The 57,120-nt window shown below is 68.2% G+C and carries 58 protein-coding genes (2 of these 58 only partly in view); 53 read left to right on the forward strand and 5 right to left on the reverse strand.

What is annotated here, in order from left to right; all coding sequences use genetic code 11:
- The 3 genes from J2X55_RS04940 to J2X55_RS04950 all read left to right on the forward strand — a co-directional run.
- On the forward strand, positions 1-2,871 hold the 3' portion of the coding sequence (locus J2X55_RS04940; protein WP_210110721.1) for a DNA-directed RNA polymerase subunit beta. The gene continues 627 nt to the left of window position 1, outside the view; the window shows 2,871 of its 3,498 coding nt (coding positions 628-3,498); its start codon lies beyond the left edge, outside the window; its stop codon occupies positions 2,869-2,871.
- Positions 2,872-2,927: 56 nt separating this feature from the next.
- Complete coding sequence (gene rpoC / locus J2X55_RS04945) at positions 2,928-6,803, forward strand: DNA-directed RNA polymerase subunit beta' (protein WP_115915932.1); 3,876 nt, start codon at positions 2,928-2,930, stop codon at positions 6,801-6,803.
- Between the two features lie 183 nt (positions 6,804-6,986).
- Positions 6,987-7,586 (forward strand): hypothetical protein, encoded by a 600-nt coding sequence (locus J2X55_RS04950; RefSeq protein WP_115915931.1) that lies wholly within the window; start codon positions 6,987-6,989, stop codon positions 7,584-7,586.
- A 21-nt stretch (positions 7,587-7,607) separates the two neighbouring features.
- Here the strand turns inward: J2X55_RS04950 and J2X55_RS04955 are convergent, their stop codons facing one another.
- Entirely contained in the window at positions 7,608-8,195 is a 588-nt protein-coding gene (locus J2X55_RS04955; protein ID WP_115915930.1) for a hypothetical protein, read from the reverse strand.
- 119 nt (positions 8,196-8,314) lie between these two features.
- Here J2X55_RS04955 and J2X55_RS04960 point away from each other — a divergent pair, with 119 nt between their 5' ends.
- The 48 genes from J2X55_RS04960 (at position 8,315) to J2X55_RS05195 (ending at position 49,718) form a co-directional block, all read left to right on the forward strand.
- On the forward strand, positions 8,315-9,412 hold the full coding sequence (locus J2X55_RS04960; protein ID WP_309822161.1) for an ABC transporter: 1,098 nt from the start codon (positions 8,315-8,317) through the stop codon (positions 9,410-9,412).
- An 11-nt stretch (positions 9,413-9,423) separates the two neighbouring features.
- Positions 9,424-9,903, forward strand: coding sequence for a hypothetical protein (locus J2X55_RS04965; protein WP_115915928.1), 480 nt, complete (start codon positions 9,424-9,426; stop codon positions 9,901-9,903).
- Between the two features lie 67 nt (positions 9,904-9,970).
- On the forward strand, positions 9,971-10,633 hold the full coding sequence (locus J2X55_RS04970; protein ID WP_115915927.1) for a spermidine/putrescine ABC transporter substrate-binding protein: 663 nt from the start codon (positions 9,971-9,973) through the stop codon (positions 10,631-10,633).
- Between the two features lie 102 nt (positions 10,634-10,735).
- On the forward strand, positions 10,736-11,872 hold the full coding sequence (locus J2X55_RS04975) for a serine/threonine-protein kinase (RefSeq protein WP_309822163.1): 1,137 nt from the start codon (positions 10,736-10,738) through the stop codon (positions 11,870-11,872).
- Positions 11,869-17,826, forward strand: coding sequence for an Ig-like domain-containing protein (locus J2X55_RS04980; RefSeq protein WP_309822165.1), 5,958 nt, complete (start codon positions 11,869-11,871; stop codon positions 17,824-17,826). Before J2X55_RS04975 ends, J2X55_RS04980 begins: the two co-directional genes overlap by 4 nt.
- A 49-nt stretch (positions 17,827-17,875) precedes the next feature.
- Positions 17,876-18,841 carry a MoxR family ATPase gene (locus J2X55_RS04985; RefSeq protein ID WP_103206788.1) on the forward strand — a complete coding sequence of 322 codons (966 nt, stop codon included), beginning with the start codon at positions 17,876-17,878 and terminating at the stop codon, positions 18,839-18,841.
- Positions 18,842-18,887: 46 nt separating this feature from the next.
- A complete protein-coding gene (locus tag J2X55_RS04990; protein WP_309822166.1) occupies positions 18,888-20,264 on the forward strand; it encodes a DUF58 domain-containing protein in 1,377 nt (458 codons plus the stop codon).
- Complete coding sequence (locus tag J2X55_RS04995) at positions 20,261-22,771, forward strand: transglutaminase-like domain-containing protein (protein ID WP_309822167.1); 2,511 nt, start codon at positions 20,261-20,263, stop codon at positions 22,769-22,771. The genes J2X55_RS04990 and J2X55_RS04995 overlap by 4 nt, the downstream gene beginning before the upstream one ends.
- Positions 22,768-24,297, forward strand: coding sequence for a DUF5684 domain-containing protein (locus J2X55_RS05000; RefSeq protein ID WP_309822168.1), 1,530 nt, complete (start codon positions 22,768-22,770; stop codon positions 24,295-24,297). Before J2X55_RS04995 ends, J2X55_RS05000 begins: the two co-directional genes overlap by 4 nt.
- Positions 24,294-25,316 (forward strand): hypothetical protein, encoded by a 1,023-nt coding sequence (locus J2X55_RS05005; RefSeq protein WP_309822169.1) that lies wholly within the window; start codon positions 24,294-24,296, stop codon positions 25,314-25,316. Before J2X55_RS05000 ends, J2X55_RS05005 begins: the two co-directional genes overlap by 4 nt.
- Positions 25,317-25,671: 355 nt before the next feature.
- A complete protein-coding gene (gene rpsL, locus J2X55_RS05010) occupies positions 25,672-26,040 on the forward strand; it encodes a 30S ribosomal protein S12 (RefSeq protein ID WP_013584051.1) in 369 nt (122 codons plus the stop codon).
- Positions 26,041-26,045: 5 nt separating this feature from the next.
- Positions 26,046-26,516: a 30S ribosomal protein S7 gene (gene rpsG, locus J2X55_RS05015; protein ID WP_013584050.1), complete on the forward strand. Its 471-nt coding sequence runs from the start codon at positions 26,046-26,048 to the stop codon at positions 26,514-26,516.
- A gap of 86 nt (positions 26,517-26,602) precedes the next feature.
- Positions 26,603-28,717 carry an elongation factor G gene (fusA, locus tag J2X55_RS05020; protein ID WP_056226235.1) on the forward strand — a complete coding sequence of 705 codons (2,115 nt, stop codon included), beginning with the start codon at positions 26,603-26,605 and terminating at the stop codon, positions 28,715-28,717.
- A 161-nt stretch (positions 28,718-28,878) separates the two neighbouring features.
- Positions 28,879-30,072 carry an elongation factor Tu gene (gene tuf / locus J2X55_RS05025; protein ID WP_056226238.1) on the forward strand — a complete coding sequence of 398 codons (1,194 nt, stop codon included), beginning with the start codon at positions 28,879-28,881 and terminating at the stop codon, positions 30,070-30,072.
- Between the two features lie 177 nt (positions 30,073-30,249).
- Positions 30,250-30,465, forward strand: coding sequence for a hypothetical protein (locus J2X55_RS05030; RefSeq protein WP_115915922.1), 216 nt, complete (start codon positions 30,250-30,252; stop codon positions 30,463-30,465).
- Positions 30,466-30,907: 442 nt separating this feature from the next.
- Entirely contained in the window at positions 30,908-31,216 is a 309-nt protein-coding gene (gene rpsJ, locus J2X55_RS05035) for a 30S ribosomal protein S10 (protein ID WP_013584016.1), read from the forward strand.
- Positions 31,217-31,224: 8 nt separating this feature from the next.
- Complete coding sequence (rplC, locus tag J2X55_RS05040) at positions 31,225-31,884, forward strand: 50S ribosomal protein L3 (RefSeq protein WP_115915921.1); 660 nt, start codon at positions 31,225-31,227, stop codon at positions 31,882-31,884.
- Between the two features lie 2 nt (positions 31,885-31,886).
- Positions 31,887-32,549, forward strand: coding sequence for a 50S ribosomal protein L4 (gene rplD / locus J2X55_RS05045; RefSeq protein ID WP_115915920.1), 663 nt, complete (start codon positions 31,887-31,889; stop codon positions 32,547-32,549).
- Positions 32,546-32,845: a 50S ribosomal protein L23 gene (gene rplW, locus J2X55_RS05050; protein ID WP_056226248.1), complete on the forward strand. Its 300-nt coding sequence runs from the start codon at positions 32,546-32,548 to the stop codon at positions 32,843-32,845. Before rplD ends, rplW begins: the two co-directional genes overlap by 4 nt.
- A gap of 24 nt (positions 32,846-32,869) precedes the next feature.
- Entirely contained in the window at positions 32,870-33,709 is an 840-nt protein-coding gene (rplB, locus tag J2X55_RS05055; protein WP_013584012.1) for a 50S ribosomal protein L2, read from the forward strand.
- 12 nt (positions 33,710-33,721) lie between these two features.
- A complete protein-coding gene (gene rpsS, locus J2X55_RS05060; protein WP_013584011.1) occupies positions 33,722-34,003 on the forward strand; it encodes a 30S ribosomal protein S19 in 282 nt (93 codons plus the stop codon).
- 22 nt (positions 34,004-34,025) lie between these two features.
- The gene (rplV, locus tag J2X55_RS05065; protein ID WP_013584010.1) at positions 34,026-34,424 is read left to right on the forward strand and encodes a 50S ribosomal protein L22; all 399 of its coding nucleotides are present in this window, start codon (positions 34,026-34,028) and stop codon (positions 34,422-34,424) included.
- Positions 34,424-35,182, forward strand: a complete 759-nt coding sequence (gene rpsC / locus J2X55_RS05070; RefSeq protein ID WP_013584009.1) for a 30S ribosomal protein S3 — start codon at positions 34,424-34,426, stop codon at positions 35,180-35,182. The genes rplV and rpsC overlap by 1 nt, the downstream gene beginning before the upstream one ends.
- Positions 35,182-35,601 (forward strand): 50S ribosomal protein L16, encoded by a 420-nt coding sequence (gene rplP / locus J2X55_RS05075; protein WP_056226254.1) that lies wholly within the window; start codon positions 35,182-35,184, stop codon positions 35,599-35,601. The genes rpsC and rplP overlap by 1 nt, the downstream gene beginning before the upstream one ends.
- Entirely contained in the window at positions 35,601-35,912 is a 312-nt protein-coding gene (gene rpmC / locus J2X55_RS05080) for a 50S ribosomal protein L29 (protein WP_056226256.1), read from the forward strand. The genes rplP and rpmC overlap by 1 nt, the downstream gene beginning before the upstream one ends.
- A complete protein-coding gene (rpsQ, locus tag J2X55_RS05085; protein WP_115915919.1) occupies positions 35,912-36,238 on the forward strand; it encodes a 30S ribosomal protein S17 in 327 nt (108 codons plus the stop codon). Before rpmC ends, rpsQ begins: the two co-directional genes overlap by 1 nt.
- A gap of 35 nt (positions 36,239-36,273) precedes the next feature.
- Positions 36,274-36,642 (forward strand): 50S ribosomal protein L14, encoded by a 369-nt coding sequence (gene rplN, locus J2X55_RS05090; RefSeq protein ID WP_013584005.1) that lies wholly within the window; start codon positions 36,274-36,276, stop codon positions 36,640-36,642.
- Positions 36,643-36,644: 2 nt separating this feature from the next.
- Positions 36,645-37,004 carry a 50S ribosomal protein L24 gene (gene rplX, locus J2X55_RS05095; protein ID WP_094736303.1) on the forward strand — a complete coding sequence of 120 codons (360 nt, stop codon included), beginning with the start codon at positions 36,645-36,647 and terminating at the stop codon, positions 37,002-37,004.
- Positions 37,005-37,006: 2 nt separating this feature from the next.
- A complete protein-coding gene (rplE, locus tag J2X55_RS05100) occupies positions 37,007-37,597 on the forward strand; it encodes a 50S ribosomal protein L5 (RefSeq protein WP_056226265.1) in 591 nt (196 codons plus the stop codon).
- 93 nt (positions 37,598-37,690) lie between these two features.
- Positions 37,691-38,089 carry a 30S ribosomal protein S8 gene (gene rpsH, locus J2X55_RS05105; protein ID WP_094736305.1) on the forward strand — a complete coding sequence of 133 codons (399 nt, stop codon included), beginning with the start codon at positions 37,691-37,693 and terminating at the stop codon, positions 38,087-38,089.
- 6 nt (positions 38,090-38,095) lie between these two features.
- The gene (gene rplF / locus J2X55_RS05110; RefSeq protein ID WP_103206779.1) at positions 38,096-38,632 is read left to right on the forward strand and encodes a 50S ribosomal protein L6; all 537 of its coding nucleotides are present in this window, start codon (positions 38,096-38,098) and stop codon (positions 38,630-38,632) included.
- Between the two features lie 2 nt (positions 38,633-38,634).
- On the forward strand, positions 38,635-38,994 hold the full coding sequence (rplR, locus tag J2X55_RS05115; RefSeq protein WP_056226271.1) for a 50S ribosomal protein L18: 360 nt from the start codon (positions 38,635-38,637) through the stop codon (positions 38,992-38,994).
- Positions 38,991-39,671, forward strand: a complete 681-nt coding sequence (rpsE, locus tag J2X55_RS05120; protein WP_056226274.1) for a 30S ribosomal protein S5 — start codon at positions 38,991-38,993, stop codon at positions 39,669-39,671. Before rplR ends, rpsE begins: the two co-directional genes overlap by 4 nt.
- Positions 39,671-39,856 carry a 50S ribosomal protein L30 gene (gene rpmD / locus J2X55_RS05125; RefSeq protein WP_013583998.1) on the forward strand — a complete coding sequence of 62 codons (186 nt, stop codon included), beginning with the start codon at positions 39,671-39,673 and terminating at the stop codon, positions 39,854-39,856. The genes rpsE and rpmD overlap by 1 nt, the downstream gene beginning before the upstream one ends.
- A complete protein-coding gene (rplO, locus tag J2X55_RS05130; protein ID WP_115915918.1) occupies positions 39,856-40,389 on the forward strand; it encodes a 50S ribosomal protein L15 in 534 nt (177 codons plus the stop codon). Before rpmD ends, rplO begins: the two co-directional genes overlap by 1 nt.
- A 109-nt stretch (positions 40,390-40,498) precedes the next feature.
- A complete protein-coding gene (gene secY, locus J2X55_RS05135; protein WP_056226277.1) occupies positions 40,499-41,821 on the forward strand; it encodes a preprotein translocase subunit SecY in 1,323 nt (440 codons plus the stop codon).
- The gene (locus J2X55_RS05140) at positions 41,818-42,414 is read left to right on the forward strand and encodes an adenylate kinase (protein ID WP_210110731.1); all 597 of its coding nucleotides are present in this window, start codon (positions 41,818-41,820) and stop codon (positions 42,412-42,414) included. The genes secY and J2X55_RS05140 overlap by 4 nt, the downstream gene beginning before the upstream one ends.
- A gap of 1 nt (position 42,415) precedes the next feature.
- A complete protein-coding gene (gene map / locus J2X55_RS05145) occupies positions 42,416-43,255 on the forward strand; it encodes a type I methionyl aminopeptidase (RefSeq protein ID WP_115915916.1) in 840 nt (279 codons plus the stop codon).
- A complete protein-coding gene (locus J2X55_RS05150; RefSeq protein ID WP_181906357.1) occupies positions 43,255-43,959 on the forward strand; it encodes a thioredoxin domain-containing protein in 705 nt (234 codons plus the stop codon). The genes map and J2X55_RS05150 overlap by 1 nt, the downstream gene beginning before the upstream one ends.
- 141 nt (positions 43,960-44,100) lie before the next feature.
- Entirely contained in the window at positions 44,101-44,322 is a 222-nt protein-coding gene (gene infA, locus J2X55_RS05155; protein ID WP_013583992.1) for a translation initiation factor IF-1, read from the forward strand.
- A 59-nt stretch (positions 44,323-44,381) separates the two neighbouring features.
- Positions 44,382-44,498 carry a 50S ribosomal protein L36 gene (gene rpmJ, locus J2X55_RS05160; protein ID WP_005050492.1) on the forward strand — a complete coding sequence of 39 codons (117 nt, stop codon included), beginning with the start codon at positions 44,382-44,384 and terminating at the stop codon, positions 44,496-44,498.
- A gap of 142 nt (positions 44,499-44,640) precedes the next feature.
- Positions 44,641-45,015 (forward strand): 30S ribosomal protein S13, encoded by a 375-nt coding sequence (gene rpsM / locus J2X55_RS05165; protein ID WP_115915915.1) that lies wholly within the window; start codon positions 44,641-44,643, stop codon positions 45,013-45,015.
- 34 nt (positions 45,016-45,049) lie between these two features.
- Entirely contained in the window at positions 45,050-45,448 is a 399-nt protein-coding gene (rpsK, locus tag J2X55_RS05170; RefSeq protein WP_013583990.1) for a 30S ribosomal protein S11, read from the forward strand.
- 180 nt (positions 45,449-45,628) lie between these two features.
- Complete coding sequence (locus J2X55_RS05175; protein WP_056226291.1) at positions 45,629-46,618, forward strand: DNA-directed RNA polymerase subunit alpha; 990 nt, start codon at positions 45,629-45,631, stop codon at positions 46,616-46,618.
- 42 nt (positions 46,619-46,660) lie between these two features.
- Complete coding sequence (gene rplQ, locus J2X55_RS05180; protein ID WP_309822175.1) at positions 46,661-47,221, forward strand: 50S ribosomal protein L17; 561 nt, start codon at positions 46,661-46,663, stop codon at positions 47,219-47,221.
- 88 nt (positions 47,222-47,309) lie between these two features.
- Positions 47,310-48,167, forward strand: coding sequence for a tRNA pseudouridine(38-40) synthase TruA (truA, locus tag J2X55_RS05185; RefSeq protein WP_309822177.1), 858 nt, complete (start codon positions 47,310-47,312; stop codon positions 48,165-48,167).
- A 67-nt stretch (positions 48,168-48,234) separates the two neighbouring features.
- Entirely contained in the window at positions 48,235-48,927 is a 693-nt protein-coding gene (locus tag J2X55_RS05190) for an endonuclease/exonuclease/phosphatase family protein (protein WP_309822179.1), read from the forward strand.
- Positions 48,928-49,088: 161 nt separating this feature from the next.
- A complete protein-coding gene (locus J2X55_RS05195) occupies positions 49,089-49,718 on the forward strand; it encodes a hypothetical protein (RefSeq protein ID WP_181906356.1) in 630 nt (209 codons plus the stop codon).
- On the opposite strand, the gene J2X55_RS05200 is transcribed toward J2X55_RS05195, so the two are convergent.
- Positions 49,719-50,834, reverse strand: a complete 1,116-nt coding sequence (locus tag J2X55_RS05200) for a hypothetical protein (protein WP_309822181.1) — start codon at positions 50,832-50,834, stop codon at positions 49,719-49,721.
- On the reverse strand, positions 50,834-52,501 hold the full coding sequence (locus J2X55_RS05205; RefSeq protein WP_309822184.1) for a PAS domain-containing sensor histidine kinase: 1,668 nt from the start codon (positions 52,499-52,501) through the stop codon (positions 50,834-50,836). The genes J2X55_RS05200 and J2X55_RS05205 overlap by 1 nt, the downstream gene beginning before the upstream one ends.
- Before the next feature lie 181 nt (positions 52,502-52,682).
- On the opposite strand from J2X55_RS05205, the gene J2X55_RS05210 reads away from it, so the two are divergent.
- Positions 52,683-53,480 (forward strand): fructose 1,6-bisphosphatase, encoded by a 798-nt coding sequence (locus J2X55_RS05210; protein ID WP_309823011.1) that lies wholly within the window; start codon positions 52,683-52,685, stop codon positions 53,478-53,480.
- A 6-nt stretch (positions 53,481-53,486) separates the two neighbouring features.
- Here J2X55_RS05210 and J2X55_RS05215 read toward each other — a convergent pair whose 3' ends face one another.
- Positions 53,487-54,566, reverse strand: a complete 1,080-nt coding sequence (locus tag J2X55_RS05215) for a hypothetical protein (protein ID WP_309822185.1) — start codon at positions 54,564-54,566, stop codon at positions 53,487-53,489.
- A 144-nt stretch (positions 54,567-54,710) separates the two neighbouring features.
- Here J2X55_RS05215 and J2X55_RS05220 point away from each other — a divergent pair, with 144 nt between their 5' ends.
- Positions 54,711-56,180, forward strand: a complete 1,470-nt coding sequence (locus J2X55_RS05220) for a glycosyltransferase (protein ID WP_396653242.1) — start codon at positions 54,711-54,713, stop codon at positions 56,178-56,180.
- A 91-nt stretch (positions 56,181-56,271) separates the two neighbouring features.
- On the opposite strand, the gene J2X55_RS05225 is transcribed toward J2X55_RS05220, so the two are convergent.
- Positions 56,272-57,120, reverse strand: partial view of a response regulator transcription factor gene (locus tag J2X55_RS05225; protein WP_181906355.1) — the 3' portion only. 99 nt of this gene lie beyond the right edge of the window; only the last 849 of its 948 coding nucleotides appear in the window; its start codon lies off the right edge, out of view; the stop codon is at positions 56,272-56,274.

Consider the following 57,120-nt stretch of genomic DNA (forward strand, 5'->3'; position numbering starts at 1 on the left):
GTCGGCGTGCGCATCGACCGCAAGCGCAAGCAGTCGGTCACCGTCTTCCTCAAGGCCCTCGGCCTGACCAGCGAGGACATCCTCGCCGAGTTCTCCGGCTTCGACTCCATCGAAGAGACGCTGTCCAAGGACACGATCCTCACGAAGGAAGACGCCCTCCGCGACATCTACCGCAAGCTCCGTCCGGGTGAGCAGGTCGCCGCCGAGGCCGCCCGCGCGCTGCTCGACAACTTCTACTTCAACGCCAAGCGCTACGACCTCGCCAAGGTGGGTCGCTACAAGATCAACCAGAAGCTCGGTCTCGACAAGCCGCTGAGCGACTCGGTGCTGACCGTCGACGACATCGTCGCCACGATCAAGTACCTCGTCCGCCTGCACCGCGGCGACGTCACCTTCGACGGCGTCCGCGGCGGCCAGGCCGCCGAGATCCGTCTCGACACCGACGACATCGACAACTTCGGCAACCGTCGCATCCGCGCCGTCGGCGAGCTCATCCAGAACCAGGTCCGCACGGGTCTCTCCCGCATGGAGCGCGTCGTCCGCGAGCGCATGACCACGCAGGACATCGAGGCCATCACGCCGCAGACCCTGATCAACGTGCGCCCCGTCGTCGCCGCGATCAAGGAGTTCTTCGGAACCTCGCAGCTGTCGCAGTTCATGGACCAGAACAACCCACTCGCGGGTCTGACCCACAAGCGCCGCCTGTCGGCTCTGGGCCCCGGCGGTCTGTCTCGTGAGCGTGCCGGCGTCGAGGTCCGTGACGTCCACCCCTCGCACTACGGCCGCATGTGCCCGATCGAGACGCCGGAAGGCCCGAACATCGGCCTGATCGGTTCGCTCGCCTCGTTCGCGCGCATCAACGCGTTCGGCTTCATCGAGACCCCGTACCGTCGCGTCGTCGACGGCCGCGTGACCGACCAGATCGACTACCTCACCGCCAGCGAAGAGAGCGACCACATCGTCGCTCAGGCCGGTGTCGCCCTCCAGGCCGACGGCCACTTCGTGGAGGACCGCATCCTGGCCCGCCGTGGTCAGGGTGGCGAGGTCGACCTGTTCCCGAACGACGAGATCGGCTACATGGACGTCTCGCCGCGCCAGATGGTGTCGGTGGCGACCTCGCTCATCCCGTTCCTCGAGCACGACGACGCCAACCGCGCCCTCATGGGTGCGAACATGCAGCGTCAGGCCGTCCCGCTCGTCCGCAGCGAGTCGCCCGTCGTCGGTACCGGTATGGAGGGCTTCGCGGCCATCGACGCCGGTGACGTCGTCACCGCCGAGAAGTCCGGTGTCGTCCTGGAGGTCTCGGCCGACGTCGTGACGATCCAGCTCGACGAGGGCGGCACGCAGGACTACTTCCTGCGCAAGTTCGACCGCTCGAACCAGGGCACCTCGTACAACCAGCGCGTGGTCGTCTCGGCCGGTGAGCGCATCGAGGCCGGCGAGGTCATCGCCGACGGTCCCGCGACCGAGAACGGCGAGCTCGCCCTCGGCAAGAACCTCCTCGTGGCGTTCATGACCTGGGAAGGCCACAACTTCGAGGACGCGATCATCCTCAGCCAGGACCTCGTGAAGGACGACACGCTGTCGTCGATCCACATCGAGGAGTACGAGGTCGACGCGCGCGACACGAAGCTCGGCAAGGAGGAGATCACCCGTGACCTCCCCAACGTCAGCCCCGACCTGCTGAAGGACCTCGACGACCGCGGCATCATCCGCATCGGTGCCGAGGTTCGTCCCGGCGACATCCTCGTCGGCAAGGTCACGCCCAAGGGCGAGACCGAGCTGAGTGCCGAGGAGCGCCTGCTGCGCGCGATCTTCAACGAGAAGAGCCGCGAAGTCCGTGACACCTCCCTGAAGGTTCCCCACGGCGAGCAGGGCACGATCATCGCCGTCAAGGAGTTCAACGCCGAGGACGGCGACGACGAGCTCGGCTCGGGCGTCAACCGTCGCGTCGTGGTCTACATCGCCCAGAAGCGCAAGATCACCGAGGGTGACAAGCTCGCCGGCCGCCACGGCAACAAGGGTGTCATCGCCAAGATCCTCCCGATCGAGGACATGCCCTTCCTCGCCGACGGCACGCCGGTCGACATCATCCTGAACCCGCTCGGCATCCCCGGTCGAATGAACTTCGGTCAGGTCCTGGAGCTCCACCTCGGCTGGATCGCTCAGCAGGGATGGAAGGTCGAGGGCACCCCCGAGTGGGCGGCCAACCTTCCCGAGGTCGCCCGCGAGGCCGCCCCCGGCACGAAGGTCGCCACCCCGGTGTTCGACGGTGCGTTCGAGGCCGAGATCGCGGGTCTGCTCGACTCGACGATCCCGAACCGCGACGGCGACCGTCTGGTCGACTCCACGGGTAAGACGCTGCTGTTCGACGGTCGCTCCGGCGAGCCGTTCCCGGCGCCCATCTCGGTCGGCTACATGTACATCCTGAAGCTGCACCACCTCGTCGACGACAAGATCCACGCGCGTTCGACGGGTCCCTACTCGATGATCACCCAGCAGCCGCTCGGTGGTAAGGCGCAGTTCGGTGGTCAGCGCTTCGGTGAGATGGAGGTGTGGGCGCTCGAGGCCTACGGTGCCGCGTACGCGCTGCAGGAGCTCCTCACGATCAAGTCCGACGACATCCTCGGTCGCGTCAAGGTGTACGAGGCCATCGTCAAGGGCGAGAACATCCAGGAGCCCGGCATCCCCGAGTCGTTCAAGGTGCTCATGAAGGAGATGCAGTCGCTCTGCCTGAACGTCGAGGTCCTCTCGGCCGACGGCACCGCGGTCAACCTCCGCGACACGGATGACGACGCCTTCCGCGCCGCGGAAGAACTCGGCATCAACATCTCCAGCCGCTTCGAGTCCTCGTCGATCGACGAGATCTGAGCTTCCAGCTCAGCGACCCAGCTCAGATTTCAGAGAATTCCGACACAGGAGAACCAGTGCTCGAATCAACCACTTTCGATCAGATCCGTATCGGTCTGGCCACCGCCGACGACATCCGTCGTTGGTCCTTCGGTGAGGTCAAGAAGCCCGAGACGATCAACTACCGCACGCTGAAGCCCGAGAAGGACGGCCTCTTCGGCGAGCAGATCTTCGGACCCTCCCGCGACTGGGAGTGCGCCTGCGGCAAGTACAAGCGCGTGCGCTTCAAGGGCATCGTCTGCGAGCGCTGCGGCGTCGAGGTCACCAAGTCCTCGGTCCGTCGCGAGCGCATGGGCCACATCGAGCTCGCCGCGCCCGTCACGCACATCTGGTACTTCAAGGGCGTGCCCTCGCGCCTCGGCTACCTGCTCGACATGGCGCCGAAGGACCTCGAGAAGGTCATCTACTTCGCCGCCTACATGGTCATCTCGGTCGACGAGGATGCTCGTCACCGCGACCTGGCCACGCAGGAGAACAACATCCGTCTCGAGCTGAAGACGCTCGGCGACCGTCGCGATGCCCGCATCGCCGCTCGCCTCGCCAAGCTCGAGGAGGAGCTCGCCGCCCTCGAGGCGGAGGGCGCCAAGGCCGACCAGAAGAAGAAGGTCAAGGACGCCGCCGAGAAGGAGATGACGTCGGCGCGCAAGAACGCCGACGAGCAGATCGCCAAGCTCGAGCGCGTGTGGGAAGACTTCCGCACGCTCGAGGTCGGCGCCCTGAAGCCCGAGGACGACGTGTTCCACGAGCTCCAGGACCGCTTCGGTCAGTACTTCGAGGCCCACATGGGTGCCGAGTCGATCAAGCGTCGTCTCGAGGCCTTCGACCTGCAGGCCGAGGCCGACAGCCTCCACCTGCAGATCTCCGAGGGCAAGGGTCAGCGCAAGATCCGCGCGATCAAGCGCCTGAAGGTCGTCAACTCGTTCCTGCAGACCGGCATGAGCCCCGCCTCGATGGTGCTCGACGTCGTCCCGGTGATCCCGCCGGAGCTTCGTCCCATGGTCCAGCTCGACGGTGGCCGCTTCGCGACCTCCGACCTGAACGACCTGTACCGTCGCGTGATCAACCGCAACAACCGCCTCCGTCGCCTGATCGACCTCGGTGCCCCCGAGATCATCGTCAACAACGAGAAGCGCATGCTGCAGGAGGCCGTCGACGCGCTGTTCGACAACGGCCGCCGTGGTCGCCCCGTCACCGGTACCGGCAACCGCGCCCTGAAGTCCCTGAGCGACATGCTCAAGGGAAAGCAGGGTCGCTTCCGCCAGAACCTGCTCGGAAAGCGCGTGGACTACTCGGGCCGTTCCGTCATCATCGTCGGACCCCAGCTCAAGCTCCACCAGTGCGGTCTGCCCAAGCAGATGGCTCTCGAGCTGTTCAAGCCGTTCGTGATCAAGCGCCTGATCGACCTCGGTCACTCGCAGAACATCAAGGCCGCCAAGCGCGCCGTCGAGCGCTACCGTCCCGAGGTCTGGGACGTGCTCGAGGAGATCATCCGCGAGCGCCCCGTGCTGCTGAACCGTGCACCCACCCTGCACCGTCTCGGCATCCAGGCGTTCGAGCCCCAGCTCGTCGAGGGCAAGGCCATCCAGCTGCACCCGCTCGTGTGCGCGGCGTTCAACGCCGACTTCGACGGTGACCAGATGGCTGTCCACCTGCCCCTGTCGGTCGAGGCTCAGGCCGAGGCGCGCGTGCTCATGCTCGCCTCGAACAACATCCTCAAGCCGTCGGACGGCCGCCCGGTCACCCTGCCCTCGCAGGACATGATCATCGGTCTCCACCACCTCACCACCCTCAAGGAGGGTGCCGTGGGCGAGGGCCGTGCGTTCGGTTCCGTGGGCGAGGCGATCCTGGCCAAGGACGAGGGCACCCTCGACCTGCAGGCCAAGGCGCGCATCCGCATCCCCGGCCTGACGTTCCTCGAGGGCCAGGCGCCCGAGGGCTACGACAAGCACGGTCTCGTCGACGCCTCGCTCGGTCAGGCGATCTTCAACGACACGCTCCCCAAGGGCTACCCGTTCGTCCGCGAGCAGGCCGACAAGGGCAAGCTGTCGCAGATCGTCAACAAGCTGGCCGAGGAGTACCCCAAGGTCGAGGTCGCGGCATCGCTCGACCGGATCAAGGACGCCGGTTTCTACTGGGCCACGCGTTCGGGTGTCACCGTCGCGCTGAGCGACATCCTCACCCCGCCCAACAAGGCGGAGATCGTCGCCGGCTACGAGAAGCAGGCCGCGAAGGTCCAGGGCCAGTACGAGAAGGGTCTCACCACCGACGCCGAGCGTCGTCAGGAGCTCATCAAGATCTGGACCGAGGCCACCGACGAGGTCCAGAAGGCGATGCGGGACAACTTCCCCGCCGACAACACCATCAACCGCATGGTCTCGTCGGGCGCCCGTGGTAACTGGCTGCAGATCCGCAACATCGCGGGTATGCGAGGCCTGGTGAACAACCCCAAGGGTGAGATCATCCCGCGTCCGATCATCTCCTCGTACCGCGAGGGTCTGTCGGTCGCCGAGTACTTCATCGCGACGCACGGTGCCCGTAAGGGTCTGGCCGACACGGCCCTCCGTACGGCCGACTCGGGGTACCTGACGCGTCGTCTCGTCGACGTCTCGCAGGATGTCATCATCCGCGAGGAGGACTGCGGCACGTCGAAGGGCCTCGAGCTCCCGATCGCCGCGGCCGACTCGACCGGTTCGCTGGTCAAGGACGCCAACGTCGAGAACTCGGTGTTCGCTCGTACGCTCGCCACGGCGGTCGTCGACGCGCAGGGCACCGTGCTGGCCGAGGCCGGCGACGACGTGGGCGACGTGCTGATCGACAAGCTGGTCGAGGGCGGCGTCGAGACCATCAAGGTCCGCTCCGTCCTGACCTGCGACTCGGCTGTGGGTGTGTGCGCGAAGTGCTACGGCCGTTCGCTCGCCACGGGCAAGATCGTCGACATCGGCGAGGCCGTCGGCATCATCGCGGCCCAGTCGATCGGTGAGCCCGGTACCCAGCTGACGATGCGTACCTTCCACACCGGTGGTTCCGCCTCGGCAGACGACATCACGCAGGGTCTTCCCCGCGTGCAGGAGCTCTTCGAGGCCCGTACCCCCAAGGGTGCGTCGCCGATCGCCGAGGCCGATGGTCGCATCACGATCGACGAGACCGACAAGGCCAAGAAGGTCATCCTCACGCCCGACAACGGCGACGAGCCGGTGGTCTACCCCGTCCTGAAGCGTGCGACGCTCCTGGTCGAGGACGGGCAGCACGTCGTGGTCGGTCAGCCGATCCTCGTCGGAACGCTGGACCCCAAGGAGGTCATGCGCGTGCAGGGTGCCCGCGAGGTGCAGAAATACCTCGTCAACGGCGTCCAGGGCGTGTACCGCTCGCAGGGTGTGCCGATCCACGACAAGCACATCGAGGTCATCGTCCGACAGATGCTCCGCAAGGTCACCGTCGTCGACCACGCCGACACCGATCTGCTCCCGGGTGAGCTGGTGGACTTCAAGCGCTACCAGGCCATCAACCGCGAGGCGGTCGGCGAGGGCAAGCGTCCCGCGTCGGGTCGTCCCGAGCTGATGGGTATCACGAAGGCGTCGCTCGCGACGGAGTCGTGGCTCTCGGCCGCGTCGTTCCAGGAGACCACCCGCGTCCTGACGCAGGCGGCCATGGAGGGCAAGAGCGACCCGCTCGTCGGCCTCAAGGAGAACGTCATCATCGGAAAGCTCATCCCCGCCGGAACCGGACTTGCGAAGTACCGCAACGTCACGGTCGAGGCGACGGAAGAGGCCAAGAGCGAGCGGTACCCCAACCGCATCTTCGCCTCGGACGGCGCGTACAGCGACGCCGACCTGAGCTACGTCGACTTCGACAGCTTCTCGACGGACGACTTCACGCCCGGTACCTACAACTGATCGAGGTGCGGGAGAGCGGGTCACCCGCCCTCCCGCATCGATCGACGACGGATGCCATGCCTCGGCGCGGCATCCTGATCCCCGAAGGCCCCCGGCTCGCGCCGGGGGCCTTCGTCGTGCTCGCGGCGTGTCGGGTGACGGGTCGGCGGCACCTCTGCGCCTACCGTTGTCGTGGAGGAACGCATGGCCCGCATCGGGGGACGCAGTCTGTGGCTGGCTTGGCCGGCGGGCCTGTTGTGCGCGGCCGCCGTCGCGGCGATGGCGGTCATCGCCGCCCCCGGGGTGCCGTTGGCGGTGGGCTTCGTCGGCGACACGCTGCGAGCGGCGACCGGCCGGCACGTCGTGACCGAGACGACGCCTCCCGCACCGGCCTCGGATTGCCGGCACCTGTACTCCCAGCCGCTCTGGTCGTCGCTGGTGTGGTCGCCGCAGGCGCTGCTCTCGCAGCGGCACACGGCCCCCGCTTCGACGCCCGAGGCTGTTGCGGCGGCGAGCCCCGCGGTCGTCGTCACCTGCCACTGGCGCGGGGAGGCGGGGCGATCCATCGAGACGACCGTCTCGACCGTCACGCCCGAGGGTGCCGCGGCGGTCGTCACCACGCTCACGGCGCAGGGCTTCGCGTGCTCCGCCGTCGACGACACGACGCACTGCGAACGAGCGGCCGGCGACCTCCTCGAGGTCCACGACCTCCGTGCGGACCGGTGGGTGTCCTCGACGCTCTCAGGATGGATGCCGGACGGTTACGCCGCGATCGTGGCATCCCACGCCTTCTTCGGCGAGTGAGGCAGCCGGAACGACGCGCGCTCAGCCGCCGAACACGGAGGCGATGATGCTCCCGGTGTAACCCGTGGGGGCGAGGTTTGAGTACTGCGTGTCGATGAGCACGCCGTCACGCCAGTAGAGCGTGCGTCCGTCGTTGACGGGGTAGGTCGGGTTGATCCAGGTCTTCTCGCACCGGGTGCCGGCGTCGGGGGTGTAGCAACTGAAGCCCTGGGTGTCGACCAGGCCGTTGAGCATGTCGAGGGCGGGGCCGCGGTCCATGCGCGAGATGTGGGTGACGAGTCCGGTCGTGTCGGCGGCGGGGTCGCGCCAGATGCAGATGAGCGACCCGTCGGACTGCACACCCGACGCCCCGAGTGCGGGGTCGTTCAGCGGTGTGGTGCCCAGCTGCGACAGGACGTCGGTGGAGAGCATGGCGCGACAGTCGGCGGGGATGCGGACCGCGGGGGCGGTCTGGGTGATCGTGGGGATCGGCGTGGGACTCTCGGACACCGCGGGCGCCGAGGGAGCGGGTGCGGCGTCGTCGGCCTCGGGGGCGCACGCCGTCAGGGTGAGGAGTGCGGCGCCGACGAACGCCGTTGCGACGGCCGGGCGGAGCAGACGACGGAGCATGGGAACACCCTAAGCCGCCCCGCCGACACGGTCGAGAAGGACATCCGACGGCACGCCTGCGCGCCGGCGCGCGATACCCGGGTTAGCCTTGCGCCGCTAGCACCGCGTGAGGAGACCCCATGAGCGACAACAAGTCGTACGGCGACCCCGTCGCTGAACCGAAGGACTCGTACGGCGACCCCGTCGTCGAGCCGAAGGACGAAGCGCAGGATGTCGTCGGCCGAGCCCACGAGGGCCTCGCCGACGCCGAGGCCGCTCGTCGCGACGCGGTCGACCCCGCCGCCGCCGAGGCGGCCTGGGACGAGCGCGAGGCGCACGAGCACGCGTCCGCGACGTCGCAGACGCCCCGGAGCGAGCACACCGCTCCGGTCGTGCACGACGCATCCCCCGTCGCGCCCCAGAACTCCTCGGCGTCCGCCGGATCGGTCGACCTCGACGACGAAGACGCCCGGTGGGCCGCGTACGCGGCGTCCGCCGAGCCGGCGCACGACGACGTCCGGCACGACGATGTCCGCCACGACGGCAGCGCCAGCACCGCGCGCTCCGACGACGCGCACACCACCGTCTACCCCGCGGCCGCCGGAGCCGGCGCCACCGCGGCGGCCGCAACTGCCGCCGGTGACGAACCCACCCGCGTCGTGGGCGGGGCGCAGCCGATCTTCGTGCAGGCCCCCGAAGCCCCCCGTCCGCGGAACAACCGCGGCGCGGCCGGCGCGATCGGCCTTCTCGCGGCCCTCGTCTTCGCCGCGCTCTACCTCGCCGCCACCCTGGGGCTGGGGCTGCTCACCGGCCGGATCGCGTCCGCCGACCTCGGCCAGGCGGCCCTCTCGGCCCTGACGACGTGGGGGCTCTGGGTTCCCACCGTGGCCTTCTACCTCGGCTTCTGGTTCCTGGGCGCGCTCATCAACCGCGGACGCTGGGGCCACTGGGTCGTCTGGGGGCTCGTCGTCGGTGTCGTGGCGTGGGCCGGACACCTGCTGGGCGTGCTCTTCGCCGCCCCGTTCTGGATGATCACCGCCCGTCAGTCGTTCGAACTGCTGCAGGACAACGTCCTCGCCCCCCTCGCGATCGTGGCGTTCGTCCTCGGCCGTGAGCTCACCATCTGGTTCGGCTCCTGGGTGTCGGCCCGTGGCCGACGCGTGAGCGAGATCAACGCCGAGGCCCAGCGCGAGTACGAGCACACCCTGGAGGCCGGCCCTCAGCTCTCGCAGCGCTGAACCGGGAGTCCATGAGCGACCAACAGCGACCGGCGGGGGTTTCCCCGCCGGTCGCTGCCGTTTTCGCCTCCGTCGTCTTCATCGCCCTCTCGATCGGTGGACTCGGGGTGGTGAGCCTCATCCTCGACGCCGACGTCATCCCCGTCCGTGGTCTCGGGGCGATTCCCGGTGTCGTCGGTCAGCTCCTTGCTCTGGCCGCCTTCGCCGGGACGCTGTGGTGGGGTCTTCGCGCCGATCCGCCCGGCTATGTCGTCGCCGTACCCTGCTCGATCGCCGCCTACCTGGGGGAAGTGCTCGGCATCGTCGTCGGCGCCCTCGTCAGCGGCGCGGACCCGGCGCGCGGTCTCGCCGCGGCGAGCCGTGTCGCCCTCGGGTTCCCCGGACCGGTCGTCGCCCTCGCCGCGCTGCTCGCGGCTCTGTTCGGGGTACTGCTGGTCCGGGCACGGACGAACGGCCCGCGCTGGCGGTGGGAGGACGACGACGACCTCTGAGGCGCGTGTGACGCGCGGGTCCGTGCGCATCCGCGTGTTCTCGGGCGTGTCGGGCTAGCGTAGGGGCGTGGAGCGGTCGCTCGAGAGCCAGGTCGGTCAGGCGGTGGACGCCTGGCTGCGTTGGCTGCCCCGGTGGGAGCCGGCGAACCACCGAGGACGCGTGGCGCCGTGCCGCCGCTGCTTCGGGTCGCCGGTGCTGTCGGCCGCGGGTCTCGGGTCGGACGTGCCGCACGGCGTGCAACACGGTCTGTCGACGCGGGTCAAGGCCATCGTCGACCACGCGGTCGCCGAGTACACCTCGCGCAACCTGCCCATGCTCCAGGCCGAGCTCGACCAGCAGGCAGAGCGGAACCGGCGGCGCTCGTACCGCCCCGCCGAGGGCCTCGAGCCCGAGTTCGACGGCATGCCCCTGGACCCCGATCCCGAGCCCGGGTCTCCCTTTCTCTTCACGCTGTCGGGCCTCGCCGCAGAAGAAGACGCCGCGCTTCCCGCGCTTCCTCCTCTGTCGGATGCCGCGAAGGCGGCCCTGCGGCAGGAGGTCGGGCTCGCCGATGACTACGCCAACATGATCGGCCGTGAGGTGTGCACGATCCTGCTTCACCACCGTCTGCGGATCCAGGCGGCGGTCGCCGAATTCGTGGAGCCGCAGATCGCCGCGCTCCTCGACGACCTCACCCGGTCCCTCGATGCGCCGTTCGATCCGCGCGACGTGGAGCCCCCGGCATCCTGAAGCTCTGTTCACAGGGGCACGGCGGAACGCTGCGCTTTTGTTAGCATCAACGGGTTGTCCGCTTATCGAGTCGCGGAACACATGCACGGGGGAGGGGGCTCGATGGCGCAGCGCCTGCCGTCTTCGCCGCCCATCCTGCCCGGGCTCGCGTACATCCGCCCCCTCGGCTCGGGCGGGTTCGCCGACGTGTTCCTGTACGGCCAGGACATGCCGCGTCGTGATGTGGCGGTCAAGGTCCTGCCCAGCGACGTTCGCGATGCCGACCTGCTGCGGATGTTCAACGCCGAGGCCGATGTTCTCGCGCACCTGTCGGCGCACCCGTCCATCGTCACCGTCTATCAGGCCGGGATCTCCGCCGACGGTCGGCCGTACATCGTCATGGAGTTCTGCCCGGGCTCCCTCGCGCAGAGGTACCGCGTCGAGCGCATCCCCGTCGCCGAGGTGCTGTCGATCGGCGTGCGCATGTCGGGAGCCCTTGAATCGGCGCACCACGCCGGGCTCATCCACCGCGACGTGAAGCCCAGCAACATCCTCGTGACGACCTTCGGGGCACCCGTCCTGGCCGATTTCGGCATCTCCTCCTCCCTCGTCCGTCAGGGAGCCGACGAGATGCTCGCCATGTCGGTGCCGTGGAGCGCGCCCGAGGTCGTCGCCGAGCAGACCGCGGGAACGGTGTCGAGCGAGGTGTGGAGCCTGGGCGCCACGATCTATTCGCTCCTCGCCGGGCAGACCCCGTTCGAGCGACGCGAGAAGGGGCAGAACTCGCGCGAGCAGCTGCGCCGCCGCATCGCCCGCGCCACCTACGCCGACATCTCCCGGAGCGATGTGCCGGCCTCGCTGCAGGCGGTGCTGGCCAAATCCATGTCGCGGAACCCCGACGACCGGTACGCCAGCGCGCGGGAGTTCGGCGAGGCCATTCAGGCGGTGCAGGTCGAGAGCGGTCTGCCCGCGACGCCGCTCGAGGTGCCCGCAGCCGAGTGGGCTCCCGCCGCTCGCTCGATCGATTTCGCGGACGGAACGCTGCGCGGCCCCGTACGCTCGCGCATCGAGAGAGAGGGCGCACGCAAGCTCCGCGGCTCGTCCGGCATGGCGGGCTACGTCCGCGACGAAGACACCGACATCGCCGCGCCGGCCTCGAGCGGGTCGAAGGCTCTGCCGTGGATCCTGGCATCGGCCACCCTGGTGACGGCCGGCGCCGTGGTCGTGGCGGCGCTCTTCGCGACGGGGGTGCTCCGGTGAAGCGCCGGACCATCGTCGGGTGGGCGTCCACGCTGGCCGCCGGTGCCCTGGTCATCACGGCGAGCATCGTGTGGCCCGGGCTCGACGCCCAGCAGACTCCCGAGGTCGACACGTCGGTCTGGGCGCTGCAGACCGGTGACGGACAACGCTATGCGCGCGTCAACACCACGGTCGGCGAGCTCGACACCGTGCGCACGGCCGGCAACCCCAGTCAGGTCGCGCAGAGCGGCGACGGCGCGTACCTGTTCACCGACAGCTTCAGCAAGCTCACCCGCATCAACGAGGCGCAACCCGTCGACCTCTCGGAGGATCAGCTCGAGGCCGCCCCCGACACCCCGCCGGGCACGACCTCCGTGGCCACGGCGGGCGACTACGCGGTCTATCGCACCGACACGGGCACGCTCTTCGCGAGCAGGCTGAGTCAAGCGGGGCAGAAGCCCTCCGAGCTCGATCCCTTCGGCACCTCCCAGGACGAGAACGCTCCCTCGTACACCGCGGATGCCATCGCCCTCGACGCCCGCGGCATGCTCTTCGCCTACTCCTCCGCCGACGGCTCCGTCATCCGCTACGACATCGAGGCCGACGAGCTGCGCGGGCGGGATGCCCTCGACGCGGACGTGGCCGCCCCCGTGCTCTCCGCCGCCGGGGACACCTGGGTCCTCGTCGACGCCGACGCCGGGCGCGTCTGGGTACGCGGAGAAGACCCCGTGACCATCGAGGCGGCGGATCAGCTCGTCGTCGCCGACGCCGACGCCGACGCGCGCGCCGTGTACGTGGCGGACGACCAGTCGCTGTGGAGCATCCCGGCGGACGGCTCCGAGCCCCGACGCGAAGTGGGCGGCGGCGGCAACGTGCTCGGTCAGCCCGCGCGTCCCCTCTCGCACCAGGGTGTCGCGTACGCCGCCTGGCTGCTCCCCGGCGACGCGCGCGGAACCCTGTGGCGCTCCGATCAGGGCGAGACGGATCTCGACTACGGCGGGGCGACCATGCCCGACCAGCGGCGGCCGGTCTTCGTCGCCACCGACCACGCGGTGATCCTCAACGAGACGCGTACGGGCTGGGTGTGGACGGTCCCCGACGGCGCGCTCGTCGCCTCGAGCCAGAACTGGTCGCTCGACGATCGCACCGAGCAGACGGCGGTCCAGAGCGAAGAGAAGCTCAGCGTGGTGCTCGACCCCAAGCCGCCGATCGCCGAGCCCGACGCGTTCGGTGTGCGGCCCGGCCGCCTCACGACCCTGCCCGTCCTCCTGAACGATCACGACCCCAACGAGGACGTCCTCAGCATCATCGCCGAGAGCGTCACCGGTCTCGATCCCGGCTTCGGCAGCCTCAGCGTGACCGATTCCGGCCAGCGCCTGGCGGTCCGGGTCGCTCCCGGCGCGACCGGCAGCGCGACGTTCTCGTACTCCGTCACCGATGGCACCGCAGCCGACGGGTTGAACTCCGCTCCGGCCACGGTGACGCTCACCGTCGCGCCCCCGCAGTCCAATGCGGCGCCCGTCTGGTGCGGCGTCGACAAGTGCCTGCAGCCGTGGCCGACCCCCGAGGTCGCTCGCGGCGGCACCATCACCGTCCCCGTGCTGCCCGGCTGGGTGGACCCGGACGGCGACCCCCTCCTGCTGCTCTCGGTCGACAACCCCGGCGGCGTCGGCACGGTCGCCGCGACCCCCGGCGGCGACGTGGTGTACCAGCACGCCGACGACGGCTCCGGAGGCGAGCAGAACATCCAGCTCGACGTCACGGTGGCCGATACCGAGGGTGCGGTGACGACGAAGCCCCTCGTGATCCGGGTGGCGCCCGACCCCACGCTCGCGGTGCAGTCGTTCGCGAAGGTCGACACCGTCGGATCCTCCGTCGCCGTCGACGTGGGGCCGCACGTGACCGGTACGGCCGGAAACGTCAGCCTCACCTCGGTGCGCGTCCTCGACGATGCGGCGGCCACGGCGACGGTGGTCGGTGGCAGCACGACTTTCGACTTCGCGGCGAACCAGCCGGGCGTGTACCGCGTGGACTTCACGGTCAACGGCGGAGGTCGGGACGCGACGGGCACGGCGAGGATCACCCTGCTGCCCGCCGACGCCCCCGCCCAGCTCGCGACCTCTCCCGTCGTGGCGTTCGTGCGGCCGCAGGAAGACGCGACGCTCGACGTCTTCAGCGCCGTCTCCAACCCCACCGGTCGCGTGCTGCTGCTCAGCGACGTGGCGGCGACCGCTCAAGAGGGCGCCTCGCTCACGGTGGACACCGTCGGACAGAACGACCTGCGCGTGTCGGGCAGTACCGCCGACGGCTCGGCCGGGCTCCTAGGAACCGTCGCCTACACGGTGAGCGACGGGACCGACGACGAGGGCTCGCGCGTGGCCGGTGAAGCGACGGTCTACCTCCTGCCGCCCGCTCCCGAGATCGCCCCGATCGCGGTGGACGACAACGTCACGGTCCGCGTCGGCGCGCAGATCGACATCCCCGTCCTCGACAACGACATCTCGCCCGCGGGGGGCCGCCCGACGCTCGACCCCTCGAGCGTGCAGACGCAGCCGGCGAGCGACGCCCTCGCCTTCACCTCCGGGGGAGTGCTCCGCTACCTCGCCCCGACGACGCCCGGCTCGTACGAGGTCACCTATCGCGTCTACACGACGGGTACGCCCGCCCTGTGGGACGAAGCGACGGTGCACGTCACCGTCCTGGGCGGAGAGGCCAACCGCGCGCCGCTGCCCGACACCCTCGAGGGGCGCGTGCTCAGCGGGGGCACCACCTCGATCGACTTCCACGGCTTCGGCGTCGACCCCGACGGCGACGCCGTCACGCTCGACCGGATCGTCGCGCAGCCGAACCGGGGCACGGCGTCCATCTCCGCCGACGGATCGAGCATCCTGTACTCCTCCGTGCCCGGCGACCGGGGCCAGGTGTCGTTCCGCTACCGCGTGTCCGACTCCTCGGGCGCGACGGGCGAAGGCACCGTCCGCATCGGTGTCCTCGACGCGGAGGCGAACCCCAGCCCCATCACCTTCACCGACTACGTGCAGGTCCAGGCCGGCGCCGATCGCACGATCCGCGTGAGTCCGCTGGCCAACGACATCGACCCCACGCAGGGTCGACTCAGCCTGACCGGGGTGCGCCCCGACCTTCCCGAGAAGCTCGTCGATGAGAGCGACAACCCCGAGTACGCACGGCTGAAGGGGTTCATCGATTCGGTATCCGACACCGGCGTCGTCATCAAGGCCGGCGAGCAGCCGGGAACGATGTCGTTCCTCTACGACGTGGCATCCGATTCGGGCAACACGGGTCGCGGGTTGATTGTCGTCAAGGTCGTGCGAGAGAACGTGCCCGACTACCCGGTCGTCACCGACACCGTGCTGACCGTCGAGAACCGCGACGACTTCACGACCGGTGTCGACGTTCTCGCGGGTAAGGCCACCTGGTCGGGCGGTGACGTCGGCGACCTCGACGTGTCGCTGTGGGGCCAGCCCGCCGATGTCACCCTCAGCGGCCGTCAGATCTCCGGCACCCTGCCGGCCACGCGTCGCGTCATCCCGTTCGCGATCACCGGACGCGTCGGCGACACCGACGTGACGACATACGCCTTCCTGCGCGTTCCCGGCGACGACGACCTCAGCCTCTCCCTGCGCCCGGGCGCCGCGCAGCGCGTCGACGAACTGGCGTCGGTCGACTTCGACATGGCGAATCTCGTCGCCCTCCCGCGACGCGCCACCCTCGAGGTGGGGACCGACGTGTCCGCGACGGGCGTCCGCGCCGAGGGACGCTGCTCCGTGACGGGAACCACCGTTCGATACGACGCCGGGGCCGGGTCCCCGTACACCGACGCCTGCCAGGTGCCGGTGCGGATCGCGGGCACCGAGGAATGGACGGTGGTGAGCGTGCCCATCGGTGTCGTCGCCCGCGACCCTCAGCCCGAGCTCAAGCCCGCCGCCCTGACGGTGGGCCCCGGTGAGACCGCCACGTTCGATCTGCGCAACATGACCAGCTGGCAGCTCGGGCGCGAGGACTGGAACGGCATCCGTTACGCGCTGGACTACGGCGGTTCCGCTTTCGCCGTGTCCCTCGACGGGTCCATCGTCACGGTCACCGGTAACGACCGCTCGGTACCGGGCACCGAGAACGCCGCGATCATCTCGGTCACCAGCCACAACGCCGTCGCGCCGGCACGCCTCGTGCTGCGCGTGGGGGCGGCGCCGTCCACCCTGCCCCAGGGCGGCACCACCTCGAGGCAGTGCTCCCAGGCCAACGGAACCAGCTGCTCGATCGACGTGATCGGAACCAGCGGCGAGGTCAACCCGCTGCCGCGCACGCCCCTCGAGGTCGTCGACGTGCGCCCGACCGCGGCGTGCGCCGGGGTCACCTTCGGCGTGGCCTCGACCTCGAGCGTGGTGGCGTCGTGGAGCGACGATGCTCCCGGAGCCACCTGCAGCGCCAGCGTCACGCTTCGCGACGCGCAGGGTCGCACGACGGCGTCGACGCGCGACGCCCGCGTCGTGCTCGACCTGCTCGGATTCCCCCGCCCGCCCGGAAGCGTTCGGCAGACGGCCTACGCCGACGGCTCCGTCACGCTGCGTGTCGACCCGGGCGAGGCGCGACGCGCCTACCCCGCCATCTCCGGGTTCACCGTGCGCTACAACGGTGCGGTCGTGGGCCAGTGCGGTGCCGACGGCAGCTGCCCGCCGATCGCGGCGCCCAACGGTGAGCAGCGCGAATACGTGGTCAACGCGGTGAACAGTGTGGGCGAATCGAAGGTGGCCGTGCGGACGACCGGATGGGCGTACCGGCCCCCGAACGCCCCGAGCGGAATGGACTTCACGCCCACGCAGACCGGGGGAGAGGGAAACCTCGCCGACCTCGTCATCAAGGGCGTCGACAGCGCCGAGACCGGCACGCTCGAGATCGCGAGCGCCTCGGGCGACAAGATCCAGGTGAGCGTCGGACGCAACCAGGACGTCGTGCAGGTCGCCCGGTTCCGCGTCGGCTCGAACGCGGCGACCCAGGTCACCGTGACCCCGATCTCCCGCTTCACCGTGCCTCCGGGGCTGGGTGGAGCGACGGCGGGGAACGTGTACTCCGGTACCGCGCACGGCGTCGGGGCTCCCCTCAATCCCGACCTCACGTTGACCTCGACGTCGAACGGCAACGGAACCTCGACCGTGGACGCGAACGCGACCGCACAGCAGAACGGCACCGACTCCGAGGTGCGGTTCAACATCGTGCAGAAGGGTCTCCCCTGCATCCCCCGCAGCGGCGGCAACACGCAGAAGTTCACGGCCCTCGGCGACGGTCAGACCTACACCTTCACCATGTGTGCCGAATCGTGGTTCAACGGTCGCTCCTACGGCTCGGTGAGCCAGGACAAGCAGGTCGACGCCCAGCAGAGCAAGGCGGCGCCGAAGGGGTACACCTTCCACGTCGGTTCCCGCGGTGAGGTGGACGACAACAAAAACACTGCCCGGTGGTACATCGACCGCATCAACGACGGCGACCCGCCTCCGAACTTCAACGACAGGAAGTTCGTCAACTGGGGCCCGGGAAACTCGATCTTCGACCGCGACCCCGAGATCCAGGTCTACTTCCAGCACCAGCTTTGGGGAACGCAGTCGGACTACGCCCCGGTGAAGCCCGCAAACGGAAGCGCCCCCTACCAGGTCCTGGCCTCGTGGAAGGTCGCGAGCTGCGAGGGCGGCAAGACGCTCAGCGCCAGTGGCTCGTCGAGCAACGACAAGGCCAAGATCACTTTCAACTACGACAACGCGCGCTACTTCGACAAGGACGGCAAGCAGCTGCCGCGAGCCGAGGGCGCAGCCGCAACGGCCGTCCCGGTGGGCACCACTCGCGTCGATCGCATCCGCGTCACCGTCGACTGGTCGAGCCAGGGCTGGAACCTCGACTCGGCATCCGACGACTTCGGCGACGAGTGCAAGCCCGGCACGCCGACGTCGAACCCCTCGTCCTGAGCCCTCCCGGCATCCCCTTTCCCGCCCTCGCCCACCGAAGGATTTCGACATGACGATCACCCAGGAGCAGGCCACCTGGTTCTCCCAGACCTTCTCGCAGATCGCCGACAACGTCGAGCGCGCCGTCCTCGGCAAGCGGCACGTGGTCGAGCTGGTGCTCACCGCCATGCTCAGCGACGGACACGTCCTGCTCGAAGACGTGCCGGGTACCGGCAAGACCTCGCTCGCTCGCGCGGTGGCGTCGTCCGTCCAGGGAACCAACACGCGTATCCAGTTCACCCCCGACCTGCTCCCCGGCGACATCACCGGTATCACCGTCTACGACCAGAAGACGGGGACGTTCGAGTTCCACACCGGCCCGATCTTCGCCAACATCGTCCTCGCCGACGAGATCAACCGCGCGAGCCCCAAGACGCAGTCGGCGTTGCTCGAGGTGATGGAAGAGGGCAAGGTCACCATCGACGGCGTCTCGCGAGAGGTCGGCGTGCCCTTCCTCGTGCTGGCGACGCAGAACCCCGTCGAGCAGGCGGGAACCTACCGCCTCCCCGAGGCGCAGCTCGACCGGTTCCTGCTCCGTACCTCGCTCGGCTACCCCGACCACGCGGCGACCGTCCGCATCCTCGACGGAGCGCCCGTGGCCACCGCCGAACTGCGCGCGATCATCACCCCCCAGGCCCTCGTCGGAATGGCCGACCTCGCGGCATCCGTCTACGTCGACGCGCTCGTCCTCGACTACATCGCCCGCCTCGTGGATGCCACCCGCACGGCCGACGAGGTCCGCCTCGGGGTGAGCATCCGTGGGGCGCTCGCCCTCACCCGCGCCACCCGCGCGCGGGCGGCGTCTCAGGGGCGGACCTACGCGACGCCCGACGACGTCAAGGCGCTGGCCGTCGCCGTTCTGGCCCACCGCCTCATCCTGCATCCCGAGGCCGAGTTCGACGGGGTCACGCAGGAGGCCGTCATCGGCCAGGTCCTCCTCGACACCCAGCCGCCCTCGCAGCGCGAGAGCGCCTGACGGTGGCCCGTCCCGTGGCAGCCGCACCCCGCTCGGGGGGTGAGTCGTGCCCGATCTGAATCTGACCGAGTCGCGCCTCACGCGGACCTCCGCGGGAACCATGGCGACCGGTTCGCGCACCTCGATCACCTCGACCTCGGTCCGTCGACAGCGTCGTATCGTCCAGGTGGTGGTCCAGGTCGCCGAGTGGTGGCGGATCACGACCGAGGCGGTTTCCGCCGCGGTGCGCTGGGCCGGTCGGACGGTGCGTCCCGCGGGTGCGGTGGTCGTTGTCGCCGCGACGATCGGTCTGCTCTTCGGCGTTCTGTTCGGGTGGGTCGAGTGGATGGTCGCCGGCTGCGCGGCCCTGCTGCTGCTGCTCATGAGCGTGCCGTTCCTCTTCGGCGCGCGGGCCTACGAGGTCGACCTGGCTCTCGAGCACGAGCGCGTGACCGCGGGCGACGGCGTGACGGGTCAGATCGTGGTGCGCAACGAGAGTTCGCGACCGGCCCTTCCCGGGCGCCTCGACATCCCGGTGGGTCGCGGCCTCGTGGAGTTCGGGGTGCCGTTCCTCCGCCCCGGCCAGAGTTCCACCGAGCCGCTCGAGATCCCACCGCTTCCGCGCGGCGTCGTCCGGGTCGGCCCCGTCACCACGGTGCGCAGTGATCCCGTCGGGCTGCTGCGTCGCGAGCACGCCTTCGACGACGTCCACGACCTCTTCGTCCACCCGCGCACCGTCGGGCTGCCGTCCACCAGCGCCGGTCTCGTGCGCGATCTCGAGGGCAATGCCACGCGTCGTCTCGTCGATGCGGACATGTCCTTCCACGCGATCCGCGAGTACGTCCCGGGTGACTCGCGTCGGCAGGTGCACTGGAAGTCGACCGCGAAGACGGGTCGGCTCATGGTGCGCCAGTACGAGGAGTCGCGGCGCTCGCGCATGGCCGTCGTGCTCGCCGCGGCCACGCAGGAGTACACGGATGCCGATGAGTACGAGCTCGCGGTGTCCGCCGCCGCCTCGCTCGGTCTCCGCGCCGTCCGCGACGCGCGTGACATCGACATCGTCACGGGGTCGGAGATCCCGCGCGTCGTGAAGGGGCGCCTCCGCGCGATCCGTCACATCCCGGTCGTCGCCCCCCGCACGATGCTCGACGGCTTCAGCGCCATCGACCGGCACGAGAACACGATGCCCGTCGAGGACGTCTGCCGTCTGGCATCCGAGGCGAACGAACGTCTCTCAATCGCGTTCGTGGTCGTCGGGGCGAGCGTCCCGCTCACCCGTCTTCGTCAGGCGGCCCTCGCCTTCCCCGCAGACACCGCGGTCGCCGCCGTCATCTGCGATGAGCGCGCCCATCCGCGTATGCAGAACGTCGCGGGCCTGACGGTGCTGACGATCGGGACCCTCGACGACCTCTCGGGTCTTCTCGTGCGGGGAGCGACTTCGTGAGCGATCGTCGTACCTCGCGCACCTCGACCCGTCGCCGCGAGACGAACCTGCCGCGGTACGCGGCCGCCGGCCTCTACACGGCGGTGTCCGTCGTCCTCGCCACCGTCGCCGCGTGGCCGGTCTACGCGTCGTGGTCCTTCCTGCTGCTCGTGATCGTCTCGGTCGTGGTCGCGGGTGCTGTCGTCAGCGTCGTGGCGTGGCGCCGGTGGAGCGGCTGGACCCTCGCCGCGGGTCTCCTGGGGGCGTTCACCGTGCTGGCGGTTCCGCTCGCCGTCCCGTCGCGTCTGACGTCGCCCCTGGACGTGCTGCGCGGCCTCGGCGAGTCGTTCGCGGGCGTCATCGTCGCGTGGAAAGACCTGGTCACCGTCGATCTGCCGGTCGGCGCGTACCGCAACCTGCTGATCCCCGCGCTGGTGGTCTTCCTCGTGGGTGCCGCTCTCACATCCGCTCTCGCCATCCGCGGCGATCGCTGGGCGGCGTTGGCGGTGGTCAGCGGTCTCGGAATGACCGGTTTCGGGCTGTTCTTCGGCCGCACCTCGACGAGCGCGTCCCTCTCGATCGGATCGGTCGATCTGCCTGCGCCCGTCGAGACCGCCACGGGGTTGTGTGCGCTGCTCGCCGCGGTGCTTTGGCTGGCGTGGCGCGCGCAGGACGAACGCGGACGCGCCCTTCGCCGTGCCAGCGACGTCTCGGCCGTTCCCGTGGGGCCGGGCCGTTCGCGCGCGGATCGGCGCCGATGGGCGCTGGGTGCGGGGATGCTTCTGGTCGCCGTGGCCGTCACCGTCGCCGTGGTACCCGCCGCGGCCCGGGACGCTGATCGTCAGGTGCTCAGATCGGCGGCGGGGCCCGAGCGGCTGATCGCCGAAGCCGTGAGCCCCCTCTCGCAGTACCGGTCGATGTTCTCCGACGCACGGTCCGACGCGGTGCTGTTCCGCGTGAGCGGCTCGGGGGCCGAGCCCGACCGCATCCGCATCGCCACCCTCGACACGTACGACGGCGAGATCTTCCGGGCATCGGGTGACGAGGGCGCGGGCTTCGTGCGCTTGCCCTCGACGCGAGATGCGGGGGAGGGGCGCCCCGTCGAAGCCGACGTCGAGATCGTCGACCTCGGAGGCATCTGGATGCCGACGGCCGGCAGCCTCGTGTCGGCGACGTTCGAGGGGGACCGTCGTGGCGTCCTCGCCGATCGCTTCTACTACAGCTCGGACGCCGAGGCGGGTGTGCAGACGGCCGACGGGGGACTCGTCGAGGGAGACCGCTACCGGCTGGACGCCGTCGAACCCGCCTCCGTCGATCTCGCCTCGATGACCCCGCCCGGTGCCGGCGACGGTGTCTCCGGCGGCGACAACCTCCGCCGCTGGGTACAGGAGCACGCGACCGGCAACGACGGTGCCGCACTGCAGAGCCTCGTCCAGATGCTCCGCCAGCGCGGGTACCTCAGTCACAGCCTGGCGCCGGAGGGTGGTCCGACGCCGAAGTGGGCCGCCGCGCTCCAGGGCTATCAGCTCCAGCCCAGTGCCTCCGGCCACTCCCTGGCCCGCATCGACCGCATGTTCGAGCGGCTGCTCGAGCGAGAGGACGACCCGCGCGCCGCCGCTTCGGGCAACTTCGTCGCCGCCGTCGGCGATGACGAGCAGTTCGCCGTCGCCACCGCCTTGATCGCGCACGAGCTCGGCTTCCCCGCCCGAGTGGTGGTGGGGACCCGGCTGGTCTCGACCGACCCGAAGCTCTCCACGTGCGAATCGGGGGAGTGCCGAGCGAGCGACGTCACGGCGTGGACCGAGGTGCAGGGTTCGGACGGGCGGTGGGCGCCCGTCGATGTGACCCCCCAGTGGGAGCAGTCGCCGAGCCTCGAGGTCACCCAGCAGCAGGACCCCGAGAACGTGACCGAGGTACGCCCCGACACGGTCGAGGAGGTCGTCCCTCCCGAGCCGGTGCAGGAGGACAACTCCACGGACGACGATCCACGTACGGACGACGGTGTCGACCTGGCGTGGCTGTGGGCGAGCCTGCGCATCGCGGGACTCTCTCTGCTGATCCTGCTCGTCCTCTTCGGTCCCTTCCTCGCCATCGTCATCGCCAAAGCCGTCCGTCGTCGCGGGCGCCGTCGCGATGCGGACCCCCGCTCGGCGATCGCCGGCGGATGGGATGAGTACGTCGACGCCGGGATCGACGCGGGACGCACCGTTCCACGCGCCCCGACCCGGCGGGAGGTGGCCGAGGCGTTCGCCACACCGTCCGGAACCCTCCTCGCCGAGGGGGCGGACCGAGCCGTGTTCTCGTCCGAGGCCGTCGATGCCGACGAGGTCGCGGCCTTCTGGCACATCGTCGACGAGGAACGTCGCACGCTCACGCGTCAGCGGGGCTTCTGGCGGCGCCTTCGTGCGGCCGTATCGTTGAGATCGTTCCTGCGGTTCCTCGCCCCACGCCCCTCGCGGCGGGGGTCGCCGCATCGCGACGAGAGGGGGAAGCGCTCCACCACCCTGGTGGACCGCGACACGACATGACCGATTCGACCATGGTGGTGCTCGGAGCGACGTCGTTCGCTCTCGTCGTCGTGCTGTACGTCTGGCTCGCACTCGCCCTCGCGGCACTGTTCCGCAAGATCGGCGAACCGGTCTGGAAGGCCTGGGTGCCGGTCCTCAACGTCGCGACGGTGCTCAAGGTCGGCGGGTTTTCGCCGTGGCTGATCCTGCTGAACCTCGTGCCGATCTTCGGTCTCATCGCCTTCGCGGTGGTGTTCATCGTCGCGGTGCATCGCATCAACACCGGCTTCGGCGTCGGAGCGGGACTCACCGTGGTCGGGGCGCTCTTCCCGGTCGTCTGGGCGAGCATCCTGGGCTTCGGCTCCGCCCGCTGGCACGGGGAGCGCCGCACCGCGCGCCCCGACGAGAACTCTGCCCCCGTCCGGCGCGGAAAGGACTTCGAGGGTCCGTACGTGCCGCTCATCGGGGGGTGGACGCCGGAGCAGCTCCCTGAGCATTCCTCCCCTGAGGCCTCCGCCGCGCCCGCCGCGCCCGCCCCGCCCGCGCCCGTGACCGCGCCGTCCGCGTCCCTCGCGGATGCCGCCCCCTCGCCGAGCGGCTGGGCCCCTCCGGCATATGTCCCCGCGGCGGCCCCGGAGCGTCCGCGGGTCGAGGATGAACGTCGCGCTGAGCCGCGGGAGGTCGCGCCCGCGACGTCGGTCTTCGACGTCCTCGATGCACTCCGCGACGGCTCTCCCGAGGAAGATCATCGCCCCGCTTCGCCCGCCCCGGCGGACGCCCCGCGGCCTCACGTCCTCGACGCGCCCCCGGCTGAACCCCCCGCGCCGACCTGGGCGCCTCCTGTCGTGCCCCCGGCGGCGTCCTCGCCGTCCGCCGACGAGGTCGAGGAAGAATCCGACGTCGTCGCGCTCTGGGCGAACCCGCCGCGTCGTACGTCGGCGGAAGCGGGCCCGGCGCCCATCGCGGACGTGCCCCTCACCCGCCCCGCCCCCGATGTCGTTCCGGCTCCCCGGCCCTCGGTGGCCGCGGCCATGGATGAGTTCCCCGAACTGTCCGAAGCGGTCTCCGCGGTGGCGGAGGCTCCGGATGCCGGCTCCCCGCGCTCCGCTCGCACCTCGGTGTCCGCGCTCTACACGCAGCCCGAGGTCCCCTCGGTCGGGGCCGAGGAGGACTTCGACGCCCTCGACCGAACCGTCGTCACCCGGCGCAAGCGCATCCCGTGGGCCCTCGTCCCGCCCAGCGGGACGCCGATCGACCTCACGTCGACGGTGGTCATCCTGGGGCGGCGCCCGGGCGCCGATTCCGCGTACCCCGACGCTCAGCTGGTCCCCATCTCGGACGAGACGCGCACGGTCTCGAAGACCCACGCGCGACTCGAACTCCGCGGCGACACCTGGTTCGTGACCGACCTGCACTCGACGAACGGCGTCCTGTTCGCCACGCTCATGGGTACCGAGGTCGAGGCCCCTCCGGGCGAGGAGATCGAAGCCGGTGAGCGCTTCTTCCTCGGCGACGCGGAGGTGCGCCTCTCGCGGAGCGACGCGTGAGCGGCCCGTACGACCGCGCCGAGGACCCCGACGAGGTCACTCTCTGGGCAGGCCGGCTCCGGGCGTGGCCCACGCCTCCTCCCGTCCAGGATGACGAGGTCGAGGACGAGACGATCCTGTCGCGATCCGAGGCGCCGGAGGACGACACCGTCCGTTCTCAGTCTTCTTCCGTCGCGGACGAGACGGTGGTGTCGCGCCGCGCGGTGCCCGATGACGTCACGATCCGCCCCCGCGGCGAGGTTCCCGACGACGAGACGGTGGTGTCGCCCCGATCGGTGCCGGAGGATGACACGATCCGTGCTCGGGTCGATGTTCCCGCGGACGAGACGGTGGTGTCGCGCCGTGCCGTGCCCGACGACGTCACGATCCGCCCCCGCGGCGATGTTCCCGACGACGAGACGGTGATCTCCCGGGGTGGGGCGCACGATGACGCGACCGCCGTCTCCCGACGGGCCCCACGGGCTACCCCGTCGGCGATCGAAGACCTCGACGCGGAGGTGGACGCGACCGCTCCTCGGAGCGTGATCTCTCCTCGCGCGGACGCGGCGCTCGCCCCACCTGCCCGGCTTCTCGACGACACGAGCCGTCGTGGGGCAGACGACACCCCAGGCGCCGTCGTGGACGATGACGAGATCACCCGCCGTCGCTCGGCTCCGGATCCCGCGGTCGACGAGGCCACCCGCGCCCGCCCCACGGCGGAGGCCGACGGCGACACCGCATCCGCCTCCCGCCGTCGTCGCCGCGAGGTCGCCGCGGCCGCATCCGGTCCCCTCGTCGAGGGGGCCGTCCGAGATGCGCGCGTTCCCGAGGCCCTGGCCCGAGAGTCCTACGGCGCCCGCCGAGAGGGGCCCGCGCGCGTCGAGCGCGTCCCCGTCGTCCGCACTCCGTCGTCCGAGGACGCGGCGGCGGTGCGCCCTCGGGCCCGCAGGGGTGCAGCGCGTGTCGTCGTTCTCGTCACGGTGATCGTGGTCGTCGTCGTCGCCTCGGCGATCGGGGCCGTCCTCCTGCTGACCGGCTGAGGCGCACGGCATCCGGCAGACTCCCAGTGACCGGACCCGCACACGTTTGCCCGTGTCCCGGGGAACGCGTATCATTGACCGGGTGTGCGTTCACGCGCGCCGTGCGTCGTGCCTTCGGGTAAGTCGTCCGGATCAACGCTCGCACCATCTCAGGGATCGGCCTGCGAACAGGTCGCCCCCACGGCATATCCACCACGAATCGCGCTAGATCATTCTGTCGCGCGGTGGATCACACGTGAGCCCGACACGTCACGAATCGCAAGATGAGCGACATGGCGGGGGAGACACGACGCTGTCACCGTGCAGCACCCTGGGCGCCACCGCGAGGGAACGCCCAGCCAATCAAGGAGAGAACGTGCCAACCATTCAGCAGTTGGTTCGCAAGGGCCGCTCGCCGAAGGTCTCGAAGACCAAGGCTCCCGCGCTGAAGTCGAACCCCCAGCAGGCCGGCGTGTGCACCCGCGTGTACACCACGACCCCCAAGAAGCCGAACTCGGCGATGCGCAAGGTCGCCCGCGTGAAGCTGCGCAACGGCACCGAGGTCACCGCCTACATCCCCGGCGAGGGCCACAACCTGCAGGAGCACTCGCTCGTGCTCGTCCGCGGTGGTCGCGTCAAGGACCTCCCCGGTGTCCGTTACAAGATCGTCCGCGGTGCACTCGACACCCAGGCTGTCAAGAACCGTAAGCAGGCTCGTAGCCGCTACGGCGCGAAGAAGGGCTGAGAAACATGCCTCGTAAGGGTCCTGCCCCGAAGCGTCCCGTCGTCAACGACCCGGTCTACGGCGCTCCCGTCGTCACCCAGCTGGTCAACAAGATCCTGGTCGACGGCAAGAAGTCCATCGCCGAGTCGATCGTCTACGACGCCCTCAAGGGTGTCGAGGCGAAGAACAGCCAGGACGCCGTCGCCACGCTGAAGAAGGCGCTCGACAACGTCCGTCCCACCCTCGAGGTCAAGAGCCGCCGCGTCGGTGGCTCGACCTACCAGGTTCCCGTCGAGGTCAAGCCGCACCGGGCGAACACGCTCGCGCTGCGCTGGCTCGTGAGCTACGCCAAGGGTCGTCGTGAGAAGACGATGACCGAGCGTCTGCAGAACGAGATCCTCGACGCCTCGAACGGCCTCGGTGCCGCGGTCAAGCGCCGCGAAGACACCCACAAGATGGCCGAGTCGAACCGCGCCTTCGCGCACTACCGCTGGTAAAACCCGCGGAGGGTCCGTGACCGTATCCGGTCCCGGACCCTCCGATGGGCCCGGCATCAACCTCCCAACAGGTAAGGAAGACACCCGTGGCACAAGACGTGCTCACCGACCTGCACAAGGTCCGCAACATCGGCATCATGGCCCACATCGATGCCGGCAAGACCACGACGACCGAGCGCATCCTGTTCTACACGGGCGTCAACCACAAGATCGGTGAGACGCACGATGGTGCGGCGACCACCGACTGGATGGAGCAGGAGCAGGAGCGTGGCATCACGATCACCTCTGCTGCTGTGACCTGCTTCTGGGACAAGAACCAGATCAACATCATCGACACCCCCGGTCACGTCGACTTCACGGTCGAGGTCGAGCGCTCGCTCCGCGTGCTCGATGGCGCCGTCGCCGTCTTCGACGGCAAGGAGGGCGTCGAGCCCCAGTCCGAGACCGTGTGGCGTCAGGCCGACAAGTACGACGTCCCCCGCATCTGCTTCGTCAACAAGATGGACAAGCTGGGCGCCGACTTCTACTTCACGGTCGACACCATCGTCAACCGCTTGAAGGCCAAGCCGCTGGTCATCCAGCTGCCGATCGGTGCCGAGAACGACTTCGTCGGCGTCATCGACCTCGTCGAGATGCGCGCACTGGTGTGGCCCGGCGATGCCAAGGGTGACGTGACCATGGGCGCGAAGTACGAGATCCAGGAGATCCCGGCCGACCTCGCCGACAAGGCCGCGGAGTACCGCCAGCAGCTCCTGGAGACCGTCGCCGAGTCCGACGACGCTCTTCTCGAGAAGTTCTTCGGCGGTGAGGAGCTCACGGTCGCCGAGATCAAGGGCGCCATCCGCAAGATGACGATCAACTCGGAGCTCTACCCCGTGCTCTGCGGTTCGGCGTTCAAGAACCGCGGTGTGCAGCCCATGCTCGACGCGGTCGTCGACTACCTCCCCTCGCCCCTGGACGTCCCCGCCATCGAGGCGCACGACCCCAAGGACGAAGAGATCGTCATCGAGCGCCACGCCGACCGCGAGGAGCCCTTCGCGGCTCTCGCGTTCAAGATCGTGACGCACCCGTTCTTCGGTCGCCTCACCTACATCCGCGTGTACTCGGGTCACCTCGACTCCGGCGCCCAGGTCGTCAACGCGACCAAGGGCAAGAAGGAGCGCATCGGGAAGATCTTCCAGATGCACGCCAACAAGGAGATGCCGGTCGACTCCGTCACCGCCGGCCACATCTACGCGGTCATCGGCCTGAAGGACACCACCACCGGTGACACCCTGTGCGACCCGGCCAACCAGGTCGTCCTCGAGTCGATGACCTTCCCCGAGCCGGTCATCGAGGTCGCCATCGAGCCCAAGACCAAGGCCGACCAGGAGAAGCTGGGTGTCGCCATCCAGAAGCTCGCCGAAGAGGACCCGACGTTCCGCGTCGAGCAGAACTCCGAGACCGGTCAGACCGTCATCAAGGGCATGGGCGAGCTCCACCTCGACATCCTGGTCGACCGCATGAAGCGCGAGTTCAAGGTCGAGGCCAACGTCGGAAAGCCCCAGGTGGCGTACCGCGAGACCATCCGCAAGTCGGTCGAGCGTCACGACTACACCCACAAGAAGCAGACCGGTGGTTCGGGCCAGTTCGCGAAGATCCAGTTCGCTATCGAGCCCCTCGAGGTCACGGCCGACAAGACCTACGAGTTCGAGAACAAGGTCACCGGTGGTCGCATCCCGCGCGAGTACATCTCGCCGACCGACCAGGGCTTCCAGGACGCGATGAACGTCGGCGTGCTCGCCGGCTACCCCATGGTGGGCGTCAAGGCGATCCTCCTCGACGGTGCCTCGCACGACGTCGACTCGTCCGAGATGGCGTTCAAGATCGCCGGATCCATGGGCTTCAAGGAGGCCGTCCGCAAGGCGAACCCCACGATCCTCGAGCCCATCATGGCCGTCGAGGTCCGTACTCCCGAGGAGTACATGGGCGACGTCATCGGCGACCTGAACTCGCGTCGTGGCCAGATCCAGTCGATGGAAGACGCCGCCGGCGTCAAGGTCGTCCGGGCGAACGTGCCGCTGTCCGAGATGTTCGGCTACATCGGTGACCTGCGCTCGAAGACCTCGGGCCGCGCCGTCTACTCGATGGAGTTCGACAGCTACGCCGATGTCCCGAAGGCTGTTGCCGACGAGATCATCCAGAAGAACAAGGGCGAGTAACACCGCTCTCACGGATGCCGGGAACACCGGGTTCTGCTCAGGTTCCCGGCATCCGCTCAAACTGAATACCGACTCTCTAGTAATCTGAGAACCATCCCCGCGAAGAACCGGTCGCAATCCAGTGCCCGAGACCTCGCAACCAACGTCCTGAGGAGGACCCAGTGGCTAAGGCCAAGTTCGAGCGGACCAAGCCGCACGTGAACATCGGAACGATCGGTCACGTCGACCACGGCAAGACCACGCTCACCGCTGCCATCTCGAAGGTGCTCGCCGACAAGTTCCCGTCGGCCACCAACGTTCAGCGCGACTTCGCGTCGATCGACTCGGCGCCGGAAGAGCGTCAGCGCGGTATCACGATCAACATCTCGCACGTCGAGTACGAGACCCCGAAGCGTCACTACGCTCACGTCGACGCGCCCGGTCACGCCGACTACATCAAGAACATGATCACCGGTGCCGCTCAGATGGACGGCGCGATCCTCGTGGTCGCCGCCACCGACGGCCCGATGGCTCAGACCCGTGAGCACGTTCTGCTCGCCAAGCAGGTCGGCGTTCCCTACCTGCTCGTCGCGCTGAACAAGAGCGACATGGTCGACGACGAGGAGATCCTGGAGCTCGTCGAGCTCGAGGTTCGCGAGCTCCTGTCGTCGCAGGACTTCGACGGCGACAACGCCCCCGTCGTCCGCGTCTCGGGCCTGAAGGCTCTCGAGGGCGACGAGCAGTGGGTCAACGCCATCGTCGAGCTCATGGAAGCCGTCGACGAGTCGATCCCCGACCCGGTGCGCGACAAGGACAAGCCGTTCCTCATGCCCATCGAGGACGTCTTCACGATCACCGGTCGTGGCACGGTCGTCACCGGCCGCGCCGAGCGCGGTACCCTCGCGATCAACTCCGAGGTCGAGATCGTCGGCATCCGCCCGACGCAGAAGACCACGGTCACGGGTATCGAGATGTTCCACAAGCAGCTCGATGAGGCCTGGGCCGGCGAGAACTGTGGTCTGCTCCTGCGCGGCACCAAGCGTGACGACGTCGAGCGCGGCCAGGTCGTCGTGAAGCCCGGTTCGGTTACCCCGCACACCAACTTCGAGGGCACGGCGTACATCCTGTCCAAGGAAGAGGGCGGCCGTCACAACCCGTTCTTCACGAACTACCGCCCGCAGTTCTACTTCCGCACCACCGACGTGACCGGCGTCATCACGCTGCCCGAGGGCACCGAGATGGTCATGCCCGGTGACACCACGGAGATGTCGGTCGAGCTCATCCAGCCGATCGCCATGGAAGAGGGCCTCGGCTACGCGATCCGTGAGGGTGGCCGCACCGTCGGTGCCGGTACCGTCACCAAGATCCTCAAGTAAGTCTTTCAAGACTTCACGCGGCACAGGCCGGGCCTTCGGGCCCGGCCTTTGTCGTTGCCGGCCGTGGCTTACACCACGCGGGCTCGTCGACGGTGGGGGTTCCACTTCCCTTCACCGCACCGACACAATGGGCGGGAGTCGGCGCTCGAGCCGACCGGGTCTGCGAAGGAGACGCACATGGGAGTCGACGACATCATCGCCAAGGGCAAGAAGCTCCTCGATGAGAACCGCGACAAGATCGAAGAGGCCCTCAAGAGCGAGAAGGCCGAAGAGGTCAGCGACAAGGTCCTCGACGGAGCGGTGGACGCGATCAAGAAGGTCGTCCCTGCGGAGCACCACGCGAAGGTCGACGAGACGCGAGCGAACGTCGACAAGCACATCGGCAACGCCTGACGGAACGCTCACTCATCGGCGCCGCTCCCGGTCTCCGGGGCGGCGCCGCTGCCGTGCGTGGCGCTTCTTGCTGAGTATCTTCCTCGCGCGACACGCCCGGGTTTGCGACATGCCCGGGGGGTACGTAGACTAGTCCAGTTCCACATTCCGGTGCGCGCTCGGCGCGCGCCAGGATCACTGTCAGGGCAGTGCACAGGCGGCGCGGAAGCGCAGGGTCCTGGGCCGCGGGCAGCAGAACATCACACCGAAACCCCTTCATTCCTTCACGGGATTCGCGCGCGTGCGTGCGAGGGGCGGGCCGGAGGTCGATTCCTCCGGTTTGACAGCTGAACAGGGTGCAGCATCTCTCGCGAGAGCGAGGGGAAGTGCCAGGGCGCGATAGCGCTACCGTGCGTCCAATGCCCCAGGTCGGGTAAGACGCGAGAAAGAGAGAGAGCAGACAATGGCGGGACAGAAGATCCGCATTCGCCTGAAGTCGTACGACCACGCTGGGCTCGACTCGTCGGCCCGCAAGATCGTCGACACCGTGACCCGTGCCGGCGCCACCGTGGTGGGCCCGGTTCCCCTGCCGACCGAGAAGAACGTCGTGTGCGTCATCCGGTCGCCCCACAAGTACAAGGACAGCCGCGAGCACTTCGAGATGCGCACCCACAAGCGCCTCATCGACATCATCGACCCGACGCCCAAGGCCGTCGACTCGCTGATGCGCCTCGACCTTCCTGCCGATGTCAACATCGAGATCAAGCTCTGAGGTTCGACATGGCTGACATCAACTCCAAGATCTCCAAGGGCCTCCTCGGCACCAAGCTCGGCATGACCCAGGTGTGGGACGAGAACGGCAAGCTCGTTCCCGTCACCGTCATCGAGGTCGCCCCGAACGTCGTGACCCAGCTGCGCTCGGTCGATAAGGACGGCTACAACGCCGTGCAGATCGGCTACGGCCAGATCGACCCCCGCAAGGTGAACAAGCCCCTCACGGCCCACTTCGACGCCGCCGGTGTCACCCCGCGCCGCCACCTCACCGAGGTGCGCACCGCGGACGCCGCCGAGTACGCGCTGGGCCAGGAGCTCACCGTCGACGGACTGTTCGAGGCCGGCCAGCTGGTCGACGTCGTCGGCACCAGCAAGGGCAAGGGCACCGCCGGTGTCATGAAGCGCCACAACTTCAAGGGTGTTTCCGCATCGCACGGTGCGCACCGCAACCACCGCAAGCCCGGCTCGATCGGCGCCTCGTCGACTCCGAGCCGCGTCTTCAAGGGCATGCGCATGGCCGGCCGTATGGGTGGCGAGCGCGTGACCGTCCTCAACCTCACGGTGCACGCCGTCGACGCCGAGAAGGGTCTGCTGCTCGTCAAGGGCGCCGTCCCCGGTGCTCGTGGCCGCATCGTCTACGTCCGCAACGCAGTGAAGGGTGCCTGATCATGGCTGACTCGACTCTCGCGCTCGACGTCGTGAAGGCCGACGGCAACAAGGCCGGCTCTGTCGAGCTGCCCGCCGCGCTCTTCGACGTCAAGACGAACATCCCTCTCATCCACCAGGTCGTCGTGGCGCAGCGCGCCGCGGCTCGCCAGGGCACGCACTCGACCAAGCGTCGTGGCGAGGTCTCCGGTGCCGGCCGCAAGCCCTTCAAGCAGAAGGGCACGGGTAACGCCCGTCAGGGCTCGATCCGCGCGCCGCACATGACCGGTGGTGGCATCGTCCACGGCCCCAAGCCCCGTGACTACAGCCAGCGCACCCCCAAGAAGATGATCGCGGCCGCCCTCCTGGGTGCGCTCAGCGACCGTGCTCGTGGTCAGCGTCTGCACATCGTCGACAGCTTCGCCATCGAGGGTGCGCCCTCGACCAAGGCCGCTGCTGCCGCGCTGAAGGCCTTCGGTGCCGTCAAGAACGTCCTCGTGGTCATCGACCGCGACGACGAGCTGACGATCAAGAGCGTGCGCAACCTCGCGTACGTCCACGTGCTGACCGTCGGCCAGCTGAACACCTACGACGTGATCGTCTCCGACGACATCGTCTTCACCAAGGCCGCCTACGACGCCTTCGTCGCGTCGAAGTCGGGCGCCACCGAGGAGGTCTCGGCATGACCACCGTCAACAAGGACCCGCGCGACATCATCCTGAAGCCGGTCGTCTCCGAGAAGAGCTACTCGCTCATCGACGAGGGCAAGTACACCTTCCTGGTGGACCCCCGCTCGTCGAAGACCGAGATCAAGCTCGCGATCGAGAAGATCTTCGGCGTCAAGGTTGCTTCGGTCAACACGATCAACCGCGTGGGCAAGGCCCGTCGCACCCGCTTCGGCATCGGTAAGCGCAAGGACACCAAGCGCGCCATCGTCTCGCTGAAGTCGGGCACCATCGACATCTTCACGTCTGTCGGCTGACGGTCGGGATAGAGGACAAGAACAATGGCTATTCGCAAGTACAAGCCCACGACCCCCGGTCGCCGCGGCTCGTCGGTGGCCGACTTCGCCGAGATCACCCGATCGACGCCCGAGAAGTCGCTGCTGCGCCCGCTGTCGAAGACCGGTGGCCGCAACAACCAGGGCCGCATCACGACGCGTCACATCGGTGGTGGACACAAGCGTCAGTACCGTCTGATCGACTTCCGTCGTAACGACAAGGACGGCATCGACGCCAAGGTCGCTCACATCGAGTACGACCCCAACCGCACCGCGCGCATCGCGCTGCTGCACTACGCCGACGGTGAGAAGCGTTACATCCTCGCCCCCGCGAAGCTGTCGCAGGGTGACGTCGTCGAGTCGGGTGCCGGCGCTGACATCAAGCCCGGCAACAACCTGCCGCTGCGCAACATCCCCACCGGTACCGTGATCCACGCGATCGAGCTGCGCCCCGGTGGCGGCGCCAAGATGGCTCGTTCGGCCGGCGCATCCGTGCGTCTGGTCGCGAAGGACGGTCCCTACGCGCAGCTGCGTCTGCCCTCGGGCGAGATCCGCAACGTCGACGTGCGCTGCCGCGCCACGATCGGCGAGGTCGGTAACGCCGAGCAGTCGAACATCAACTGGGGCAAGGCCGGCCGTATGCGCTGGAAGGGCGTCCGCCCGACCGTGCGTGGTGTCGCCATGAACCCGGTCGACCACCCGCACGGTGGTGGTGAGGGTAAGACCTCCGGTGGTCGTCACCCTGTTTCGCCGTGGGGTAAGGCCGAAGGCCGCACCCGCCACGCGAACAAGGAGAGCGACAAGCTCATCGTCCGCCGTCGCACCGCCGGCAAGAAGCGCAAGTAGGAGTAGAGGAAGATGCCTCGCAGCCTTAAGAAGGGCCCCTTCGTCGACGAGCACCTGCTTCGCAAGGTCGTCTCGCAGAACGAAGCCGGTTCGAAGAACGTCATCAAGACCTGGTCGCGCCGTTCGATGATCATCCCCGCCATGCTGGGACACACCATCGCCGTGCACGACGGACGCAAGCACATCCCCGTGTTCGTGACCGAGACCATGGTCGGCCACAAGCTGGGCGAGTTCTCGCCCACCCGCACCTTCCGCGGCCACGTGAAGGACGACAAGAAGGGCCGTCGCCGCTAAGGCGACCGAGGAGGAGAGAGAAATGGTGGAGTCCATCGCACGTGTGCGACACATCCGCGTGACCCCTCAGAAGGCTCGTCGCGTCGTCGCCCTCATCAAGGGCAAGCAGGCCGAAGAGGCCCTCGCGATCCTGAAGTTCGCGCCCCAGGGCGCGAGCGAGCCGATCTACAAGCTCGTCGCCTCGGCCATCGCGAACGCTCGCGTCACGGCCGACAAGACGAACGAGTACCTGGACGACGCAGACCTGTACGTGAAGAACGCGTACGTCGACGAGGGCACGACGCTTAAGCGTTTCCAGCCCCGCGCTCAGGGTCGCGCCTTCCAGATCAAGAAGCGCACGAGCCACATCACGGTCGTGCTCGCGACGCCCGAGACCGCTGAGGCGGCACCGGCGCGCGCCAACAAGAAGGCGAGCAAGTAATGGGACAGAAAGTCAACCCGTACGGCTTCCGCCTCGGCATCACGACCGACCACGTGTCGCGGTGGTTCTCGGACTCGACGAAGGCCGGTCAGCGTTACGCCGACTACCTCGCCGAGGACATCAAGATCCGTCGCCTGCTGACCACGTCGCTCGACCGTGCCGGCGTCAGCAACATCGAGATCGAGCGCACGCGTGACCGCGTCCGTGTCGACATCCACACCGCCCGTCCGGGCATCGTGATCGGTCGCCGCGGCGCCGAGGCCGAGCGCATCCGTGCCGACCTCGAGAAGCTCACCGGAAAGCAGATCCAGCTGAACATCCTCGAGGTCAAGAACCCCGAGGCCGACGCTCAGCTGGTCGCTCAGGGTGTCGCCGAGCAGCTCACCGCTCGCGTGGCCTTCCGCCGCGCGATGCGCAAGGGTCTGCAGGGCGCTCAGCGCGCCGGCGCCAAGGGTGTCCGCATCCAGGTGTCGGGTCGCCTCGGCGGCGCCGAGATGAGCCGCTCGGAGTTCTACCGCGAAGGCCGTGTGCCCCTGCACACCCTCCGTGCGAACATCGACTACGGCTTCTACGAGGCCAAGACCACCTTCGGCCGTATCGGTGTGAAGGTCTGGATCTACAAGGGCGACCTCACCAACAAGGAGCTCGCCCGCGAGCAGGCCAACGCGCCCAAGTCGCGCGGTCGTGACGACCGCGGTGGCGACCGTCGTCGTGGCCCTCGCAACGAGGCCCCCGTGGCAGAAGGAGCGTCGGCGTAATGCTCATCCCCCGCAAGGTCAAGTACCGTAAGCAGCACCACCCCGGCCGTTCGGGCCAGGCCACCGGTGGCACCCAGGTGTCGTTCGGTGAGTTCGGGATCCAGGCGCTGACCCCCGCTTACGTGACGAACCGTCAGATCGAGTCCGCTCGTATCGCCATGACGCGTCACATCAAGCGTGGCGGAAAGGTGTGGATCAACATCTACCCCGACCGTCCCCTGACGAAGAAGCCCGCCGAAACCCGCATGGGTTCCGGTAAGGGTTCGCCCGAGTGGTGGGTCGCCAACGTCAAGCCGGGCCGTGTCCTCTTCGAGGTCGCGGGTGTCGACGAGCAGCTCGCTCGTGAGGCCCTGACCCGAGCAATTCACAAGCTGCCCCTGAAGGCACGCATCATCAAGCGCGAGGAGGGCGACGCGTAATGGCGATCGGCACCAAGCAGCTCGCCCCGAGCGAGCTCGACACGTTCGAAGACCAGCGCCTCGTCGAGGAGCTGCGTAAGGCCAAGGAAGAGCTGTTCAACCTGCGCTTCCAGTCGGCCACCGGCCAGCTCGAGAGCCACGGTCGCATCCGTGCAGTCAAGCGCGACATCGCGCGTCTGTACACCGTGATCCGTGAGCGCGAGCTCGGCATCCGCGCCACCCCGGCCCCGGTCGAGGCGACGAAGGCGAAGAAGAGCAAGGCGAAGAAGGCGGACTCCGCTGACGACGCCGCGAAGGAAGAGGCGGAGTAATGGCTACCGCGAAGAAGGCCGAGGCGCAGGTCGCCGGTCACGAGCACTCCGAGAACGACGTTCGCGACGAGGACGCCCGCGGTTACCGCAAGGCGCGTCGTGGATACGTCGTCAGCGACAAGATGGACAAGACCATCGTCGTCGAGGTCGAGGACCGCGTGAAGCACCCGCTCTACGGCAAGGTCATCCGCCGCACCTCGAAGGTCAAGGCGCACGACGAGTCCAACTCGGCGGGCATCGGCGACCTCGTCGTCATCAACGAGACCCGTCCGCTCAGCGCCACCAAGCGCTGGCGCCTGGTCGAGATCCTCGAGAAGGCCAAGTAAGCCTCGCGGCTTACTTGGAATCCAAGGAGTAAACAGTGATTCAGAACGAATCCCGGCTGAAGGTCGCCGACAACACCGGCGCCAAGGAGCTGCTCACCATCCGCGTGCTCGGCGGCTCCAACCGCCGTTACGCCGGCCTGGGCGACGTCATCGTCGCCACGGTCAAAGACGCGATCCCGGGTGGAAACGTCAAGAAGGGCGACGTGGTCAAGGCCGTCGTCGTCCGTGTCGTGAAGCAGACCCGCCGTCCCGACGGCTCGTACATCAAGTTCGACGAGAACGCCGCCGTGATCCTGAAGAACGACGGGGAGCCCCGCGGCACCCGTATCTTCGGACCGGTCGGTCGTGAGCTTCGCGACAAGAAGTTCATGAAGATCGTCTCGCTCGCCCCGGAGGTCATCTGATCATGGCGAAAATCAAAAAGGGCGACCTGGTTCAGGTCATCTCGGGTGCCAAGCCCGAGCGTGGCGGCGACCGCGGCAAGCAGGGTAAGGTCCTCGAGGTCCTGACCGAGCAGAACCGCGTCATCGTCGAGGGCGTGAACTACGTCACCAAGCACAACCGCGTGGGCCAGTCCCAGCGCGGCACCAAGACCGGTGGCATCGAGACCTTCGAGGCCCCGATCCACATCTCCAACGTCGCGCTCGTCGACCCCTCGACCAAGAAGCCGACCCGTGTCGGACACCGTGTCGAGGAGCAGGTGAAGGACGGCGTCAAGCGCACCGTCCGCGTGCGCTTCGCGAAGAAGTCAGGCAAGGACCTCTGAACATGAGCACCTCGACTGCCGCGGCGGCTGGCAAGATCCAGCCCCGCCTCAAGCAGAAGTACAACGCCGAGATCAAGAAGGCGCTGCAGGACGAGTTCGGCTACGAGAACGTCATGCAGATCCCCGGTCTGGTCAAGGTGGTCGTGAACACCGGTGTCGGCGAGGCCGCTCGCGACAGCAAGGTGATCGATGGTGCGGTCGACGACCTCACCAAGATCACCGGTCAGAAGCCCATCGTCACGAAGGCCCGCAAGTCCATCGCGCAGTTCAAGCTGCGTGAGGGTCAGGCCATCGGCGCGCACGTCACCCTCCGTGGTGACCGCGCGTGGGAGTTCGTCGACCGCCTCGTCAACCTCGCTCTGCCCCGCATCCGCGACTTCCGCGGTCTGTCGGCCAAGCAGTTCGACGGCAACGGCAACTACACCTTCGGTCTTCAGGAGCAGTCCGTGTTCCACGAGATCGACCAGGACCGCATCGACCGCGTGCGTGGTTTCGACATCACGATCGTCACCACCGCCAAGACCGACGACGAGGGCCGTTCGCTGCTGCGCCAGCTCGGCTTCCCGTTCCAGTCGGCCGACGCGCAGGCCTGACCCCCAGGGCCCCCGGGGTTTCCGGGGGCCCTTCATCGAAGGTCGACTGTCGTGTAACGGCAGCCGAAACCTCATGATCGAAAGAAGCAACACATGACGATGACAGACCCGGTCGCAGACATGCTGACCCGTCTGCGCAACGCGAACTCGGCGCACCACGACTCCGTGTCGATGCCGAGCTCGAAGCTCAAGACGAACATCGCCGCCATCCTCAAGCAGGAGGGTTACATCGCCGACTGGAACGTCGAAGACGCTCGTGTCGGCCAGACCCTCAACATGACGCTGAAGTACGGCCCGAACCGCGAGCGGTCGATCGCCGGCATCAAGCGTGTGTCGAAGCCCGGCCTCCGTGTGTACGCGAAGTCGACCGAGGTCCCCACGGTCCTCGGTGGCCTCGGCGTCGCCATCCTGTCCACCTCCTCCGGTCTTCTCACCGACCGTCAGGCCGAGCAGAAGGGCGTCGGCGGGGAAGTCCTCGCCTACGTGTGGTGATCTGACATGTCGCGTATTGGACGTCTTCCCATCGACATCCCCGCCGGCGTCACCGTTTCGGTGAACGGCCGGGAGGTCTCCGTCAAGGGCCCCAAGGGTGAGCTCGCGCTCACCGTGGCACAGCCCCTCGAGGTCGCGGTCGAGGAGAACCAGGTTCTCGTCACCCGCCCCGACGACGAGCGCGAGTCGCGGTCGCTCCACGGCCTGACCCGCACGCTCATCAACAACAACATCATCGGTGTCACCCAGGGCTACACCAAGGGCCTCGAGGTCGTCGGCACGGGTTACCGCGTGGCGCAGAAGGGCAGCTCCGTGGAGTTCGCCCTCGGCTTCTCGCACCCCGTTCTCATCGACCCGCCCGCCGGGATCACCCTCACGGTCGAAGGCAACAACAAGCTCACCGTGAGCGGCATCGACAAGCAGGCCGTCGGCGAGGCCGCCGCCAACATCCGCAAGATCCGCAAGCCCGAGCCCTACAAGGGCAAGGGTGTGCGGTACGCGGGCGAGGTCGTGCGCCGCAAGGCCGGAAAGAGTGGTAAGTAGCCATGGCTGTCAAGACAAAGTCCGTCGCCCGCTCGCGTCGCCACCTGCGTCTTCGCAAGAAGATCGTCGGCACCGAGCTGCGCCCCCGCCTCGTGGTGACGCGTTCCGCCCGCCACGTGTTCGTCCAGGTCGTGGACGACAGCAAGGGTCACACCGTGGCCTCCGCCTCCACCCTCGAGACCGACCTGCGCGGCTTCGACGGTGACAAGACCGCCAAGGCCCGCAAGGTCGGCGAGCTCGTCGCCGAGCGTGCGAAGGCTGCCGGCGTGTCCGACGTCGTGTTCGACCGCGGCGGTAACCGTTACGCCGGTCGCGTCGCCGCGATCGCCGACGGAGCTCGCGAAGGAGGGCTGAACCTGTGAGTGACAACAAGGAGACCGAAGTGACCGAGCAGACTGCACCGGCTGAGGGTGCGGCTGCGGCTCAGGCCCCCGCCGAGCGTGAGCGCGAGCCGCGTCGCGGTGGTCGCGAGCGCAACACCAACCAGCGTGACCGTGGTTCGCGCGACCGCAACGAGAGCCAGTTCCTCGAGCGCGTCGTGACGATCAACCGCGTGTCGAAGGTGGTCAAGGGTGGCCGTCGCTTCAGCTTTACGGCGCTCGTCGTCGTGGGCGATGGCAACGGCGTCGTGGGTGTCGGTTACGGCAAGGCCCGCGAAGTCCCCCTCGCCATCTCGAAGGGTGTCGAAGAGGCCAAGCGCAACTTCTTCCGCGTCCCGCGCTCGGGCTCGACCATTCCCCACCCCGTCCAGGGTGAGGCCGCAGCCGGTGTGGTGCTCCTGCGCCCTGCCGCTGCCGGTACCGGTGTTATCGCCGGTGGTCCGGTCCGCGCCGTCCTCGAGTGCGCCGGCATCCACGATGTCCTCTCGAAGTCGCTCGGCTCGTCGAACACGATCAACATCGTGCACGCGACCGTCGAGGCGCTGAAGTCGCTCGAAGAGCCCCGCGCCGTGGCTGCTCGCCGTGGCCTGGAGTTCGACCAGGTCGCCCCGGCCCGTCTCGTGCGTGCCGAGGCCGCCGCTCAGAAGGTAGGTGCCTGATGGCCGAGCGTCTGAAGGTCACGCAGATCAAGTCCAAGGTGAGCGAGAAGCAGAACCAGCGTGACACGCTGCGTTCGCTCGGTCTCAAGCGGATCGGCGACTCGGTCGTCCGTCCCGACGACGCGCAGACGCGCGGTTACGTCAAGACCGTCGCCCACCTCGTCAAGGTTGAGGAGATCGACTAATGGCTGCCAAGAAGGACGAGACCGCTACGGTCGACGCCCCGAAGAAGGCATCGGCCCGTCAGACGGCCGAGAAGAACGAGGCCCCCGCGGCGCGCCCCGGCGTGCTCAAGGTCCACCACCTGCGTCCCGTCCCGGGTGCTCGTACCGCGAAGACCCGTGTGGGTCGCGGTGAGGGCTCGAAGGGTAAGACGGCCGGTCGCGGTACCAAGGGAACCAAGGCCCGTTACCAGGTCCGCGTCGGCTTCGAGGGTGGGCAGATGCCGCTGCACATGCGCACCCCGAAGCTCCGCGGCTTCAAGAACCCGTTCCGCGTCGAGTACCAGGTCGTGAACCTGGACAAGCTCGGCGAGCTCTACCCGCAGGGTGGCGACGTGACCGTCGCCGACCTGGTGGCCAAGGGCGCCGTCCGCAAGAACGAGAAGGTCAAGGTGCTCGGCACCGGCGACATCTCGGTCGCGCTGACCGTTTCGGTCGACAAGGTCTCCGGCTCCGCTGAGCAGAAGATCGTCGCCGCTGGCGGCTCCGTCAACTGACGCCCGACCCTGGAGGGGCCGGCGGCCTTACGGCCGTCGGCCCCTTCTGGGTTAGTCTGATTTGGTGTGCGCCCTGTCGCGTGCCGAGATCGTTCTGGAGGATTCTCCCTTGTTCAGCGCCATCGCGCGGGTTTTCCGCACGCCCGACCTGAGGCGGAAGATCGCCTTCACGCTGGGCATCATCGCCATTTACCGGCTGGGTGCCCACGTGCCGACGCCTTTCGTCGACTTCCCGAACGTTCAGCAGTGTCTGAACCAGTCGGGCGGTACCGAGGGTCTGCTGTCCCTGGTCAACCTGTTCTCCGGCGGCGCTCTGCTGCAGCTGTCGATCTTCGCTCTCGGCGTCATGCCCTACATCACGGCGACCATCATCGTGCAGCTCCTGCGCGTCGTGATCCCGCACTTCGAGACCCTCTACAAAGAGGGTCAGGCCGGCCAGGCGAAGCTCACGCAGTACACCCGTTACCTGACGATCGCTCTCGCGCTCCTGCAGTCGACGACACTCGTCACGGTCGCCCGCTCGGGTCAGCTCTTCGGCTCGGCCGGTGTGCCCGAGTGCCAGCAGCTGCTCACGAACGACATCTGGTGGGCGCAGCTGCTCATGATCATCACGATGACCGCCGGTACCGGCCTGGTCATGTGGTTCGCGGAGCTCGTCACCGAGCGCGGTGTCGGCAACGGCATGTCGATCCTCATCTTCACCTCGATCGCGGCCACTTTCCCCGGTGCCATGATCTCGATTCTCAACGCCCGTGGCGTCGAGGTCTTCCTCCTCGTGCTCGCCGTGAGCATCGTCATCGTCGCCCTCGTGGTGTTTGTCGAGCAATCGCAACGACGCATCCCCGTGCAGTACGCGAAGCGCATGGTGGGGCGACGGACGTACGGCGGCACGAACACCTACATCCCCATCAAGGTCAACATGGCCGGCGTCGTGCCCGTCATCTTCGCCTCGTCGCTGCTGTACATCCCCGCGCTGATCGCGCAGTTCAACCAGCCGCAGGCGGGCCAGGAACCGGCCCCGTGGGTGACATGGATCTCGCAGTACCTCACGCGCGGCGACCACCCGCTGTACATGCTGGTGTACTTCCTCCTGATCATCGGTTTCGCCTACTTCTACGTCGCGATCACCTTCAACCCGGTCGACGTCGCCGACAACATGAAGAAGTACGGCGGGTTCATCCCCGGCATCCGTGCCGGTCGTCCCACCGCCGAGTACCTCGACTACGTCCTCACGCGCATCACGCTCCCGGGCTCGATCTACCTCGGGCTGATCGCGTTGCTTCCCCTGGTGGCCCTGGCCACCGTGGGCGCCAACCAGAACTTCCCGTTCGGTGGCGCGTCGATCCTCATCATCGTGGGAGTCGGACTCGAGACCGTGAAGCAGATCGACGCGCAGCTCCAGCAGCGCCACTACGAAGGGCTGCTGCGATGACCGCTCGCCTTCTGATCGTCGGGCCGCAGGGTTCGGGCAAGGGAACGCAGGGCGTCCGCGTCGGCGAAGCCCTCGGCATCCCCGTCGTCTCCACCGGCGACGTGTTCCGAGCCAACGTGAAAGACGGCACGGAGCTCGGTCTCCAGGTGAAGTCGATCATCGACGCGGGAGACCTCGTCCCCGACGAGCTCACCAGCGCGGTCGTCCGCGACCGCCTTGCGCAGGCGGATGCCGCCGAGGGCTTCCTACTCGACGGGTACCCGCGCAACCTCGCGCAGGTCATGCACCTCGACGAGTTCCTCGAGGGCCGCGACGAATCGCTCGACGCGGTGATCGCGCTCGTCGTCCCGCGCGAGGAGTCGCTGTCGCGTCTGACGGCGCGCGCCGCGGAGCAGGGCCGCGCCGACGACACCGAAGAAGCGATCGCCACGCGTCTGGGAATCTACGAGCGCGAGACGGCGCCGATCCTCGACGTCTACGGCACGCGTGGCATCGTCGACGAGATCGACGGCGTCGGGACCCTCGACGAGGTCACCGCGCGCGTCTTCGCCGCTCTCGAAGCGCGCGGTATCGCCGCGACCCCGGCCGCCTGACGTGGGATTGCGTTCCTCGATCTACAAGAAGCCCGCTCAGCTGCGGTCGATGATCGAGCCCGGGCTCATCACGGCGGACGCCTTGGATGCCGTGCGCTCGTTGATCGAGCCGGGGGTGACGACCCTCGAGCTCGACGCGGCGGCCTCGTCGCTGATCACGGCGCGCGGGGCGGTGTCGAACTTCCAGATGGTCCGCGGTTACCGGCACACGGTCTGCGCCTCCGTCAACGAGCAGGTGGTCCATGGCATCCCGAACGACCGCCCGCTGCAGGCGGGGGACATCCTCTCGATCGACGCGGGAGCCGAGTTCCGCGGGTGGAACGGCGACTCCGCCTTCACCGTGATCGTGCCCGGTGACGCGCCCGAAGAGCTCGTGGCCCCGCGCCGCCGCCTCTCGGAGGTGACCGAGGGATCGCTGTGGGCGGGCATCGCCGCGCTCAGTCGCGCGAGCCACCTCTCCGAGGTCGGCGCCGCGATCGAGCAGTACATCGACGCCCACGCGCCCGAGGGTGGATACGGAATCCTGCGCGACTACGTGGGGCACGGCATCGGCCGCAAGATGCACGAGTCGCCGAGCATCTTCAATTACGCCGTCGCCGACCGCGGACCCGAGGTGCGCCCCGGCCTGGCGGTCGCGATCGAGCCCATGGTCGTGATCGGCGACCAGCAGACCTTCACCGAAGACGACGGGTGGACCGTGTCGACGGTGGACGGCACAGCCGGCTCCCACTGGGAACATAGTGTCGCCGTGCATGATGGGGGCATCTGGGTCCTCACCGCGCACGACGGCGGTGCCGAGAAACTGGCGCCGTTCGGTGTGGTGCCGAAGGAGATCGACTGATGATGATGGCCGCCGCGCGGAAGACCACCAACTGGTTCGCGATCGGGGTGACCGCCGCCGCATTGGTGGTCGTCCTCATCGTCGGGGGAGTGGTCTGGTTCGCCAACAGTCAGGCGACGTCGCCGGGTACGCTTCCGCAGGCGTCGGCCATCGACACCGAGACCGGTGCGATCTCGGTCGGTACGGGAGAGAAGACGGTCGATACCTACATCGACTTCATGTGCCCCGTCTGCAATTCGTTCGAGCAGGCCTACGGTCCCACCCTTCAGCAGCTGGTCGACGACAGCACCATCACGCTGAAGATCCACCCGATCGCGATCCTCGACAGGCTGTCCCAGGGGACGCAGTACTCGACGCGCGCAGCGAACGCGGCGTACTGCGTCGCGGTGGACAACGCCGCGAACATCCCGGCCTTCGTGAAGGCGCTGTACGCGCAGCAGCCCAAGGAGAACACCGCGGGGCTCGACGACGCCACCCTCGCCTCGATCGCCACCTCTGCGGGGGCGTCGGATGCCGTGTCCTCGTGCATCACGTCGGGCACCTACACGAAGTTCGTGACGGCGATGACGCAGAAGACTCCGCTGCAGCCCAATGCGACGAGCGTTGCGACGCCGACGATCGCCGTCAACGGCACCGTCTTGCAGAATCAGACCGATCTGTCGGGTGACCCGCAGAAGGACATCGTCGCGCGCCTCAACGGCTGACGACACTCCCGGCGAGTTGCCGGGTCGAGCATTACCACGTATGCTTGATCTTTGGTGCGTTGCGCCTTCATTGGCGTGTCGACGTATCGAATCCCCATCCACCGCAGACCGGCCGGTCTGCAACTGAGCGTGAGCGAGTTTATGGCGAAGAAAGACGGTGTCATCGAGATCGAGGGCACGGTGTCCGAAGCACTGCCCAACGCGATGTTCCGTGTCGAGCTGACGAACGGGCACAAAGTGCTCGCGACCATCTCGGGCAAGATGCGGCAGAACTACATCCGCATCATCCCGGAGGACCGCGTCGTCGTCGAGCTGAGCCCCTACGACCTCACACGCGGTCGTATCGTCTACCGCTACCGCTGAGTCCGGCCGAGAAGTAACGACCGCGCCCGCGCGTCGAAGACAGCGAAATCAGGAACATCATGAAGGTCAACCCCTCCGTCAAGCCCATCTGCGACCACTGCAAGGTGATTCGTCGCCACGGGCGCGTGATGGTGATCTGCAAGAGCAACCCGCGCCACAAGCAGCGCCAGGGCTGAGCTTCCAGCTCGACACCTTTCCAACTGAATACACAACGGCAGGATCAGATCCCGTCCGCTCGCGCGGGTGGGGGACACCTCGGGTCGGAGGCCCGAGCACCGATCCTGCTCCACACCTCCACCACACTCTGAGGAGAGCCGCATGGCACGTCTTGCCGGCGTCGACATCCCGCGCGATAAGCGCGTGGTGATCGCACTTACTTACATCTACGGCGTGGGTCGCACCCGCTCCGTCGAGATCCTGAACGCGACGGACATCAGCCACGACATCCGCGTCAAGGACCTCACCGACGACCAGCTGGTCGCCCTGCGCGACCACATCGAAGGCACCTACAAGGTGGAGGGTGACCTCCGTCGCGAGGTCGCCGCCGACATCCGCCGCAAGGTCGAGATCGGTTCCTACGAGGGCCTGCGCCACCGCCGCGGCCTCCCCGTGCGCGGTCAGCGCACGAAGACGAACGCGCGTACCCGCAAGGGTCCCAAGCGCACGGTCGCCGGCAAGAAGAAGGCGCGCTAGGCCTCCGCCGGCGCAGGATTCAGGAGAACCGCACATGGCACAGGCCAAGTCTGCCGCGCGCAAGCCGCGCCGCAAGGAGAAGAAGAACATCGCCGTGGGTCAGGCCCACATCAAGTCGACGTTCAACAACACCATCGTTTCGATCACCGACCCCTCGGGTGCCGTCATCAGCTGGGCTTCGTCCGGCGGTGTCGGGTTCAAGGGCTCGCGCAAGTCGACGCCGTACGCCGCCGGCATGGCCGCGGAGTCGGCCGCTCGCCAGGCGCAGGAGCACGGCGTCAAGAAGGTCGACGTCTTCGTGAAGGGTCCGGGTTCGGGTCGTGAGACCGCGATCCGTTCGCTGACCGCAGCCGGCCTCGAGGTCGGTTCGATCCAGGACGTGACGCCCCAGGCCCACAACGGCTGCCGTCCGCCCAAGCGTCGCCGCGTCTGACGCGTTCCGTTCCCGGAGAGTGCTCGTCGCTCTCCGGGAACGCCGCGCTCACGCGCGATTCAGACTTCCGGATGCCGTGACCCACCGTCGCGGTGTGACACGGCATCCCGCGAGTACAACTCAACACCTCACCCCATTACACGTGTCATATAGCGGGCACGTGATCGAAAGGAACACATAGTGCTCATCGCACAGCGTCCCACTCTGACCGAGGAGAAGATCGGGGAGTTCCGCAGCCGTTTCGTCATCGAGCCGCTGGAGCCCGGTTTCGGTTACACGATCGGCAACGCGCTGCGTCGCAGCCTCCTGTCGTCGATCCCCGGCGCGGCCGTCACGAGCATCCGCATCGACGGCGTCCTGCACGAGTTCAGCACCATCCCGGGCGTGAAGGAAGACGTCACCGAGATCATCCTGAACATCAAGCAGCTGGTCGTCTCGAGCGAGCGGGACGAGCCCATCACGGCGTACCTGCGCAAGACCGGTGCCGGTGAGGTCACCGCCGCCGACATCTCCGCTCCGGCGGGTGTCGAGGTGCACAACCCCGAGCTGGTCATCGCCACGCTGAACGACACGGCGAAGTTCGAGCTCGAGCTGACCATCGAGCGTGGCCGTGGCTACGTCTCGGCGACGCAGAACCGCAACGAGTACGCCGAGGCCGGTCAGATCCCGATCGACTCGATCTACTCGCCCGTCCTCAAGGTCAGCTACCGCGTCGACGCCACCCGTGCCGGTGAGCGCACCGACTTCGACAAGCTGGTCCTCGACGTCGAGTCGAAGGCTTCGATCGCCCCGCGCGACGCCGTGGCCTCCGCCGGTCGTACCCTCGTCGAGCTCTTCGGCCTCGCCCGCGAGCTGAACGTCGAGGCCGAGGGCATCGAGATCGGCCCCGCGCCGGTCGAGACCGTCCTCTCGAACGAGCTGTCGATGCCGATCGAGGATCTCGATCTGTCGGTCCGCTCGTACAACTGCCTCAAGCGCGAGGGCATCAACACCGTCTCGGAGCTGGTCGCCCTTTCCGAGACGCAGCTGATGAACATCCGCAACTTCGGTCAGAAGTCGGTCGACGAGGTCCGCGACAAGCTCACCTCCCTCGGCCTGTCGCTCAAGGACTCCGTGCCCGGCTTCGACGGCGCACAGTTCTACAGCGGCTACGACGAAGAAACCGTCTGACCCCGTCGGACCCGACCGAACCTTCTCCTGGAGTAAAACGACATGCCCAAGCCCACGAAGGGTCCCCGCCTCGGAGGCGGCCCGGCCCACGAGCGTCTGCTTCTCGCGAACCTCGCGGCAGCTCTTTACACGCACAAGTCCATCAAGACGACCGAGACCAAGGCCAAGCGCCTGCGTCCGCTCGCCGAGCGCCTCATCACCTTCGCCAAGCGCGGCGACCTGCACGCGCGTCGTCGTGTGCTAAGCGTCATCGGCGACAAAGAGGTCGTGCACACCCTCTTCACCGAGATCGCGCCGCTGGTGGCCGAGCGTGACGGCGGCTACACCCGCATCACCAAGGTCGGCAACCGCAAGGGCGACAACGCCCCCATGGCCGTGATCGAGCTCGTTCTCGAGCCCGTCGCGAAGAAGGCGTCCAACAAGGCCGCTGCGGCTCCCGCCGCCGCTGCTGCGCCGGTCGCCGAGGAGCCCGTCGCCGACGAGGCCGCCGCCGAGGAGACCTCCACGGACGAGGCCGCCGAAGCCGGCGCCGAGTCGCCCGAAGAGGGCGCTGCCGCTGAGGCTGCCGCCGACGACGCCGTCCAGGACGGCGCCAAGGCCTGAGCCTCTTCGCTCGCACGAAGCCCCCACCCGGATCGGGTGGGGGCTTCGTCGTCTCCGGCGCGGGGCTCGCGCTCGTAGGCTGGACCCCGTGCGCATCCGACTCGACATCGCCTACGACGGCTCGCATTTCCGAGGGTGGGCTCGGCAACCGGGCCTTCGGACCGTGCAGGGCGAGCTGGAGAGCGCGCTCGCGCGCATCGTCGGCGGCGATCCGCGACTCGTCGTCGCCGGACGGACCGATGCAGGAGTCCACGCCGCAGGGCAGGTCGCGCACCTCGACCTCGATGAGGAGCAGGCTGCTCGCCTGCCGCGGCGTCGTCGGGACAACGACGAACTCGACGCGATCGGCGCGCTCGCGGGTCGTCTCCGCGGCGTCCTGGGCGCATACGCCGACGCGACGGTGTCGCGGACCTCGCTCGCGCCCGACGGCTTCGATGCGCGGTTCTCGGCGGTCTGGCGCCGATACAGCTACCGCCTCGCCGACGCGGCGGCGGGATACGATCCGCTCGAGAGGCAGCGGACGACCTACGTTCGCAGCATCCTGGATCTCGAAGCGATGGATGCCGCGGCCTCCCGCCTCATCGGGCTCCACGACTTCGCCGCCTACTGCAAGGCCCGAGAGGAGGCGACGACCATCCGCACCCTTCTCGAGTACGACTGGCATCGAGACGGCGCCGGGGTGCTGGTCGCGAACGTCCGGGCCGATGCCTTCTGCCACAGCATGGTGCGCGCGCTCGTCGGAGCGTGCGTCGCCGTGGGGGAGGGACGCATCGGAATCGACGACGTCGTCGCGATCCGTGAGGCGCGGATGCGGATTCCCGAGACCAAGGTCCTGGCCGCGCGCGGGCTGGTGCTCGCCGAGGTGGGCTACCCCGCAGATGATCTGCTGGCTGCGCGCGCGGAGCAGACCCGGAAGCGTCGGGATGCCGAGTATCCGGCATCCTGATCTGCTCGAAGACCCACGTGCAACCCCTCGTTGACGGTCCACCGGGCGGACGTATGCTGTCATCGCCATGAAGGTCATCTCGTACAACCTCAACAAGCACCGGGCCGCCGGTGAGCTCGTCGCCCTCGTCGAGAAGCACGAGGTGGACGTGCTCTGCCTCCAGGAGTGCGACAGTACGGACATCCCCGAACACATCGGGGGGCTGCGGCTGGCGGACGCCACGCAACGCAACCGTCTCGGCCTCGCCCTCTACTACCGCGAGAACACGTTCCGTGCCGAGGACGTGCGGGCGATCGGTCTGAAGAAGTCCCTGCACGACCGTGTGCTCAAGCCCGCGGAAGAGCGCATGCTCGGCGTGCGGCTGCGCGACATCGACCACGGGCGCGACGTCATCGTGGCGTCGTTCCACGCGGCGCCGCTGACGGCGCTCAACTCCCTGCGGCGACACCAGATCCGCACCGCCCTGTCCGAGCTGCAGAACCTCGGGCCGGGTCTGCCCGCGCTCATGGTGGGGGACTACAACTACCCGGTCTTCAAGGAGAACCTCGGCCAGAAGGTCCGTGACCAGGGGTACGAGCTGACGCTCAGCGACACCCGCACGTATACGCGGTACCGCTTCTTCCGGGGCCACTACGATTTCGCGACGTCGATCGGTTTCGACATCGCGCACATCAAGACCCTGCCGCAGGGGCTCAGCGACCACCTGCCCATCCTCATCACCGCCGAGGTGGCGCAGGGGCGCACGCCGGGGCCGCTCTGAGGTCGTCGGGAGTTGGCTAGTCGGCGACGGCCCTCCCTCTCGTCCGCGCGTCGCACGTTGCGGGTGACGCGCGGAGGCGTACCCCCGAGCGCAGATGTCGTCGACCCGCCGACCTCGTGCGGCAGCCACCTAAACTGGGGAAAACGATCCGGGGAGGATTCATGGGGCTCGGAGAGCGTCGCGGCAGGGCAGGAATCGGCGTTGCCGTGGCGGTGTCGGCCCTTGTCGGTCTCACCGGCTGTGGAGCGCCGCCGTGGGCCCAGGGCGGAGCTCAGGCTCCCGAGTCGCCGTCGGCGGCGGCGACGGCGACCGCCGCGCCGCAGCCCGTCCGCAACGACCTGTCGAGCGGCTCCACCCAGCGCTCCCTGACGGCCGGCTCCGTGGCCGCCACCGTGAACTATTGGTCGACCCTCTCGATGGATCGGTGGACGGCGACGGCTCTCAAACCCGTCAATCTGTCGATGGAGACGACGGTGACGCCCAACGACGGGCAGAAGGTGTATCTGCAGCGGGCCACGATGACGGCGGTCCCGGGTAATGCCTCGCAGTCTTTCACGGCGCTCGCCCCGCAAAGCGATCAGACCGATGCGCCCGGGTACCTCGTTCTTTCGCCGTACAGCTATTCGCAGACGTTCAACGTCGGCGAAGTACCCGCGGAGGCGACGTTCGTCACCCTGCAATTCACGTACGAGTTCCTCGTGCAGACGACCCCGACCTCGAATGAATTCGCCAAGCAGACGGCGAGCGACACCCTCACCGTGGCAATCGCGGGCGGCGGCGACGCCGGCTGATCACGGGCGGACACGCTCCCACCGATCGCCGCCCTGCCGGGTGGCCTCGCCCGCCGCAGCATCCGCGTCTCTGATGAGGGCGGTCAGGTCGTAGTCGGCTGTCTCCGCAGGCACCCAGCCGATGCTCGCCGAGAGCTGGATGTCGATGTGATCGGAGACATCGAGTTCGGTGACGAGCCGAAGAAGGCCGCGCACGTGTTCGCGCAGCACCGCGTCCGGGCGGGAGACGACGACGACCACGCGTCCTCCGATCTCCCGGCCCAGGTCCGCCTCGGCAGGGAAGGTATCGGCGACGAGGCCCTCGAACTGACTCACGAGGCGGAGCCAGCCGCTTTCGCCGGCGGCGCTGCGCAGCTGGGCGGGATCGTCGAGCTGGACCGTCAGCACGGCCCACGACTGCTCGCGGAGGCGACGGGCTCGAGCCAGGCGATCCGTGGCGGTCACGACGAAATGCGGCCAGCTGGAGGCCGCCCGGCGCCCGCTCGGAGACACCGAGGTGAAGTACAGCAGCGAGATGGTGGCGCACACGAGGAAGACGAGCATGCCCAGGCTGTTCAGCACGCGAGGCAGCGCCAGGTCGCCGATCGTCGCGGGGGCCGCGAGTCCGGAGACGAGCGTGCCGACGCCGAGGGCGACGAAGGCCGCGGAGACGATCGTGAGCGGCAGCGCCAACCTCTCGAGACGGTCGGCGGCGAGGCGGAGTTCCCAGACCGTGAGCCCCGCGAAGACGGAGGAGGCCACGAACGCCAAGCGGAAAGCCAGACCGTAAGCGGCGGTATCGGTCACCAGAATGAAGACCACGGCCGTCACCACCGCCTGCGCGCCGCCCACCCAGGGGAAGGCCCGGACACCGCGTCGGGCCCGGAAACCCGACCAGATCAGGGCGGGGGCGCCCAGCATGAGGCCGAGGCCTGCGCGTCGGACCGTCTCTTCGCTCAGGATGGCACCGGTCACCGAGACCCAGGTGCTCGACATCGCCAGGACGAAGGCCAGCGACCACAGCAGGGCCGAACGCGAGGGGCGGTGGAGGAATCCCAGGCCGATGATCATGACGGTGCCGAGGGTGGCGACCGTCGCCTGCGCCAGCCCCAGGTTCGACAGGAGCTCGGAGGTCATCACGACGTTCCGGCTTCGACGCGGGTGGGAAGGATGACCGTCACCGTGGTGCCGGCGCCCAACTCGCTCTCGAGGAAGAGAGAACCTCCCTGGTCCTCGACGATGCTGCGGATGATGCCCATGCCGAGGCCCGTGCCGGGGGTGGGACTCTCCCGCACCGATTGCGCGCGGAAGTACGGGTCGAAGACCCGCTCGAGGTCGTCGGGGTGGATGCCGATGCCGGTGTCGGCGAAATGGAGAATGACGTCGTCAGGGGAGACCTCGCCGGAGATGCGTATCGTGCCGCCCGCCGGCGTGTACTTGATCGCATTGCTCAGAATGTTGTCGAACGCCTGACGAAGGCGGAACGCGTCTCCGACCACCTCGGCGGCATCGGGCAGATCGTCGATCACACTCACGCGGCGAGCCGCTGCGGCAGGGCGGAAGGACGCCAGCGACGAGGCGATGATGCGGCTCGCGTCGGCCGCGGCGGGGGAGGAGGTCTCGCGGAACACCCCTCTCGAGGTGGCGAGGATCTCGGAGATGAGCTTCTGCATCCGTTCGCCGGCCCCGGCGATCACCTCGAACTGCTCACGCACCTTCGGCGAGAGGTCGGGGTCGTCGAGAGCGAGATCGGCGTGACCGATGATGGCGGTCAGCGGATTGCGCAGCTCGTGCGAGACGGTCGCCGCGAGTCGCTCGCGTGCGCGTTCCGACTCGATGAGCGCGGTGATGTCATGGACGATGAGCAGCGTGCTCTCCGGCTCATCGGAGGAGATCAGCCGGCGCGTCGACGCGGACAGGGCGTGCCACTCGCCGTGGGGATCGAACAGCCAGACCCGCTCGTCCTCGAACTGTTCGCCTCGCGATGCCCGTGCGAAGGGACGCTCGGCCTCGGGGAGGGGTTCGCCCCGGAGAGTCGCGTACTCGACCGCCGCCCCCGGGCGTTGCGGCTCGTCGCGCTCGACCCCGTACAGAGCGACGTACGTGTCGTTCAGCGCCAACACCTCGCCGTCCACCGAGAGGCGGGCGATGCCGGTGTCGAGTCCGTTCAGCATCTGCGAGACGCGGCGTTCCTGCCCGGAGACGCGTTGGAGAGTCCCCTGCAACCGGCTCGCCTGACGACGCAACAGCTGCTTGAACGCTCGAGTCTGCCGCGCGGAGAGGAAGGAGGTGATGGCGATGAAGGTCAGGGACAGCAGAACGACGATCAATCGGAGCGCTGTCACCGGACCGGAGGCGTTCACCGTGGCATCCACGACGATGATCACGCCCACCGCGCTGAGCCCCGAGATGAGATAGACGAGAGTGAAATGGGTGGCGATCCAGATGATCGGGAAGACCCAGAAGTAACCGAAGCGCAGGTCGGTGCCGAAGCTCAGAAGGCCGATGCCGACGATGTCGCCGAAGGGGATGGCCGCGACCGCGGATCGGGGGACCTTCTGCCAGGGGACGACGATGGCTATCGCCGTCAGAGCGATGATGACACCCACCCCGGAGGAGAAGGGCCAGAGCGAGAACAGGGACGGCTCGAGGGCCTGGACGAGCAGCACCGTGATGACCACGCTCGCCCCCAGCACGAGCTGGAGAAGCCACACCGACCGGGTCCGGCTGCCCGGATTGCTCGCGTCGTCCGCGGGAACGCCCCCCGGAGGAACCGCCGGAGGGACGCTCCTCATGGATGCCATTCTCCGAGTGTATAGAGAGTGGTGTAGTCTTCTGCGCGCCATCCTGTCTCTGCTCGCCGCGCGTGGTTTCCGATCACGCCGTCCGGTCAGACTCCCCCTGAGGCCTGCAGCCCGCAGCGTGATGGTCGATCATCGACCTTTCGCGCGTTCCCGCGCCCTTCCTCAGGAGACACCTGTGAGCATGCCCTCTCGCCGCCGTGTGCGCGCCGCAGTCGCGACCGTGGTTCTCGCCCTCGTCGCGCCGGCCGTCCTCAGCGGCTGCAGCCAGATCACCGACGTGCTCGGTGCCTTTCCCGGACAGGCGGGGAGCAATCAGTCCGTCGTCGTGGCGACGCCCGCGCCCCAGGCGTCCGCGGGCACGAAGCCCTTCGACTCGCAGTTCACCTACGACGGGTCGGTGCGGTTGACCTCGCAAGTCGCGGACGGACTCGAACTACGCCTCGACGTGTGGGCGGTCGACCCCAAGCGCACCATGGAGTGGACGGCGACGAACGAGAAGCAGTTCGGTTTCGCCGTCAACATCGTCGACAACCGCGTCGACGAGAAGGCCGTGCTGGCGCAGAAGCGCCGGGTCTACGTGTCGTCGATCTCCATCACCTCGCAGACGGCGCAGACCGGGGGGCAGGTCTCGAACCCGTTCCAGTTCACCGCGGACCCGCGCACCCTGGTGCCCTCGGACACCCTGCGTTCGGACCGAGGACTCCTGCTCAACAGCTTCCAGGGTGGGCTCCTCGTCCCCACGACGTCCATCCGTCAGCTCCCGGCCGATACGTACGGCATCACCCTCGAGTTCGCGATGAACGTGGCCGTCGAAGGGACGGCGAACACGGACTCCTCCTTCAGCCAGCAGACCGTGTACCAGTACCTTCCCATCGCGATCTTCGCGGACGAGGGGCAGACGTCGAGCGGTCAGAGCACGGGGACGACGAACTCGACGGGACGTGCTCCGGGCTGGGGGACGTCCACGAACCAGGGCTGAACCCGCTCAGTCGCTGCCCGACCGCCACAGGCGCGGGCGTGACCGTCGGCTCTCCATGAGCCAGGAGAGGTCATCGACGTCACGGACCAGGTGATGTTCGAAGACGAGGTCGGGAACGTCGTCGTAGTCGATGGAGGGCATGCGTCGCGCGAACGCGCTCCTCAGCGACTCCTCGACCTCCGCCGCGGTCATCACCGTGGGGTGGACGACGAAGACCGTGTCGCGGATCGGCATGCCGGTCACGACGTCCGCAATGACGTCGGCGGCCGCATCCGCCACCGTGCGCAGCATCGTGTCGCCGCGCTCGCCGCTGTGCGCGGCCCGGATCAGGTCGATCTCGGGTACACGGACGAGGGTCGCACGAACGCCCGGGTGCTCCACGAGGAGGCGGGCGGTCTCGCGTCGAAGAGTCCCCCGATCGTGCGCGCGTGTGCCGGGGGCGGGATCGTCATCGAGCTGGCGACCGATCCACACGGCGCCGACGGAGACCAGCGCGATTGCGATCGCGCTCGCGGCAGCCGTCGTCTCGGGGGAGACCGGGCCGTCGCGCAGAAGGGGCGTCATCCCGAAGGCGGCGACCACGACGAGGCGGGAGAGGTTGTACGCGGCGTAGAGGCTGAGGGTCCACGAGAGCAGGCGGGCCCCGCCGAGGTCACCGAGCGGCGTTCGAGCGCACTCCAGGGCGCCGAGCGCGGAGAACACGACCAGGCCGGCCGTCTTCAACAACGTCGCGTCGTCGAGGGGGACGAGGAACGTCAAGCCGAAGAGCAGGATGCCGCCTGCGCCCGTGCTGACGGCGCCGATCGCGCGTCGGCCGTTCAGCCGTCGCGCACCCGCCCAGAGAAGGCCGACCGCCATGACGTTGGTCGCGTTCCCGGCGGCCGCGGCGGCGACGGAGTCCCACGCTGTCTCGATCACGTTCATCGCCCCGCACACGAGGGCGGCGAGCGCGGACATCCCGAAGTAGTGGACCATGTCGGCGCGCGCCCCGCCCCGGTCGTCCTCGGGGCGGCCGTGCGCGAGGAACAGCATGGTGAGGGCGACGCCCGCGGCGGCGATGGATGCCAGCAGGGCGAGGACGATCACGGACGGTCGTCTCCTTCAGGTGTCCGGCGCAATCTTGAGCGAATCTTGCGGGGACGGTGGTCATGTGCAGCGGTCGTCTTGCGGCGAACCTACCAGAGTGGGACTCGGCCGATACGCCGCGAGAAACGACAGGAAGACACCGCCATGACCGATGCGCGCAGCTTCACCTCCCACGCCCGGGACTACGACATGCACCCGGGTGAGCTGGGCGCCGCCGGTGAGCACGGCTTCGCCGACGACTTCGCCGCCGTCCTGGAGAACACCTCGGTGCACCGTTCGACGATCGGCTGCGTCATCCCCGCCTACAACGAGGAAGAGTCCATCGCCGACGTCATCGAGGCGCTGCTCGCTCAGACCCGGGTGCCGGATGTCATCCACGTGGTCGTCAACAACACCTCCGACGCCACGGTGAAGATCGCGTCCGAGTACAGCGGTCCGCACGAGCTGCACACCGAGCTCGGAGAGCAGTTCACCGAGGTCTTCGTCCACGACATCGGAAAGAACCCCGACAAGAAGGTCGGCGCGCTGAACTACGGGTACTCGCTCGTTGAGGGCTACGACTACCTCCTCGGCGTCGATGGCGACACCATCGCCGACAGCAAGGCCGTCGAGTACCTCGAGACCGAGGCCATCTCCGACTCCCGCATCGGCGGGATCTCGGCGATCTACACGATCGACGACAAGCCCATCAAGGGCCTCGTGGCGCGGTTCCTCACCGCCGGCCAGCGCACGCAGTTCGCGGCCTTCAACCTGCAGAACATGCTGCGAGGCCGCAACATGGCGGTGTTGGGCGGTCAGTTCTCGATCTTCTCCACCAACGCGCTGCGCGACGCGATGAAGCAGAACCACCAGAGCACCCCGTGGGTGAAGGACTCCGAGGTCGAGGATTCCCTCCTGTCCTTGCAGATCAAGAGCGCCGGCTACCTCACCAAGATCAGCCCCTACGCTCGCGCCGACGTGGGTGGCATGACCACGCTGTCCGGTTACGACGCGCAGCAGGTGAAGTGGACCTATGGAGCCATCGAGCTCATGTGGCCGGGCCAGCGCGGCGACACCAAGGGCCAGCCGTTCCACCCGAACCTGCGTCTGCGGTGGTTCGAGAACTTCGGCATGCTCACCAACCTCTTCGTCCGCGTGGCCTTCCTGACGCTCCTGGCGGGCTCGCTGACCATCCACGCCTTCGTGTTCTCTCCGCTGTGGCTGATCCCCCCGGTGATCGCCATGCTGCTGAACCTCCGCATCGCCCGCACGATGAAGAACGTCGACCGCACGGACGTCTTGTTCGCGGTGCTGTTCTTCCCCGCCGAGATCTTCATGTGGATCCGGATCAGCCACTTCGTGCGCTCGTGGACCCGCTTCCTCTCGCGCAAGAAGGTCGACAACTGGGCGATGCAGGCCAAGGCCGAACGCGGTGGCGGTCTCGGACACTGGACGCCGATGGTCGTGCTCATCGCCGTCGCCATCGCCCTCGCGGTCATCTGGGTGATGGTCGGACCCATGGTGCAGTCGTCGATCCTGTGGATCGGCTGGCCCATCGTCGGTGTCGTGACCGTTCTGCAGACCCTCCTCATGTTCTCCAAGCTCGTCCGGCGCCACCACGGCTTCAAGGTCTGACGGACACACGATCTGATACGCCCGAACGCATCAGAAACACGGATGCCTCGGCCCTGGGGAGGGCCGAGGCATCCGTCATGTCTGCGGGGTGTCAGGGAGTCGCGAGCAACTCCGAGGTGAGGCGGTAGCCGACTCCGCGCACCGTCTCGATGTACCGCGGGTTCGCGGGGTTGTCGCCCAGCTTGCGACGCAGGTTCGTCATGTGCGCTTCGATCGCGCGCTTGTCGGCTTCTCCGACGAAGTAGCTCGTCACGTACGACTCACCTCGCAAGACCAGGGTGAGATCGGCCTTGCTGCGCACGCGCCGCTTGGATTCCATCAGCGTCGCGAGCAGGTCGAACTCCGTGCGGGTGAGCTCCAGTTCCTCACCGCCGACGCGGACGAGACGGCTGTCGGGATCGAGCAGCAGGTCGCGGTGGGCCAGCCAGTTGCCGCCGGTCGGTGTGAGTTCGCCGGGCGCAGAGCGCGAGACGAGTTCGCTCCCGGTGGTCGCCTCGCGAGGCTCGGGTCCCTGGGACGACGGCACGATGACGGCTGCGGCGGCAGGGGCAGGGGCGCTCGTGGCGGGCGGTGCGGCGGGGGTCTCGGGACGCCCGGCGGGGAAGGACGGTCCCACGCTGTCCTGGCGAGGGGCCGAGGACGCGGCGGAATCGCCCGCGCGGGGACGGCGCAGCAGCGCTTCGATGCGTGCGCGGAGCTCGCGGGGGCGGAACGGCTTCACGACGTACTCGTCGGCACCGGCGCCGAGACCGAGAACCACGTCGGCCTCTTCCTCGAGGCCGGTCAGCATGATGATGTAGGTGTCGCTCTGCTGGCGAATCCGGCGGGCGGCTTCGAAGCCGTCGATTCCGGGCATGTTGACGTCGAGCGTCGTGATCAGCGGCTGGTAGGCGATCACCGCGCGCACCCCGTCGATCCCGTTACCGACCGAAACGGTCGA

This window comes from Microbacterium sp. 1154 (assembly GCF_031455375.1).
Taxonomy (GTDB): domain Bacteria; phylum Actinomycetota; class Actinomycetes; order Actinomycetales; family Microbacteriaceae; genus Microbacterium.

Excerpts from the sequence above, each read along its gene's own strand:
- rplR (WP_056226271.1), top strand. The coding sequence starts at position 38,635 with ATGGCTGTCAAGACAAAGTCCGTCGCCCGCTCGCGTCGCCACCTGCGT.
- rpsC (WP_013584009.1), top strand. The coding sequence starts at position 34,424 with ATGGGACAGAAAGTCAACCCGTACGGCTTCCGCCTCGGCATCACGACC.
- rpsS (WP_013584011.1), top strand. The coding sequence starts at position 33,722 with ATGCCTCGCAGCCTTAAGAAGGGCCCCTTCGTCGACGAGCACCTGCTT.
- rplV (WP_013584010.1), top strand. The coding sequence starts at position 34,026 with ATGGTGGAGTCCATCGCACGTGTGCGACACATCCGCGTGACCCCTCAG.
- rpmJ (WP_005050492.1), top strand. The coding sequence starts at position 44,382 with ATGAAGGTCAACCCCTCCGTCAAGCCCATCTGCGACCACTGCAAGGTG.
- J2X55_RS05030 (WP_115915922.1), top strand. The coding sequence starts at position 30,250 with ATGGGAGTCGACGACATCATCGCCAAGGGCAAGAAGCTCCTCGATGAG.
- J2X55_RS04955 (WP_115915930.1), bottom strand. The coding sequence starts at position 8,195 with ATGCTCCGTCGTCTGCTCCGCCCGGCCGTCGCAACGGCGTTCGTCGGC.
- J2X55_RS05190 (WP_309822179.1), top strand. The coding sequence starts at position 48,235 with ATGAAGGTCATCTCGTACAACCTCAACAAGCACCGGGCCGCCGGTGAG.
- J2X55_RS05195 (WP_181906356.1), top strand. The coding sequence starts at position 49,089 with ATGGGGCTCGGAGAGCGTCGCGGCAGGGCAGGAATCGGCGTTGCCGTG.
- rplE (WP_056226265.1), top strand. The coding sequence starts at position 37,007 with ATGAGCACCTCGACTGCCGCGGCGGCTGGCAAGATCCAGCCCCGCCTC.
- rpmC (WP_056226256.1), top strand. The coding sequence starts at position 35,601 with ATGGCGATCGGCACCAAGCAGCTCGCCCCGAGCGAGCTCGACACGTTC.
- rpsG (WP_013584050.1), top strand. The coding sequence starts at position 26,046 with ATGCCTCGTAAGGGTCCTGCCCCGAAGCGTCCCGTCGTCAACGACCCG.
- infA (WP_013583992.1), top strand. The coding sequence starts at position 44,101 with ATGGCGAAGAAAGACGGTGTCATCGAGATCGAGGGCACGGTGTCCGAA.
- rplD (WP_115915920.1), top strand. The coding sequence starts at position 31,887 with ATGGCTGACTCGACTCTCGCGCTCGACGTCGTGAAGGCCGACGGCAAC.
- rpsH (WP_094736305.1), top strand. The coding sequence starts at position 37,691 with ATGACGATGACAGACCCGGTCGCAGACATGCTGACCCGTCTGCGCAAC.
- rpsK (WP_013583990.1), top strand. The coding sequence starts at position 45,050 with ATGGCACAGGCCAAGTCTGCCGCGCGCAAGCCGCGCCGCAAGGAGAAG.
- rplW (WP_056226248.1), top strand. The coding sequence starts at position 32,546 with ATGACCACCGTCAACAAGGACCCGCGCGACATCATCCTGAAGCCGGTC.
- rplQ (WP_309822175.1), top strand. The coding sequence starts at position 46,661 with ATGCCCAAGCCCACGAAGGGTCCCCGCCTCGGAGGCGGCCCGGCCCAC.
- J2X55_RS05210 (WP_309823011.1), top strand. The coding sequence starts at position 52,683 with ATGCCCTCTCGCCGCCGTGTGCGCGCCGCAGTCGCGACCGTGGTTCTC.
- J2X55_RS05205 (WP_309822184.1), bottom strand. The coding sequence starts at position 52,501 with ATGGCATCCATGAGGAGCGTCCCTCCGGCGGTTCCTCCGGGGGGCGTT.
- rpsJ (WP_013584016.1), top strand. The coding sequence starts at position 30,908 with ATGGCGGGACAGAAGATCCGCATTCGCCTGAAGTCGTACGACCACGCT.
- rpsQ (WP_115915919.1), top strand. The coding sequence starts at position 35,912 with ATGGCTACCGCGAAGAAGGCCGAGGCGCAGGTCGCCGGTCACGAGCAC.
- rplP (WP_056226254.1), top strand. The coding sequence starts at position 35,182 with ATGCTCATCCCCCGCAAGGTCAAGTACCGTAAGCAGCACCACCCCGGC.
- J2X55_RS05150 (WP_181906357.1), top strand. The coding sequence starts at position 43,255 with ATGATGATGGCCGCCGCGCGGAAGACCACCAACTGGTTCGCGATCGGG.
- rplC (WP_115915921.1), top strand. The coding sequence starts at position 31,225 with ATGGCTGACATCAACTCCAAGATCTCCAAGGGCCTCCTCGGCACCAAG.
- J2X55_RS04960 (WP_309822161.1), top strand. The coding sequence starts at position 8,315 with ATGAGCGACAACAAGTCGTACGGCGACCCCGTCGCTGAACCGAAGGAC.
- rplO (WP_115915918.1), top strand. The coding sequence starts at position 39,856 with ATGGCTGCCAAGAAGGACGAGACCGCTACGGTCGACGCCCCGAAGAAG.
- rpsM (WP_115915915.1), top strand. The coding sequence starts at position 44,641 with ATGGCACGTCTTGCCGGCGTCGACATCCCGCGCGATAAGCGCGTGGTG.
- J2X55_RS04985 (WP_103206788.1), top strand. The coding sequence starts at position 17,876 with ATGACGATCACCCAGGAGCAGGCCACCTGGTTCTCCCAGACCTTCTCG.
- J2X55_RS05220 (WP_396653242.1), top strand. The coding sequence starts at position 54,711 with ATGACCGATGCGCGCAGCTTCACCTCCCACGCCCGGGACTACGACATG.
- rpmD (WP_013583998.1), top strand. The coding sequence starts at position 39,671 with ATGGCCGAGCGTCTGAAGGTCACGCAGATCAAGTCCAAGGTGAGCGAG.
- rplX (WP_094736303.1), top strand. The coding sequence starts at position 36,645 with ATGGCGAAAATCAAAAAGGGCGACCTGGTTCAGGTCATCTCGGGTGCC.
- rplF (WP_103206779.1), top strand. The coding sequence starts at position 38,096 with ATGTCGCGTATTGGACGTCTTCCCATCGACATCCCCGCCGGCGTCACC.
- J2X55_RS05000 (WP_309822168.1), top strand. The coding sequence starts at position 22,768 with ATGACCGATTCGACCATGGTGGTGCTCGGAGCGACGTCGTTCGCTCTC.
- J2X55_RS05200 (WP_309822181.1), bottom strand. The coding sequence starts at position 50,834 with ATGACCTCCGAGCTCCTGTCGAACCTGGGGCTGGCGCAGGCGACGGTC.
- J2X55_RS05140 (WP_210110731.1), top strand. The coding sequence starts at position 41,818 with ATGACCGCTCGCCTTCTGATCGTCGGGCCGCAGGGTTCGGGCAAGGGA.
- J2X55_RS04950 (WP_115915931.1), top strand. The coding sequence starts at position 6,987 with ATGGCCCGCATCGGGGGACGCAGTCTGTGGCTGGCTTGGCCGGCGGGC.
- rplB (WP_013584012.1), top strand. The coding sequence starts at position 32,870 with ATGGCTATTCGCAAGTACAAGCCCACGACCCCCGGTCGCCGCGGCTCG.
- J2X55_RS04965 (WP_115915928.1), top strand. The coding sequence starts at position 9,424 with ATGAGCGACCAACAGCGACCGGCGGGGGTTTCCCCGCCGGTCGCTGCC.
- J2X55_RS04975 (WP_309822163.1), top strand. The coding sequence starts at position 10,736 with ATGGCGCAGCGCCTGCCGTCTTCGCCGCCCATCCTGCCCGGGCTCGCG.